Source organism: Mycobacterium sp., assembly GCF_044223235.1.
GTDB lineage: Bacteria > Actinomycetota > Actinomycetes > Mycobacteriales > Mycobacteriaceae > Mycobacterium.
Map to the genome: position 1 here is coordinate 1 of NZ_JBGAME010000009.1, position 57,671 is coordinate 57,671.

At 65.6% G+C, this 57,671-nt stretch carries 36 protein-coding genes and 6 pseudogenes (1 of these 42 running past the window's edge); 24 read left to right on the plus strand and 18 right to left on the minus strand.

Translation table 11 applies throughout. The annotated features are described in order from the left end of the window. Window positions 1-294 precede the first annotated feature (294 nt). The 3 genes and pseudogenes from ADBZ6K_RS13920 to ADBZ6K_RS13930 all read left to right on the plus strand — a co-directional run. Window positions 295-3,792 carry an anti-phage protein Upx-like protein gene (locus tag ADBZ6K_RS13920; RefSeq protein WP_526347584.1) on the plus strand — a complete coding sequence of 1,166 codons (3,498 nt, stop codon included), beginning with the start codon at window positions 295-297 and terminating at the stop codon, window positions 3,790-3,792. 123 nt (window positions 3,793-3,915) lie between these two features. Continuing rightward, the gene (gene cmtR / locus ADBZ6K_RS13925) at window positions 3,916-4,278 is read left to right on the plus strand and encodes a Cd(II)/Pb(II)-sensing metalloregulatory transcriptional regulator CmtR (RefSeq protein WP_526347586.1); all 363 of its coding nucleotides are present in this window, start codon (window positions 3,916-3,918) and stop codon (window positions 4,276-4,278) included. Between the two features lie 121 nt (window positions 4,279-4,399). After that, a pseudogene (locus ADBZ6K_RS13930) lies at window positions 4,400-4,873 on the plus strand (IS30 family transposase); the annotation flags it as partial. Window positions 4,874-5,190: 317 nt separating this feature from the next. Here ADBZ6K_RS13930 and ADBZ6K_RS13935 read toward each other — a convergent pair. Further along, window positions 5,191-5,325: pseudogene (locus tag ADBZ6K_RS13935) on the minus strand (nuclear transport factor 2 family protein); the annotation flags it as partial. Between the two features lie 104 nt (window positions 5,326-5,429). After that, a complete protein-coding gene (locus ADBZ6K_RS13940) occupies window positions 5,430-6,032 on the minus strand; it encodes a hypothetical protein (RefSeq protein ID WP_526347589.1) in 603 nt (200 codons plus the stop codon). Between the two features lie 1,051 nt (window positions 6,033-7,083). Here ADBZ6K_RS13940 and ADBZ6K_RS13945 point away from each other — a divergent pair. The 7 genes and pseudogenes from ADBZ6K_RS13945 to narI form a co-directional block, all read left to right on the plus strand. Next, window positions 7,084-7,400, plus strand: a pseudogene (locus tag ADBZ6K_RS13945) (transposase); the annotation flags it as partial. 217 nt (window positions 7,401-7,617) lie between these two features. Continuing rightward, window positions 7,618-9,267, plus strand: coding sequence for a GAF domain-containing sensor histidine kinase (locus tag ADBZ6K_RS13950; protein WP_526347591.1), 1,650 nt, complete (start codon window positions 7,618-7,620; stop codon window positions 9,265-9,267). Window positions 9,268-9,730: 463 nt separating this feature from the next. Beyond that, entirely contained in the window at window positions 9,731-10,918 is a 1,188-nt protein-coding gene (locus ADBZ6K_RS13955) for a nitrate/nitrite transporter (protein WP_526347749.1), read from the plus strand. Then, entirely contained in the window at window positions 10,915-14,613 is a 3,699-nt protein-coding gene (locus ADBZ6K_RS13960; RefSeq protein ID WP_526347593.1) for a nitrate reductase subunit alpha, read from the plus strand. Before ADBZ6K_RS13955 ends, ADBZ6K_RS13960 begins: the two co-directional genes overlap by 4 nt. Next, a complete protein-coding gene (gene narH / locus ADBZ6K_RS13965; protein ID WP_526347595.1) occupies window positions 14,613-16,256 on the plus strand; it encodes a nitrate reductase subunit beta in 1,644 nt (547 codons plus the stop codon). The genes ADBZ6K_RS13960 and narH overlap by 1 nt, the downstream gene beginning before the upstream one ends. After that, complete coding sequence (gene narJ, locus ADBZ6K_RS13970; protein WP_526347597.1) at window positions 16,253-16,915, plus strand: nitrate reductase molybdenum cofactor assembly chaperone; 663 nt, start codon at window positions 16,253-16,255, stop codon at window positions 16,913-16,915. The genes narH and narJ overlap by 4 nt, the downstream gene beginning before the upstream one ends. After that, a pseudogene (narI, locus tag ADBZ6K_RS13975) lies at window positions 16,911-17,648 on the plus strand (respiratory nitrate reductase subunit gamma); the annotation flags it as partial. The gene narJ and the pseudogene narI, both read left to right, overlap by 5 nt. A gap of 326 nt (window positions 17,649-17,974) precedes the next feature. Here narI and ADBZ6K_RS13980 read toward each other — a convergent pair. Beyond that, window positions 17,975-18,379 (minus strand): group III truncated hemoglobin, encoded by a 405-nt coding sequence (locus tag ADBZ6K_RS13980; protein WP_526347751.1) that lies wholly within the window; start codon window positions 18,377-18,379, stop codon window positions 17,975-17,977. A 200-nt stretch (window positions 18,380-18,579) separates the two neighbouring features. Between ADBZ6K_RS13980 and ADBZ6K_RS13985 the strand changes: the two genes are divergently transcribed. The 4 genes from ADBZ6K_RS13985 to ADBZ6K_RS14000 are packed head-to-tail and all read left to right on the plus strand — an operon-like array spanning window position 18,580 to window position 20,261. Continuing rightward, window positions 18,580-18,849, plus strand: a complete 270-nt coding sequence (locus ADBZ6K_RS13985; RefSeq protein ID WP_526347599.1) for a ferredoxin family protein — start codon at window positions 18,580-18,582, stop codon at window positions 18,847-18,849. Beyond that, complete coding sequence (locus ADBZ6K_RS13990; protein ID WP_526347601.1) at window positions 18,846-19,478, plus strand: helix-turn-helix transcriptional regulator; 633 nt, start codon at window positions 18,846-18,848, stop codon at window positions 19,476-19,478. Before ADBZ6K_RS13985 ends, ADBZ6K_RS13990 begins: the two co-directional genes overlap by 4 nt. Continuing rightward, window positions 19,475-19,900 (plus strand): hypothetical protein, encoded by a 426-nt coding sequence (locus ADBZ6K_RS13995; RefSeq protein WP_526347603.1) that lies wholly within the window; start codon window positions 19,475-19,477, stop codon window positions 19,898-19,900. The genes ADBZ6K_RS13990 and ADBZ6K_RS13995 overlap by 4 nt, the downstream gene beginning before the upstream one ends. A gap of 19 nt (window positions 19,901-19,919) precedes the next feature. Further along, the gene (locus tag ADBZ6K_RS14000; RefSeq protein WP_526347605.1) at window positions 19,920-20,261 is read left to right on the plus strand and encodes a cupin domain-containing protein; all 342 of its coding nucleotides are present in this window, start codon (window positions 19,920-19,922) and stop codon (window positions 20,259-20,261) included. A gap of 46 nt (window positions 20,262-20,307) precedes the next feature. Here the strand turns inward: ADBZ6K_RS14000 and ADBZ6K_RS14005 are convergent, their stop codons facing one another. Further along, window positions 20,308-20,751, minus strand: a complete 444-nt coding sequence (locus ADBZ6K_RS14005) for a hemerythrin domain-containing protein (protein WP_526347607.1) — start codon at window positions 20,749-20,751, stop codon at window positions 20,308-20,310. Window positions 20,752-21,891: 1,140 nt separating this feature from the next. On the opposite strand from ADBZ6K_RS14005, the gene ADBZ6K_RS14010 reads away from it, so the two are divergent. After that, window positions 21,892-22,938 carry a zinc-dependent alcohol dehydrogenase family protein gene (locus tag ADBZ6K_RS14010; protein WP_526347609.1) on the plus strand — a complete coding sequence of 349 codons (1,047 nt, stop codon included), beginning with the start codon at window positions 21,892-21,894 and terminating at the stop codon, window positions 22,936-22,938. A 2-nt stretch (window positions 22,939-22,940) separates the two neighbouring features. Here ADBZ6K_RS14010 and ADBZ6K_RS14015 read toward each other — a convergent pair. The 6 genes and pseudogenes from ADBZ6K_RS14015 to ADBZ6K_RS14040 form a co-directional block, all read right to left on the minus strand. Continuing rightward, window positions 22,941-23,314, minus strand: a pseudogene (locus tag ADBZ6K_RS14015) (transposase); the annotation flags it as partial. A 126-nt stretch (window positions 23,315-23,440) separates the two neighbouring features. Next, the gene (locus ADBZ6K_RS14020) at window positions 23,441-23,848 is read right to left on the minus strand and encodes a hypothetical protein (RefSeq protein ID WP_526347611.1); all 408 of its coding nucleotides are present in this window, start codon (window positions 23,846-23,848) and stop codon (window positions 23,441-23,443) included. Continuing rightward, entirely contained in the window at window positions 23,845-25,650 is a 1,806-nt protein-coding gene (locus ADBZ6K_RS14025) for an integrase (protein WP_526347613.1), read from the minus strand. Before ADBZ6K_RS14025 ends, ADBZ6K_RS14020 begins: the two co-directional genes overlap by 4 nt. Before the next feature lie 332 nt (window positions 25,651-25,982). Continuing rightward, window positions 25,983-27,080, minus strand: coding sequence for a hypothetical protein (locus ADBZ6K_RS14030; protein WP_526347615.1), 1,098 nt, complete (start codon window positions 27,078-27,080; stop codon window positions 25,983-25,985). 683 nt (window positions 27,081-27,763) lie between these two features. Next, window positions 27,764-29,272: a site-specific integrase gene (locus ADBZ6K_RS14035; RefSeq protein ID WP_526347617.1), complete on the minus strand. Its 1,509-nt coding sequence runs from the start codon at window positions 29,270-29,272 to the stop codon at window positions 27,764-27,766. A gap of 306 nt (window positions 29,273-29,578) precedes the next feature. Beyond that, a complete protein-coding gene (locus ADBZ6K_RS14040) occupies window positions 29,579-30,004 on the minus strand; it encodes a hypothetical protein (RefSeq protein WP_526347619.1) in 426 nt (141 codons plus the stop codon). A 34-nt stretch (window positions 30,005-30,038) separates the two neighbouring features. On the opposite strand from ADBZ6K_RS14040, the gene ADBZ6K_RS14045 reads away from it, so the two are divergent. Beyond that, a complete protein-coding gene (locus ADBZ6K_RS14045) occupies window positions 30,039-30,602 on the plus strand; it encodes a hypothetical protein (RefSeq protein WP_526347621.1) in 564 nt (187 codons plus the stop codon). 39 nt (window positions 30,603-30,641) lie between these two features. Next, the gene (locus tag ADBZ6K_RS14050; RefSeq protein ID WP_526347623.1) at window positions 30,642-31,643 is read left to right on the plus strand and encodes a TniQ family protein; all 1,002 of its coding nucleotides are present in this window, start codon (window positions 30,642-30,644) and stop codon (window positions 31,641-31,643) included. A gap of 124 nt (window positions 31,644-31,767) precedes the next feature. Here the strand turns inward: ADBZ6K_RS14050 and ADBZ6K_RS14055 are convergent, their stop codons facing one another. Continuing rightward, window positions 31,768-32,112, minus strand: a complete 345-nt coding sequence (locus tag ADBZ6K_RS14055) for a hypothetical protein (RefSeq protein ID WP_526347625.1) — start codon at window positions 32,110-32,112, stop codon at window positions 31,768-31,770. An 862-nt stretch (window positions 32,113-32,974) separates the two neighbouring features. Here ADBZ6K_RS14055 and ADBZ6K_RS14060 point away from each other — a divergent pair. From ADBZ6K_RS14060 to ADBZ6K_RS14070, 3 genes and pseudogenes are all read left to right on the plus strand, one after another. Further along, window positions 32,975-33,505 (plus strand): hypothetical protein, encoded by a 531-nt coding sequence (locus tag ADBZ6K_RS14060; protein WP_526347627.1) that lies wholly within the window; start codon window positions 32,975-32,977, stop codon window positions 33,503-33,505. After that, entirely contained in the window at window positions 33,502-34,518 is a 1,017-nt protein-coding gene (locus tag ADBZ6K_RS14065; protein WP_526347629.1) for a hypothetical protein, read from the plus strand. Before ADBZ6K_RS14060 ends, ADBZ6K_RS14065 begins: the two co-directional genes overlap by 4 nt. A gap of 114 nt (window positions 34,519-34,632) precedes the next feature. Then, window positions 34,633-34,881 (plus strand): annotated as a pseudogene (locus ADBZ6K_RS14070) (IS1380 family transposase); the annotation flags it as partial. Between the two features lie 1,122 nt (window positions 34,882-36,003). On the opposite strand, the gene ADBZ6K_RS14075 reads toward ADBZ6K_RS14070, so the two are convergent. Beyond that, window positions 36,004-37,374, minus strand: coding sequence for an FAD-binding oxidoreductase (locus ADBZ6K_RS14075; RefSeq protein ID WP_526347631.1), 1,371 nt, complete (start codon window positions 37,372-37,374; stop codon window positions 36,004-36,006). Window positions 37,375-37,532: 158 nt separating this feature from the next. Between ADBZ6K_RS14075 and ADBZ6K_RS14080 the strand changes: the two genes are divergently transcribed. Next, window positions 37,533-38,327, plus strand: coding sequence for a winged helix-turn-helix transcriptional regulator (locus ADBZ6K_RS14080; RefSeq protein WP_526347633.1), 795 nt, complete (start codon window positions 37,533-37,535; stop codon window positions 38,325-38,327). A gap of 58 nt (window positions 38,328-38,385) precedes the next feature. On the opposite strand, the gene ADBZ6K_RS14085 is transcribed toward ADBZ6K_RS14080, so the two are convergent. Further along, window positions 38,386-38,670 (minus strand): hypothetical protein, encoded by a 285-nt coding sequence (locus ADBZ6K_RS14085; RefSeq protein WP_526347635.1) that lies wholly within the window; start codon window positions 38,668-38,670, stop codon window positions 38,386-38,388. A gap of 344 nt (window positions 38,671-39,014) precedes the next feature. Here ADBZ6K_RS14085 and ADBZ6K_RS14090 point away from each other — a divergent pair, with 344 nt between their 5' ends. Next, a complete protein-coding gene (locus tag ADBZ6K_RS14090) occupies window positions 39,015-40,232 on the plus strand; it encodes a GGDEF domain-containing protein (protein WP_526347637.1) in 1,218 nt (405 codons plus the stop codon). A gap of 209 nt (window positions 40,233-40,441) precedes the next feature. Here the strand turns inward: ADBZ6K_RS14090 and ADBZ6K_RS14095 are convergent, their stop codons facing one another. Both ADBZ6K_RS14095 and ADBZ6K_RS14100 read right to left on the minus strand, forming a co-directional pair. Beyond that, window positions 40,442-40,693, minus strand: a complete 252-nt coding sequence (locus ADBZ6K_RS14095; RefSeq protein ID WP_526347639.1) for a thioesterase family protein — start codon at window positions 40,691-40,693, stop codon at window positions 40,442-40,444. Window positions 40,694-40,769: 76 nt separating this feature from the next. Then, entirely contained in the window at window positions 40,770-41,228 is a 459-nt protein-coding gene (locus ADBZ6K_RS14100; RefSeq protein ID WP_526347641.1) for a hypothetical protein, read from the minus strand. 252 nt (window positions 41,229-41,480) lie between these two features. Here ADBZ6K_RS14100 and ADBZ6K_RS14105 point away from each other — a divergent pair, with 252 nt between their 5' ends. Further along, window positions 41,481-43,100: a peptide chain release factor 3 gene (locus tag ADBZ6K_RS14105; RefSeq protein WP_526347643.1), complete on the plus strand. Its 1,620-nt coding sequence runs from the start codon at window positions 41,481-41,483 to the stop codon at window positions 43,098-43,100. Window positions 43,101-43,202: 102 nt separating this feature from the next. Next, a complete protein-coding gene (locus tag ADBZ6K_RS14110) occupies window positions 43,203-44,108 on the plus strand; it encodes a D-hexose-6-phosphate mutarotase (protein WP_526347645.1) in 906 nt (301 codons plus the stop codon). A gap of 27 nt (window positions 44,109-44,135) precedes the next feature. Here the strand turns inward: ADBZ6K_RS14110 and ADBZ6K_RS14115 are convergent, their stop codons facing one another. The 3 genes in view from ADBZ6K_RS14115 to ADBZ6K_RS14125 are tightly spaced (at most 10 nt apart) and all read right to left on the minus strand, a layout consistent with a single transcriptional unit that may run on beyond the window. Beyond that, complete coding sequence (locus ADBZ6K_RS14115; protein WP_526347647.1) at window positions 44,136-46,619, minus strand: ABC transporter permease; 2,484 nt, start codon at window positions 46,617-46,619, stop codon at window positions 44,136-44,138. Further along, a complete protein-coding gene (locus tag ADBZ6K_RS14120; protein WP_526347649.1) occupies window positions 46,616-47,308 on the minus strand; it encodes an ABC transporter ATP-binding protein in 693 nt (230 codons plus the stop codon). The genes ADBZ6K_RS14115 and ADBZ6K_RS14120 overlap by 4 nt, the downstream gene beginning before the upstream one ends. 10 nt (window positions 47,309-47,318) lie before the next feature. Then, window positions 47,319-57,671, minus strand: the 3' portion of a protein-coding gene (locus tag ADBZ6K_RS14125; protein WP_526347753.1) for an SDR family NAD(P)-dependent oxidoreductase. It continues 780 nt past the right edge of the window; only the last 10,353 of its 11,133 coding nucleotides appear in the window; its start codon lies beyond the right edge, outside the window; it ends in the stop codon at window positions 47,319-47,321.

Here is a 57,671-nt window from a genome sequence, read left to right on the forward strand (position 1 = left end):
CTTCGGCACTACCTGCACCCCGAAGATGCTCGACCTACCCGAGGCCGTCTGGATCAACCAGCCAGCCCAACACACCACACAGGAGGCCGCGACACCAGCCGCTTAACACCCACTGGACTCATCCACCTTGAAAAATTCCGACCAGCGGACCTCGCACCCGAGCATCCCTTCGAGGGATGACAGATCCTCGACGTGTAGCTCGCACGCCTCGCGGGAGAGGTCCATCCGGATCGTGTCCACGATGAACTTCGCCCGTCGACCAGCGTGGTCGTTGCGTGCCGCTAGTCTGGCGCCATGGTGCAGGGAGACGTGCCGATCGACGATATAGAGCCCTTGGCGCGGGTAGTCGCTATACAGCTCGTCCCTGCCAACACGCACTATCTGGATGCGCTAACCCAGCTGACCGCGTTTGCTGCGCGAGATTCGTCGAGCTCCGACGAGCTGGCCGACTGCATCAGTCGTTTCGAGTCGTACAAGGCAAAACCCTTGTCACAGATGCGTGAGCACTTCGGTGGATTTCTTGCCGCCGAAGTGCCGTTCCTGCCGGGAACATACCTGGTGCTTCAGGGGCTGGTAACCGATGCCGGCATCGTAGTGCGTCATCTACTACCAGCGATTTTCGGCCCATATCGTGATCAGTTTCCAGACACCTTCACACGCAACGTGGAGGCATGTGCGCGGCTACTCCTGATGACCAGCGATCATCTGGCAGCCCGGATGAGACTCGGCCGATACACAACTGCACCATCAAAGCCCAGCGCGGTCGTGGTACCCGATGGCGGGGAACTGAAGACTCTGGCAGATGCCGTCACGCTCGACGAAGCCGTGTTTTTCGGTGGTCTCCCTGATGCGCTGACTGCTTATCTGCAGGACAGGTTCTTCGTCGACGCCGACGCGCTACCTCCGTGGGATGGCAGCGATATCGACCAGGCGCTCATTGCGCGGCCGTTCGTTCGCACGGGAAGAAATGCAGTGGTCATCGCCACACCGTTTGAGTTGATGGCGACGCTGCGGCACGCGATTTGCGTGGAAGCAACGGCCCACGACTGTCACGGGCTGCTTCACGAAGCGATCACCGCGCACGCCGCGCGGCTGACCCGTCAACTATGCGAATCCCTCTTCGACGGGGACCCCGCAACACGCGGCGATGTGGGGTTCAGCGGACTTCGGGGCAAGTTCGACGCCGACAAGGAGCTGGACATCCGCGTCTACGTTCCCAGCCCCGACACGGAAACCGACGCGGTTTTACCCGATCCGCTGACAGCAGCGGCGCCGCCGGCGGACTCAACCGATGATGGCGCGAGGCTGCTCACGATCGATGTCTTCTGGCCTTTGGGAAGAGATCTGTATCTGCTTTCACCCAACGAGCCGCGGCACCTCTGTTCGACGTTTGAGGATCTCGAGACGATTCTTTACACCTCCGGTACCGATCAACTAAGTCTGTGGTACTTCGCGGAAGCGTTAGATCGGTTGCACGATAACGACACAACTATTCTGCACGGCGGTCTCGCCGACCTTTACGGTCTGTATGAGGAGAACGATCAATCGTTCTACGCGGGCGACGACTCCCCTCCGCCTACGGCACTCGTCGTAGAGTCTGACTACTCTGAGGCATTGCGTGTCAAGATCGCTCAGCGGTTGGGGCGTACCTTCGTTCGCATCGCCAATCGGCTGCACGAATGCTTTCTTGCTCATGGCGATGCGTCGCCGGTACGCGAAGTGATTGCGCTGCCGCGCATCATCTTCTCTGCTGAGGTTCCCGGCCTTACGATCTGGGTCGAACTCCGAACCGGATCGCTCGAAAATCAGCTTCGCATGCGATCATTCGCGGAAGCGATGTGCTACTGGCTCGTCTGCATACATGAGATTGCGCCGGAACTCCTCGCAGACTTCGAACCGGAGCTGCAACTGCTGCTCGTCGAGGCCGAGTGGTCGACCACCCAGGATGATCGATGGATGCGTCGCGGACCCGACGTCGAGGGAAAACACCTGACGTTCGAATTCAAGGCTCCGCCCAAACCCGACCGCGACGCTCCTCCAAACACGCTCGACCGTGACCTCATCGGCGAAGTGCTATCCACCCTGAGCGCAGTGCACGACGCTGCAGGGGACCAGGATTTCGTCGACCAAACAGTTGAGACACTCGCTCCCCCAGGGGAACGACGCATGCTGCATGTCGTGCGTTCCGACGTCGATCTGATCGCGTGGCCGGGTGACCTACCGAAAGCCCGCACCACGGTACCCGCGGTGACCTCGCGACTCCTCGACGAGCTAGGGCTCCATCTGCGCCATGATTGTGGGGCGCACCGTCGAAACATACCCAGCTCAGAACGCACCCAGGTGCTCAATGATGAGGTCGTCGCATTCTTCCGCGACCGACTGACGACCGCCCTCGCCGCCTACGACGGAATCTCCCTGTTGGACTACTTGATACGCGCTAACGAGGCTCTGCTGCACGAGGGCTACGTGGAATGGCAACGGCACCCGTCGCGGCTGGCTTGCTTCGGGCCGGCCTCCGATGAGACACAACGCCTTGCCAAACGAATCAGAGAGGCCACATCCGCGTCGGTCTCGTCACGGTTTCTCATCGAGCTTACCGCCGCTACACAACCGATCTCGGACGCGACGCCGACGATCGAGGCCTATGACGGACTCCTTGGGCTGGCATCAGAAATCGTGCACAAGGGCTTTCTCTCGGATGCAATCCACGCCGACCTTTCGCATGCAGAGCTTTCTATCCTGCCCTCGGGCCGCCTTGGCATCCGACGCGACGATGATCGGTACACCCAAGGCCTTCAGAGTCTGCTGAGTGCCAATGCCGCTGCGAGAGTGCACGACGCCGTCCGCCGCGACGCGTGGGACCCCGACGATTCGGGCACCGCCACCGATGACTTGTCTCTGGCCGACAGCGTGGCAACCATCGAATGGGGATTCTCATTCACTGAGTTAGCCTTGTTCACAAGCGAATTGGTGAATCTGTCTACCGAACGCGAACAGGAAGACGTCGGCTTAGTTCCAATCCGGGAAATTCCTCAGCGTATGACATCGAAATTTGCATGGTCAGAAGAGAAAGTCAGCGCCTTCCTAGATCACCTCACAATGGCAAAGGAAGATGACTTCTGGGGGCTAGGTGCTGATGTATTTCCGTGGCGCTACAACCGTGGCCGTTCCTACCTACGCCGTCCTCTCATTCGCTGTAGCCATGACGGCGTCGACCACGTCATGTTTGGACACCGAAACGCGCTGCGCACCTCGTTCGAATTGCACGGCCAGTACGTCTCTGGGCGCCTGAAAGCCGACACCCCGGAAATGAAAGCCGCGCTCGGTGCTGCGCGAGACCTCAACGGCGACCGATTCGAGCAGCGCGTCGCCGACGAACTTTCCACACGGTGCGAACCCGTGCGCCGCCGGGTACGGCGCTTCGGCGCGCACGACCTGAGGAATATCCACGGGCGCGACTTGGGTGACATCGATCTGTTAGCTTTCCATCCCGCGTCGCGAACCCTGTATGTACTGGAGGCCAAAGCCCTTGCAGTGGCGCGCACCCCACGTGAGATGGCAAACGAACTATCGAGCCTGATCGAGGGTGAAAAGTCCGCCACACAACGGCTACGAGGGCGCTACGAGTGGGTCTGCACTCACTTGCCCGAAGTGCTGCAAACGCTGGGCATCGAAGAAGGTCTGGTGCGTGTGTGTCCGTTGATCGTTATCGACGCCGATCTGCTCACCGCTCGGTTCAATAGCCGATACCGCATTGTCCCATTCGCGCGCCTCGCCGAGCTGTTCACATGAGGCCGGGCTTCGACTCCGCGACTTCCGACGTAATGCGGCGAGTGACCACCCGGTGGGACCACCCTAAATTAATCGGCGCTCAGCGCTTGATGTCAGTTCAGTGTTGGCTGTACTGTTTGAGTAATGCTGACATGTGAGATGCGTGAGGCGGCGCTGGCTCGGCTCGGCCGCGCGTTGGCCGATCCGACCCGCTGTCGAATCTTGGTCGCGCTGCTCGACGGCGTGAAGTACCCCGGTGAGCTCGCCGATCGTCTTAACTTGACGCGGTCGAATGTGTCCAACCACTTGGCGTGCTTGCGCAGCTGCGGGTTGGTAGTGGCGACCTACGAGGGCCGGCAGGTCCGCTACACGCTCAGCGATCCGCATCTCACTCGCGCGCTAAGTGAGCTCGTGCAAGTTGTACTCGCGGTCAACACTGAGGAGCCATGTGTCGACGAGGACGCTAACCCGGCCGCGACGAGCGACACGGTGGAGGTCGTAACATGAGCGACCACGCCCATAACCAGTACGAACTTCGATTCGCAATCGAACCAGGGGAGAAGGACGGCTGCGCTGAACCGTGCTGCGCTTCTGAGACTGCCACCTCAACCCGCACGGATTCCATCGACGAAAACCGCCGGGGCGTAACTGGGAGGGCGACCTGATCATCGGCAAGCGCAACCTGACCGCGATCGGCACCCTGGTTGAACGCAGCAGCGGGTACACGATGCTGGTGCACCTGCCCGACGGGTACAAGCCCGAGCAGGTGGCCTCGGCACTGGCCGCGAAGATCCAGACCCTGCCCGAGGTGGTGCGCCGCTCGTTGACCTGGGACCAGGGTCCGGAGATGCGCGACTGGAAGCAGGTCGCCGTCGCCGCCGACATCGAGATCTTTTTCTGCGACCCGCACAAGCCTTGGCAGCGCGGCAGCAACGAGAACACCAACGGCCTTCTGCGCCAGTACTTCCCGAAGGGCAGCGATCTGTCCGTGCACAGCGAAGCCGAGCTGGACCAGGTTGCCGCCGAACTCAACGACCGGCCCCGAAAACGCCTCGGCTACCGCAAACCCATCGAGGAGATCGGCCACCTGTTCGCCGCGTAGGCTCTCCGCGCTGATCCGGAACGACCCTGGGACATGAGGCGGCGGGCGCTTGAGGCGGGCAGGGCCAACGCCCGGCCCGCAACTCCCTGCCCCAGGGCCGGAGGGTCCCGCGGGTCAAGCGCCGGCCGCAGGCCGGTCCCGCAGGGACGCGCAGCGCTCTTGACGCGTGGGCATGCCGGCCCGTACCAGCGCGCCGCCGACCCGACCCCGCTACGCTCGACACGGACGAGCGATTCCGCTCGCGACGGGGACGTGTTGCGACGACCGCCAGAATCCGCCGTTCGTTAACGGACACTCCTCAATCTGGACGGACACCCGCCTTGCTCGCCCGACGGGAACGTCCAAGTCTCCAAGTGCTCGAGCATGACGTCCGAACCGTTAGACACCAGCACGCTGTCGTGTCGTTCGTAGCCTGCCAGCCGTTCCAGCAGTGTCTTGAGCATTTTCACGATATGGCCAGATTCGCTCCGTTACGAAGGGGACTCCGATGAGCTGTGCATTGACATCTGGACGACCGAATTACTGACAACAAGCTGCGGCCTCTCATCGGTCATCGTCAGTGCCTCCGCCGCGACGACGGGAGACCACCTAGAACCTCACGCTTGGCGAGATCGAGACCCCGGGATCTACCAATCCTGCCAGCAGACGGCACACCGCTTCGATCACGATCGGGGTCCGACGACGTACCTGTCAGATACTCCCGAATGTCAAGCGCCCGAAGCCAGAGCAGCCGCGCACGCCTATCGGTGACTGCGAGCAAGCGCGATGCTTCCACGATGCCATCTAGGGCCACTGCGTCGGCGTTGCCGATCGGGCGGCCCGCAGCAGAGATGCGGTGGAGTTCGATGGCGAGCTTGTGGGCGGTCTTTTTCTCCTTTTTCTTCTGCCGCGCCGGCGGTCTCTTCTTTGCGGTCGGTGCCGATAACTTCGATTCAACGGAGCCCAAGGTGGTTTCGCGCTTGCCGGTGCGGACTGCGGACACGCGGCGCAGCAGGTCGGTGATCTTCTCGGACCGGTCTCCGAAAAGGTGTGTCGTCAACCGGGCGGCGAGTCGGTCGAGTAGTGCGATCTCCTCCCGGCTGAGGGGGCGACCGGCGGGGATCACTTCGGCGTGAGCGACAGCGGCAGTGAGCGTTCGCAGTGACTCACGTTTGGCCACCGGTTCCTCCTCAGCGTGGGTTTCTTTTAGGGACAGCGTAGGCCGATAGGGTGACAGGCTCGGTGTTGTTCCGGACCTCTTCAGTGACGGCCATAACCAGTTCACCCTCGAAGATCATTATCGACATCCTTGCTCGTCGGGGGTATCTCGCCCTTCGCTCGACAATAAAGGCCCAGTTCCGGCCAGACGGCGCTCGACGCACCGCAGCTCGCCTCCAGCCCTCGCGGTGCCGCCGCTGTTGACCACTGATCACGAGTGGTTCCCCACCATGCGTAGAGCTGGTCCAGCCGAGGGTCGTTGGGGCCACCTGATTGCACGTCGGCGATGAGCCGTTCGGCGTCGTTGGTCCACACCACGCGCGGGCTCCCATTGCTCAGCCCGCACAGCACGGTTCCGCGGGTGGGGGTGTCGTTGCGTCGCCACGGCCCGGGTGTTCACTCACCCATTCGACAGTTGTCCATCTACCGATCCCTGATAGGAGACTGCGAGGTCATCGCGTGCCCGCACATGTGTCAGTTCAGCTAACTATTCAGAGACTGGTCGCGCTAACCATCGTTGGGCGCGTTCTGCCGCGGCGTTAGTTGGCTGAGGCGGCACGCCACATCATCGAGGGGCGCAGCAGCCGAATCGGTGGGTCAACGAGCCACCGCCTTGAGGAATGGCTCGAATGCGGCGGTGTCACATCGGCAGCAGTTCAGTAATCGGTCCATGTACCCGCTGAGCAACCTCGTCGATGGCGGTGCCGTGCCCTAGTCCGGGGCAGCTAGGGGTCACCGCATGCAGCTAGCTGCCAAGCCTGGCCGATTGGCTCCGGAGTTAGCTAGCTTAGCTAAGACATGCCACGGAAGATCCACTGCGCCCCAGGACACAGAGTTTCTGAGCGGCCAAGCTTCCAGCGCGGCCACGCCGTCATACCTCCACATAGATTGGGTTGGAGCTGCACACCGCGTCGCCGACGACAGGCAAGCCCTCCGTCAGCAGACGCGTTTTGTCGGTGCGACGCCAACAGCTGGACGGGAAACGATGCTGCGCAGCCTCTTCAGGAGGTTCGGCTGCCGAGGTGTTCATCGACGGCACCCCTGACGTTCTGGTACCGCCGTGGGTGACATTGAGTCCTACGAGTTCTGACGGGAGTTCCTCGCGTCGTTGAAAGCACGGGGGCTGTCTGGGGTGCATGTGTTCATCGCGACGCCCATAGCGGTGTCAAAGCTGCTCTGACACAACAGTTCACCAGCCCATTCGGGCAAGGGTAGGCGCCGGGTGCACTTCATGCGCACACTGCACACCGCGGTCTCAGCTAAACACGCCCCGGCGGCGGCGGTCCAGACCATTTTCGCCCCCACCGACGCCGAGGAGGTCGCCGCCCAGTGAGGCCGCGTAATCAATACCGTGGGTCGATCAGACACCGTGGGTTGAGTTGATGGGTGCAGTGGCTGGCTGGTGACGACGCTGCCGACACGCGGGACCAGCGGCGTAGGATCGCATCTACCGTGTGCCAAAGAGTTGAGTCGCGAAAGGTGTTGGGGGATGCGCGGCGAAGGGGTCGGCGTTTTCTCGGCTGATCCAGGGCGGGCTGGTGGGCCGGATGCATGAACAGCTCGATGAGCTGCTGGCGTCGCGTGACCAGATGGAGCAGTTGCTGGCCCTCAATATCGAAATCAGCGCCGATCTTGATCTGGATGCCACGCTGGTCCGTATCGTCACCGCAGCCAGGCAGTTGACCGGCGCCCAGTATGGCGCGCTCGGGGTGCGTGGGGCGGACGGCCGATTGACGTCGTTCGTGCACGCCGGTATGAACGCCGACACGGTGGCGCGGCTGGGTGATCTGCCGGCCGGTAAGGGTCTGTTGGGAGTGCTGTTGAATCAGACCGACATCGTGCGGCTGGATGATTTGAACGCCCACCCCGCAGCGGTGGGGTTTCCCGAGGATCATCCTCCGATGCGCGCATTTCTGGGGGTGCCGATCATCATCCGCGAGGTGGTGTTCGGCAGTCTGTACCTCGGCGATGATCGGCCCGGCCAAGTGTTCAACGAGTCCCATGAGAACGCCGTGCGGGCGTTGGCCTCGGTGGCGGCGGTGGCCATCGACAACGCCCAGCTGTTCGATCAGGTGTCCACCTCCGCGCGGTGGACCGCGGCCAGCCGCGAGATCATCACCGCGGTCCTCGCGGGCGGCGACTCCGGTAAGGCCGCGCTGTCGCTGATCGCCGACCGCGTCTGTACGCTGACCGACGCTGAGCAGGCCATCGTGTTGCTGTCTGCCGACCCTGAGCTGCCGGCCGACCACGTCGACACCCTGACCGTGGCGGCCGCGGTGGGGGTCCACGCCGAGGACGTGGACGGCCAGCAGGTGGCGGTGCACGGCTCGACCGTCGGCGCGGTGTTTCGCACCGGGACCCCGCTGATCACCGACGTATTCCAGCACCCGATCGCCGGGTTCACCGATATCGGGCAGCGTCCCGCGATGGTGATGCCCCTGCGCGCGGGCGCGATGGCTTGGGGGGTGATCGCGGCGGCCCGGAGTCCCCACCAGTCGCCGTTGGACACCCGTTACCTGGACTTGGCGGCCGATTTTGCCGGCCATGCTGCCCTGGCGTTGAGCCTGGCCGCCGGACGTGACCGCGAACGCGAACAAACTGTGCTCGCCGACCGGGAACGCATCGCACACGACCTGCACGATCACGTCATCCAGAAATTGTTCGCCGCCGGGTTGGATTTGCAAGGCACCATCGCGCGGTCCCACTCACAGCACGTCGTTGACCGATTGACCCGTACCGTCGATGAGCTGCAATCCACCATCGAGGACATCCGCAGGACCATCTTCCGGCTGAACTCCACAGCGCGTTCCGGTGAAAATTTCCGCCAACGCATTCACGCCGCGATCGCCGATTTGACCGATGATCGCGACATCAGGACCACGGTGGCCGTGTCGGGACCGATGAGCGTCGTCGGCGCCGAGTTGGCCCAGCACGCCGCGGCGATCCTCACAGAAGCCATCAGCAACAGCGTGCGTCACTCCGGAGCCACCCGTTTAGCCGTACGCATAGCCGTGGGCGATGAACTGGCCATCGACGTCATCGACAACGGCCGAGGCATCTCCGTCGACAACCAGCGCCACAGCGGGCTGGCCAACATGGTCCGCCGCGCCGAACACCTTTGCGGCAGCTGCCACTTCACCACACCGGAGCACGGCGGTACCCACGTACGCTTCACCGCCCCACTCACCGACCTCTAAACACCAAGCCTGCATCCGGACGGCGCGGTGGGCGCGGCGCCATCGGCTCTAGACGACACGGAAGTACATCGATTCCGGGGGTCTGCTGACCTCATTCTTTTTGGGGGGTTTTCCTTGGCTCAATACCGGGAACCCCTCCGTCTGCGGGTAGGGGTCTGCATCCGTGATGGCCGACGCTTCGTCGAGTGTCGATGGCGAGGTCATCTCAAGGGGGTGCACACCAGGCGAATCGTACAGATAAGGCAATGTGAGCGGAGACCGGTGATGGCAATGGGCGCTCAGAGGGACACGACGCCACCGGCGTCTGGAACTTGTCGATGAGATGCCAGCCATTCAGTTCAACTGCCCATGCGTATAGTGCTGGGCCACAACTTATTTGGTCGAAGTGCTCATATCTTGATCTCCCAGTGGTTGTCTGGTGGATGTGAACACGGCGAGTACGCCGCACGCTGGCGCCAACAGAATAGTGAACTTGGCGCTGGCCACGTGGGTCTCAGCGATCAACTTCTGGGCGTGGAACATGATCGGTCCGCTGTCCACCACTTATGCCGGCGACCTGTCGTTGAGCAGTACCGAGGCCTCGATGCTGGTCGCGACTCCGATCCTGGTCGGGTCCTTAGGCCGGATCGTCATCGGGTCGCTTACCGACCGGTTCGGCGGTCGGGCGATGTTCATCGCCGTGTCCGTCGCATCGATCGTGCCGGTGCTGGCGGTTGGGGCGGCAGGAACGGCTGGGTCCTATCCGCTGTTGCTCGTGTGTGGTTTCTTCCTGGGCATCGCCGGAACCATCTTCGCGGTCGGTATCCCGTTCGCGAACAGTTGGTTCGAGGCGTCGCGGCGCGGCTTTGCGACAGGCGTGTTCGGCATGGGCATGGTGGGCACTGCGTTGTCTGCGTTCTTCACGCCGCGGTTCGTGCGCTGGTTCGGCCTCTTTACTACCCACGTCATCATCGCGGTTGCGCTCGCACTCACCGCGGCGGCGTGCGTCTTCGTAATGCGAAACTCTCCCAGTTTCAGCCCGAACACCGGGCCAGTGGTGCCGAAGCTGATTGCTGCCGCAAAACTGCCGGTCACCTGGGAGATGGCGTTCCTGTACGCGGTGGTCTTCGGCGGATTCGTGGCGTTCGCCAACTACCTGCCCACCTACATCAAGACGATCTACGGGTTCTCCGCGGTCGATGCGGGCGCGCGCACCGCCGGTTTCGCACTGGCCGCCGTATTGGCCCGGCCTCTCGGCGGCGCGCTGGCCGACCGGATCGCACCCAAGTACGTCGTGTTGGCGTCGTTCGCGGGTACGGCGGTGATGGCGTTCGTCGCCGTGTTCCAGCCACCACCGGACGTGTGGTCGGCGGCGACCTTCATCACGCTGGCGATCTTCCTGGGCATTGGCACCGGCGGCGTGTTCGCGTGGGTGGCCCGCCGAGCACCGGCCCAGTCAGTGGGGTCGATCACCGGAATCGTCGCCGCGGCGGGCGGGCTGGGCGGCTACTTCCCACCGCTGGTGATGGGCGCGACCTACGACCCCGCGGGCAACAACTACACGGTCGGGCTGCTTCTTCTGGTGGCCACTGCGCTGGTCGCTCTCGGCTACACCGCGTTTCGGCTGCACGCACACGAACCGGCAACTCAGACGAAGGGGGCGACGACGTGAGGGCGTCACCGCGCACCGGCGGGCCGATCGAGGAACTGCTCGAACGTAGCGGCCGGTTCTTCACTCCCGGCGAATTCTCGGAGGACCTGCGCACTGTCACCCGGCGCGGCGGTCGCCAAGGGGACGTCTTCTACCGGGACCGGTGGAGCCACGACAAAGTGGTTCGGTCCACCCACGGTGTCAACTGCACAGGGTCGTGTTCGTGGAAGGTGTACGTCAAGGACGGCATCATCACCTGGGAGACCCAGGAAACCGACTACCCCTCGGTTGGACCCGATCGGCCGGAGTACGAGCCGCGCGGCTGCCCGCGCGGCGCGGCGTTCTCCTGGTACACCTATTCGCCCACGAGGGTGCGATATCCCTATGCCCGCGGCGTGCTGGTGGAGATGTATCGCGAAGCCAAGGCCCGCCTGGGCGACCCGGTGCTGGCGTGGGCCGACATCCAGGCCGACGCCGGGCGGCGCCGCCGCTACCAGCAGGCCCGTGGCAAGGGCGGGCTGGTGCGGGTGACGTGGGCCGAGGCCACGGAGATGATCGCCGCCGCGCACGTGCACACCATCAAAACCTATGGGCCGGATCGGGTCGCGGGCTTCTCGCCCATTCCCGCCATGTCGATGGTCAGCCACGCCGCGGGGTCCCGGTTCGTCGAACTGATCGGCGGGGCGATGACGTCGTTCTACGACTGGTACGCCGACCTGCCGGTAGCCTCGCCGCAGGTGTTCGGCGATCAGACCGACGTGCCGGAGTCCGGCGATTGGTGGGACGCGTCGTATCTGATGATGTGGGGCTCCAACGTTCCCGTGACCCGGACGCCGGACGCGCACTGGATGGCTGAGGTGCGCTATCGAGGCACCAAGGTCGTCAGCGTCAGCCCCGACTATGCCGACAACACCAAGTTCGCCGACGAGTGGATGCCGTGCGCGGCGGGCACCGACGGCGCGTTGGCGATGGCGATGGGCCACGTGATCCTCTCGGAGTGCTTTGTCCACCAACGTGTCCCGTTCTTCGTCGACTATGTGCGCCGCTACACCGACTTACCGTTCCTGGTCATGCTCGAGGAGCGTGACGGCGCCCTCGTGGCCGGCAAGAACCTCACGGCAGCCGATCTGGGACAGGACGTGGAGAACGCGGCGTTCAAGCCGGTGCTGCTCAACGGAGCCACCGACGAGATCGCCGTGCCGCACGGGTCGCTAGGATTCCGCTACGGCGACGACGGCATCGGCAAGTGGAATCTTGACCTGGGCGACCTGGCGCCGGCGCTGACGGTCGCGCCGCAGCACGGAGAACACGCCGAGACCGCGCTGATCCAGCTTCCGCGTTTCGACACCGTCGACGGGCACGGCGAGACCCTCGCGCGAGGGGTGCCCGTTCGGCGGGTCGGCGAGCACCTGGTGTGCACGGTGTTCGACCTGATGCTGGCCCAATACGGCGTGTCCCGGCCCGGATTGCCCGGCGACTGGCCCACCGGCTACGACGATCCCGACCAGCCGTACACCCCCGCATGGCAAGAGCCGATCACCGGAGTGTCCGCGGCGCAGGCGATCCGGGTCGCCAAGGAGTTCGCCCGCAACGCCGAGGAATCCGGTGGCCGGTCGATGATCATCATGGGTGCCGGTATCTGCCAGTGGTTCCATGGTGATGCCACCTACCGCGCGGTGCTGGCCCTGCTGCTGCTGACCGGGTCGATGGGCCGCAACGGCGGCGGCTGGGCGCATTACGTCGGCCAGGAGAAATGCCGACCGGTGACCGGGTGGGCGACGATGGCGATGGCCACCGACTGGTCGCGGCCGCCGCGCCAGATGGCCGGCACCTCGTATTGGTATGCCCACACCGACCAGTGGCGCTACGACGGCTACCGGGCCGACGCGCTGGCCAGCCCACTGGGCCGGGGCCGGTTCCGCGACAAGCACACCATGGACGTGCTGACTTCCGCGGTGGCGATGGGCTGGAGTCCCTTCTTCCCGCAATTCGACCGGTCCAGCCTCGCTATCGCCGACGAGGCACGCGCCGCCGGCAAAGACATCCCGGCTTATGTGGCTGAACAACTCGCCTCCGGCGGCTTGAAGCTGGCCGTCACCGACCCCGACAATCCGGCGAACTGGCCGCGCGTTCTCAACGTGTGGCGGGCGAATCTGCTCGGCTCGTCGAGCAAGGGCAACGAGTACTTCCTGCGCCACCTGCTGGGCACCACCTCGAACCTGCAAGCCCAGCCCACCTTGGAGGCGTTGCGCCCCAACGACGTCACGTGGACCGACGACATTCCGGAGGGCAAGTTGGACCTGTTGATGTCAATCGATTTCCGGATGACCTCGACGACACTGCTCTCCGACGTGGTATTGCCCGCCGCGACCTGGTATGAGAAGGCCGACCTATCCAGTACCGACATGCATCCCTACGTGCACGCGTTCAGCCCCGCCATTGACCCACCGTGGGAAACCCGCTCAGACTATGACGCATTCGGCGCGATCGCCCGCTCGTTCAGCAACCTGGCTGCCAGACACCTGGGCACCCGCACCGATGTGGTCCTCGGCACCTTGCAGCACGACACCGCCGGCGCCATGGCCTATCCCGGTGGCACCCAGCATGATTGGCGCGTGACCGGCGAGGTACCGGTTCCGGGCAAGACCATGGGCCCAGTGGCGGTAGTGGAACGCGACTACGCAGCGATCGCCGACAAGTGGGCCACGTTGGGACCGCTCGTCGACACACTCGGCGTCACCACCAAGGGCATCACCACCCACCCGACCAACGAAGTCGCCGAGCTGGGCGCCAAGTTCGGGGTCATGAATTCCGGTGCGGCGGAGGGGCGCCCGGCGATCACCACCGCGGAGCGGATGGCCGATGTCATCCTCGCGCTGTCAGGAACCTCCAACGGCCGTCTCGCGGTCGAGGGATTCCGCGAGCTGGAGAAGCGCACGGGACGACGATTGGTGCACCTGGCCGAGGGCAGCGAGGAGCGCCGCATCACCTATGCCGACACCCAGGCCCGCCCCGTCCCGGTGATCACCAGCCCGGAGTGGTCCGGCAGCGAGACCGGCGGTCGCCGCTACGCCCCGTTCACCGTGAACATCGAGGAGCTCAAGCCGTTTCACACACTGACCGGTCGGATGCACTTCTACGTCGACCACGACTGGCTGGAGGAGCTCGGCGAGCAGCTGCCCACCTATCGGCCACCGCTCGACATGTCCCGGCTGTTCGGAGAGCCCGCGCTGGGTGACGGCAGGCCCTCCGACGGGGTGGGTTTGACGGTGAGGTACCTGACGCCGCATTCGAAGTGGTCGATCCACTCCGAGTACCAGGACAACTTGTTCATGCTCTCGCTGTCCCGCGGTGGGCCGACGATGTGGATGAGCCCGAGTGACGCTGCAAAGATCTCGGTGCGCGACAACGATTGGGTCGAGGCGGTCAACCGCAACGGGGTCGTGGTGTGCCGCGCGATCGTCTCACACCGGATGCCCGACGGGGTGGTGTTCGTCTATCACGCGCAGGAACGCACCATCGACGTGCCGCTGACCGAGACGACCGGTACCCGCGGCGGTATCCACAATTCGCTGACTCGACTGCTGATCAAGCCCAGCCACCTGGCCGGCGGGTATGCGCAGAACACGTTCGCGTTCAACTATCTCGGCCCGACCGGGAACCAGCGCGACGAGGTGACGGTGGTCCGTCGCCGGTCGCAGGAGGTGACGTACTGATGAAGGTCATGGCGCAGATGGCGATGGTGATGAACCTCGACAAGTGCATCGGGTGTCACACCTGCTCGGTGACCTGCAAGCAGGCCTGGACCAACCGGGCAGGCACCGAGTACGTGTGGTTCAACAACGTCGAAACCCGCCCGGGACAGGGGTATCCACGCACCTACGAGGACCAGGAGCGCTGGCGCGGCGGCTGGATCCGCGATCGTAAGGGTAGGCTGCGGTTGCGCGACGGCGGTCGGCTGAGCAAGCTGTTACGGATCTTCTCCAACCCGAAGCTGCCGAGCATCGACGACTATTACGAGCCGTGGACCTACGACTACGAGAACCTGACCTCCGCACCGCTGGGCGAGCACATGCCCGTGGCGCCGCCGCGCAGTCTGATCAGCGGGAAGCCGATGAAGGTGTCGTGGTCGGCCAATTGGGATGACGACCTCGGCGGCTCTCCGGAGATCGTGCCGGGCGACCCGGTGCTCAAGCAAGTGAGCGAGCAGGTCCGTCTCGAACTCGAGCAGACCTTCATGTTCTACCTGCCGCGGATCTGCGAGCATTGCCTGAACCCGTCGTGTGTGTCCTCGTGTCCGTCGGGGGCGATGTACAAACGTACCGAGGACGGCATCGTCCTCGTCGACCAGGACCGCTGCCGCGGCTGGCGAATGTGTGTGTCCGGCTGCCCTTACAAAAAGGTGTATTTCAATCACAAAACCGGCAAAGCCGAGAAGTGCACCTTCTGCTATCCGCGTGTCGAGGTCGGACTGCCCACCGTGTGTGCCGAGACGTGTGTGGGGCGGTTGCGTTACATCGGCCTGGTGCTCTACGACGTGGACCGGGTGCTCGAGGCGGCATCGGTGGAGAACGACGCCGATCTGTACGAGGCACAACGCCAGATCCTGCTCGACCCCGCCGACCCGGAGGTGATCGCCGGCGCCCGTGCCGAGGGGATCTCCGACGAGTGGATCGAGGCCGCGCAGCGCTCACCGGTGTACGCCCTGATCAACACTTTTCGGGTGGCGCTGCCGCTGCACCCGGAGTACCGGACCATGCCGATGGTCTGGTACATCCCGCCTCTGTCGCCGGTGGTCGATGCAGTCAGCCGCGACGGACATGATGGCGAGGAGTTGGGCAACCTGTTCGGGGCGTTGGAGTCGCTGCGCATCCCAATCGCCTACCTGGCCGGGTTGTTCACCGCCGGTGACACCGGCACCGTCGAGGCGGTGCTGCGCCGCCTGGCGGCGATGCGGTCATACATGCGCGACATCAACCTCGGCCGCGAGACGCAGCCGCACATCCCGCAGTCGGTCGGGATGACGGAGGAACAGATGTACGACATGTACCGGCTGCTGGCGATTGCGAAGTACGAAGAGCGCTACGTCATTCCGACCGCGTACGCCGATGAGGGCCACCACCTCGAGGAAACCGCGACCGAGTGTGCGCTGTCGTTCGACGGTGGACCCGGAATGTACGAGTCGGGGCCCTTCGGCGAGGCCAGCGGCGGCCCGGTGCCCGTGGCGGTGGAGACGTTCCATGCGCTCAAGCAGCGGCAGACCGATGAAGGCATGGCCGCCAATTCCGAGCGTCCGTCCCGGGTAAACCTGCTGAACTGGGACGGCAGAGGAGTGCCGACGGAAATGTTCCCGCGATGAGGCTGCTCAACCGTGCCCGCGGCACCACGGTGTCCCTGCAGGATCGTCTGGTGTGGCAGTGCGCCTCCCTGCTGCTGGCCTATCCCGATGAACACCTGACCGAACGCCTACGCACTGTCGACGAACTGCGCGCACCCGCGGTGGGCCCGGCCGCCGGTCTGTTGGCCCAGACCGCCACTGCGTTGGCGTCGACGCCCCCGCTGCAGGCGGCGACCGCGTACGTGGAAACTTTCGATCTGCGCCGTCGCTCCACGATGTACCTGACCTACTGGACAGCGGGCGACACGCGCAACCGCGGCAGGCAGATGCATGCGTTCACCCAGGCATATCTCGATGCCGGCGTCCGCCCACCCGCCGACGAGGCTCCCGATCACCTTCCCGTTGTGCTCGAGTTCGCCGCGACCGTCGACCCGGTGGCGGGACGACGGTTGCTGATCGAGCACCGGGTGCCGATCGGCGTGCTGCACGACAGTCTGACCGAACACGGATCACCCTATGCAGACACCATCGCCGCGGTATGCGCGACGTTGCCCACCGGCGGCGAGCAGGATGTGCGACGCGCGCAGCACCTGGCGCAGGTCGGACCACCCACGGAATCAGTTGGACTGCAGCCCTTCACGGTGACCGTTCCGCCGCGGCGTGCCGAAGGAGGGGGGTGACGTGGCCACCGGCGAAATCTTCTGGGACACTGTGCCCTACGTCGTGCTGGCCATCGTTGTGGTCGGCACGTGGTGGCGTTACCGCTACGACAAATTCGGCTGGACCACGCGCTCGTCGCAGCTCTACGAGTCGAAGTTGCTGCGAATCGCCAGCCCGATGTTCCACTTCGGAATCCTGGTGGTCATCTTCGGTCACTTCATCGGTCTCGTGGTCCCGCAGTCGTGGACCGACGCCGTGGGGCTGAGTCAGCATGCGTACCACGTCCAGGCGGTGACGCTGGGCTCGATCGCCGGCATCTCGACCCTGACGGGCATCGTGCTCCTGATCTACCGGCGGCGCACCACGGGCCCGGTGTTCATGGCCACGACGGCGAACGACAAGCTGATGTACGTCGTGCTCGTCCTCGCAATCGTCACGGGACTGTGCGCGACGGCACTCGGGTCGGGCGTCGCCGGCGAGGAACACAACTACCGCGAGACTGTGTCGGTGTGGTTCCGGTCGATCTGGATCCTGCAGCCGCGTGGTGACCTGATGACGCAGGCGCCCTTGTATTTCCAGCTGCATGTGATGATCGGGCTGGTGCTGTTCGCGCTGTGGCCGTTCACTCGGTTGGTGCACGCCTTCAGCGCGCCGATCGGCTATCTGTTTCGGCCCTACATCGTCTACCGCAGTCGCGAGGTGGCAGCCAAAGACGAATTGGTGGGGTCGCACCCGCGGCGACGCGGCTGGTGACGCCCTCCGATCACATCGGGAACGAATCGCGGACGGACACCCCGCGCCGCCGGTGTTGGCCCGTGCCCGGTCATGCGAACGATCGGAGAGTTGGGCAACTCGCGGCCCAGCCGGACTTGGACGCTATAAACCCACGCGCACGGCCAGAAGTTGAAAGCCGGCAACTGGCAGCCTCGGACACAACGGCGTGTCAGATCAAGTTCGGGGCGTTCATCGATCGCGGATGGAATCACCGAAGACCGTTTCGACATCGATCTCGATCATTGCGTAGATGGTGGCCGATACCAACCGCCGACTGGGGATGCATGCGCGGGGGAGCAATGAGATCAGGCCACCGACAACACATCGAGTTGGCTGGCGTCGCCGCCTCGCAGCCGCCGGTGAATGGACTTGGCGATTCTGGCGGCTTGGATCTTCGCGCGTTCCGCGACAGGACCTTGGTACATCTCGTCGACGGTGGCGTTCCACAGTTGCAGCCAGCGCACAAAGTGATTGACGCACAACGGATGGCGATCATCGAGCTGCCGATGAACGACCATCGCGTTGCCGTGGTAGAGCCCGGCGCGGAACAGAACGGTTTCCCAGAAGTCGCACATCACCGCGAGATGCGACTCGAGCCCCATAGCCCGTAACTCGGTGAACGGCTCGGCGAGAACGTCGTCAGCGAACACCCGGCCGTAGAAGCGCCGCAACAACTTCTCCACGTCTGCACGGTTGGCCAGATCCGTCATCGCCGAGGGTTTGTGGGTGAGTTCCGCCCGTCCTGGTCGAAGCACACGCTTCCCGAGACGCGCCAGCAGCCAGTGGCCCTGCACCGCGGCGTCGTGGCGAGTGGTCAACGGTAGGGTCAGATCGGCGTCGGCCCTGTCGCGCTGCGACATTCACATCTCCCTCTATGTTTTTACAAGTGATGTCGTATAAACTCTAGTTCATGACGTACGTGATTGGGAAGCCATGTGTGGACGTGATGGATCGGTCCTGCATCGAGGAGTGCCCAGTGGACTGCATCTACGAAGGTGGGCGCGCGTTGTACATCCACCCCGACCAACAGGTGCCTCACCTAGCCGACAATGCGGCGTTCTTCACAGAATCTCTGCCCGGCCGCCACAGCCCACTGGGCTCACCGGGCGGTGCGGCGAAAGTCGGCCCGCTCGGGGTGGACGCGCCACTGGTGTCGGGGCTGCCGAGGGGACAAGAGTGAGTCGCGAAGGTGTGCTGGCCGCTTTGAGGGGTGCGGCCAGCGCTTTGACGATCCCGCAGATCGCCGATGAGCTTGGCGTGCATCCGAATACGGTCCGGTTCCATCTGGACACCCTGGTCACCGAGGGCCGGGTCGAACGTGTCGAGCCCGACCGCAGGCGCCCGGGCCGTCCGCCGCTGATGTTTCGCGCTGTGCGTGGGATGGACCCCGGCGGGACCCGGCGCTACCGGGTACTCGCCGAGATCCTCACGTCGGCCCTTGCCGGGGACCGCAACGCCAGCGCCAAGGCACTCGAGGCGGGCCGGGCGTGGGCACGGCGGGTGACCGGCCCGACGCGAAAGGCGCCAGGCGCCCAACAGTCGATCAATCGGCTGGTCGAGTTGCTCGACGACCTCGGGTTCGCACCGCAACGACGGAAAGCACAAGGACAGGAGCAAATCGGGCTGCGTCATTGCCCGTTCCTGGAACTGGCGCAGGATCGCTCGGCGGTCATCTGCCCGATCCACCTGGGGCTCATGCAGGGGGCGTTGGCGACGTGGCGTGCACCGGTCACGGTTGAGCGGCTGGATCCGTTCGTGGAGCCGGACCTGTGTCTGGCCCACCTCACATCGTCGGTGGCGGCATCGTGAGTCCTGCGTCAGCGTTCGCGGTCGCTCTCACCTTCGTTTGGCTGGGCATGGTGCTGGCCATCTCGTTCCTGGAGGCGCCGCTGAAGTTCCGGGCTCCGGGGGTAACGCTGCAGATCGGACTGGGCATCGGGCGCATGGTCTTTCGTGCGCTCAACACCGTTGAGTCGCTCCTTGCCGCCGGGATCCTGGTTGCGCTGACGCTGAGTCGCCCCTCCGTCATCGTCGGCGTGGTGTTCGCGATCGCCGTGGTCGCGCTGGTCGGCCAGCTGCTGGGCGTGCGCCCGCGGCTGGCGCGCCGCTCCGATGCGGTGTTGGCGGGCGATGAGGGGCCTCGTTCGCGGGCGCATTACGCGTACGTTTGGCTCGAAGTGGTCAAGGTGATTGGCCTTGCCCTCGGCGGAATACTGTTGCTGTCCAGCTGAACAGGAGAGACATCCCGAGATGGAATCAATTTCACTGATCGACATGGCCGAAGAGAAGCTGACGGAGGCGCGCACGGCGCACAGCGGCCGGGCTGCGCACACCATTCACGGTGGTCACGATCACGAATTGCGGCAGACGGTCATGGCGCTGGCGGCCGGGCGGGAGCTGGCTGAGCACGACAGCCCAGGTGAGGCGACACTTCAGGTGCTACACGGCCACATCCGCCTCCACACGAAATCTGGTGCGTGGGAAGGGAAGACGGGTGATCATGTGACGATCCCGCCCGAGCGGCACGCGTTGACGGCGATTGAGGACTCGGTGATTCTGCTGACGGTCGTTGCGCACCTTCCGCGCGCGTGACGACGCTGCGGGACACGTTCGTGGGGTCGGCCGGTGGTGCACTCAATCACCCGGCGATCATGGGTCTGCCCGGGTGCGCGTCATGCCATGCGTCGATCGACGCGTCCCACTCGTCGCCGTCCAGCGCGGTCAGCGAGGCGGGGAAGAGCCCGTCCTCCTCCTTGCTGATGTGTTCATACAGATCGGACACCGCGTCGCGGATGGCCTGCTGGCCGTCGGTTGTGGAGATGTCGACCGTGTCGAGCAATTCGGCCAACTCGCGGTGCTCGCGAACGAGTGGAGTGATGTGCTCGGCGTACATCTCCTCGCGCGCCATCACCCGAAACAGCCCGGTTTCCTCGCCGAGCCAGTGCGCGGCCAGTTCGGTCGCCATCTCAGCGAGCAGGTGCCGTGTCCGGGCCAGGTCCCCCCGATCGATAGCCCGCACCGCCTCGCCGCCGAAGTTGATGGCACGTTCGTGTTCGGCGATGTAGTCACGCAGTAGCGGCATTTCTCGACACCCGCAGTAGTGGCACATCACTTCCAAACGCTACCCGTCGGTCCGCGGGGTGTCCGGACTCACCGGACTCGGTCCAGGACGACATAGCGGCCATCGCGTCGTTCAACAGCGAACGGACGCCAATTGGTGGAGGCCGTCCTATGTACTTGTGCGCCGCACCATCGAATCACCGTCGCCGACGCGACACCGGGTGGTTCTGGGCTGAGCCCTTATGCTCTTGACTTTGGCATCGGTTGTTCTCGACGTCAACGGCGACCTTGGCCCGCCGTGGCTCGCCGTCCCCGCGACGGGGGTTGGGCGTCGTTCTCAGCGAATGCGTCGCACCGTCTCAGCGGTCGCAGGCGACCGTCGGCGAGCATCACGCTAGTGCCGCTGGGATTGCGGAGGTAGGTCAGCCTGTAGTCGTTCTCATCGGGCGCTACGCGCGAAGCGGACGGCAGCCGTGGGCTCCGTGCGGCAAGGGAAAAGAGGCGGAAACCCGATGCTGGGTTGCGATTCGCGTCCTTGCTCCCCAGAGCGCCCCCCAACTCGCACAAGCGTGTATTCACCGTCGTCGTCTAAGTTGAGAATCCCGTACCGGTCAGCTCAGCGTGACGATCGCGAACCGGGATGTAGGCATCGTTCCCGGCTGCCGACCAGGCGGTTTACGTCGCCGCTCATCGCGGACTTGGTCAGAGCCTGCACTCCGGCGGGGGCGAGTTGTCCGTTGGGTCGTGGTGACGCGGCGATGATGATGCCCGCGAGGGGTGGGGCCGTGAGGAAGCGTTCCAGCGCGGCGGTGGTCGGGTGGAGGGTGAAGCCGTGGAAGTGCGGGAAGTTCGCGAGGGAACGCGGCGGTGCCGAGGACGTCGACTTCGAGGTGCACGAGGAGATCCATATCGACAAAGCGCGGCTGGGTGACGGGTTTCGCGCACTTTCCGGCGACACAATATGGGCCGGAGTGACGTCGCCGCTGGTAAGGCAGGGAAGTTGGCGCCGACACACCTGCAGGTTCTCATGTGCTCGGGTGGTCTTCTCAATGGCGCTGAGCGCGCAGGCCGGGTGTGGAGAGATTCCGCGGGCGCGTTCGGGGCGACCGGCTAGGCTGGCGGTTGAATCCGACTGCGCCCTATCATCGAGGACGGCTTAGCTGTGAAAGCGCTGGTATATCACGGACCGGGGACAAGAGCGTGGCAGGAGGTACCCGATGTCGGGATCGACCGCCCTACCGATGCCGTCGTCCGCGTCGATGCCGTCACCATCTGCGGCACTGATCTGCACATCCTGGGCGGTGACGTCCCGGAGGTGACGCCGGGGCGGATTCTGGGCCATGAAGCCGTTGGGACCGTCACCGCGCTCGGCTCTGGGGTGCAACGGGTTGCCCTCGGAGATCGGGTTCTGGTGTCGTGTATCAGCTCGTGTGGCAGTTGCCGGTACTGCCGGGAGGGCCGCTTCGGTCAGTGCCTGGGTGGGGGCGGCTGGATCCTCGGGCATCTCGTCGATGGCACGCAGGCCGAGTATGTGCGGGTGCCGTTCGCCGACAACTCCACCTACAAGGTGCCCGACGGTGTCAGCGACGAGCAGATGATCATGCTGGCCGATATCCTGCCGACCGCCTATGAGGTCGGGGTGCTCAACGCCGGGGTGCGCCCCGGCGACGTGGTGGCCATCGTGGGCGCTGGGCCCATCGGGTTGGCGGCGGTGCTCACCGCGGGCCTGTACAGCCCGAGCCACGTCGTCGCCATCGATGTGGCCGACTCTCGACTGCAGGCCGCCGGGGCTTTCGGTGCCGATATCGTGGTCGATGCGAAGACGGAGGATCCCGCCGAGGTGATCGCCGACCTCACCGGTGGCCAGGGGGCTGACGTGTCGATGGAAGCCGTGGGTCTGCCCAAAACCTTCGAGCAGGCGGTGCGGCTGGTTCGCCCCGGCGGTCACATCGCCAACCTCGGCGTACACGGGGCGCCGGCAACGCTGCACCTGGAGGAAATCTGGATCAAGAATCTGACCATTACCACCGGCCTGGTCGACACCTACTCCACGCCCCGACTGATCGATCTGGTCGCCAGCGGTCGACTCGACACCGAGTCGCTAATCACCCATCGGTTTGCGCTCGAGGACTTCGACACCGCCTACGACGTCTTCGGTCGCCCATCCGAAACAGGCGCACTTAAGGTGCTGCTGACCAGATCCAAATAACCCCCGGACAGCCGGCGCAGGCGTTCCTTAACGATCTGCCGCTCGAACGTCGCCGCGCGATCTCGCGGTACGCCGATCTCCACCGGACCGATATTGTCGGTCAACACCGTTTTGGATCGGGTGCCGTTGCAAATGTTGCTCCTCCCCGCCTAAAGCGGGTCGTGCTTCTCATCAAAACGAGCTGCTCGGTCATCTCCGCGTTCAGCGCAGGTCTCCAGGACCGTTTTGATCAGCTGTCTAAGTCGAAGTAACCCGTCTGGTCCTGTCAGCGACAGGTAATGCTGCTGGGCACAGACGGACCCAGCTTGACGGCAGCTTGCTGCTCGACGGACTGCTTCGCCTTCTTGTTGGTCACGTCATCAAGTGTCGTCATCAGGGCGAACCTTTCTCACCGAGCATTGCGCAGCGTGTCCGGCCGGAACCACCGTTATTCCCAGTCACCTCAGTGGTGCAGCCCAGTCCAGTGTCGCCTGAACGTCTTGTGCCCGGGACAATCGAACAGTCACCGCCCCGGGTGTTTGCGGGGCATCGAAACAACGACGTTGACTGCCGAGTTTTCGTGCGTGAGTTCGGTAATCACCGCTGAGAGCGTTCTGATCTTGCTTCGCAGGTGAGTATTTTCGATAGCCAGTTCGTGGTTGTGGTCACGGGCCTTCGCAAGTTGTCGTCGCAGAGCCTCGACGTTCGGGGTGATGGATCCGCACCCGACCGTCGCCTTGAACTCGTTGAGCAGATCGCCGTGATGTTCATAGAGTCTCTGCCGCGATATTCCCGATTCGTCAGCCAAGGCCACCACGGTGCGCGCGCCGTTGCTCCGCTCGGCTCGGTTGTCTCGGAGGCGGCTCATAGCAGCCCGAACCTGTTGGCGTTCCACATCGTTGCGCGCGTCGGCATCACCCGAGTGCGTCATTCGTTTTCCTCGTCGCACTGGGGGAATTTCCTCGGCCGGCTGGATTCGTGCTCTGCGAGGGCCTTTCGGTGCTCGATTAGGCGCGTCTGAATTCGTTGCCGCAGTGGTTCGGGGAGTGCGAGAGTCCCCAGGTCACGTTCGAGGGCTGTGACGTGCTGGCGAAGGTTCGCTGCGTCGCGGTCGGTGCGGGCGGAGTTGACACAGCCCAGACGGCACCGACTCCAGAGAGGCTCAGCGGAGCTGTCGGTAGGTTCAAGGCAGGCCGCGGTAGCGGGCCGGAACACGCACGTCACGACCGCGCCGTGATGGATCTGCAAGTCGGGGTTCGATAGCGCGTTGTTGATCTGACTCTTGGTAGTCACCGTCAAACCCGCGAATGTGCGTGCCCGTGCAATACGGGCCCGGTACTCATCGGCAGCCGGACCGGAGACGTGCTCGCCGCGCCCGAGCCGTTGAGAGTCGTCGTGGATGACCTCGGCACGGTGGAGAAACTGTTCGAATGTGATGTCGTCGAGGAATCCTGAATCGGCCCCGCCGGCATAGCCTTGGATCATTTGTGTGTGCAGATGACCGTATTGCGTTGCCCCGGCGATTGTTCCGCCGGGGCGCCGGACGATGTGCCATGCCAGTGTTCGTCGCAGGCGCGGCACTTGGATGGTGCCGTCCGGGTCGGCGCCGATCAACGGATGGCTGACTGCTGGAGCGACCTCGCGGTTGAACCATTCGATGAGGCTGGTGATGTCGGCGTTGATGGAGCCGGGTGTTCTGGTCCGGGTAGCGCCGAAAAGGAATTGTTCCTGGGAACACCACTGGAAGCCCGGGAAGAGGAGATCGCTCACCGCGATCTGCTCGAGAACGCTGACAGCGTGGGCGGTTTCGTGGGTCACGATCCACGGGATGGTGGCCGGCGATCGGTCCCGGCGCCGGTTATCGGCCTTCAACTGCTGACCAGACATGAGTGTCAACGCCAGCTTCGAGTCCCGGCTGATACATCCGCGTCGCAGGTTGAGTGCCTCGCCGGTCCGAACACCTGAGAGGTAAGCGATCACAAGGAAACACGCAGTCGTAACGTGGCGCAGCAGTTCGACAAGTTCATCCGCACCGACGGGGGCTTCACGCCAGCAATGCGAGCCGATAGCGCTGAATGTGGTAGTGCGCAACATATCCACCTCGACGGGCAATCCGTACTCGGCGATCAGGATCGGGGTCTCCTTCATCCGTTTCAGTTCGGTGTGGTGCAGCCATCCACCCACGGCCAGACCCGCCAGATCGACACTGGTCGTGTCGCCTGTCCGCCTACCGGGAAGTGACCCATCGTTGCGGCCCAGTGCCGCAAGCAGGCATTCGAGTTGGGCCTTGGTGGTCTCGAATACCGACACCGTACGGGTAGGAGCCCGACGAATGGCGGGTGCTACTTGATGTGCGAGGTGCCGCATCGCGAGAAGGTTGCGGGCTGCGGGAAGGAGATCGGCGGCGACCGTGTCGGTCACCATCAACGCCGCCGAGAGCAGCGGCTCCATGACGTCGGGATGAACGCGCGGGGTGGTGTTCGGCTGGGCCCAGGACGACTCGTATTGGGCGAGGCCTCGGGCGCTCGCGCCGCCCCACAACGGGCCCGCGGGAAGCCGGCACTGCGCGGGCAGGGCATCCCGGTACAGGTGAAGACGTTTGATGGCCTGTAGCGCTGAGCGTTTGGATCCGGCGCTGACGCCGTTGGTCTCGGTGACATGGCGCAGATAGTCATCGAGGTGTTCGACGGTGACCTGGCCAAACGATGTGACACCATACTCCACCAGCCACATCGTGAACCTCCGCAACGGCACCAACTCGCCCAAGATCGTCTTGATGTGTGGATAGTCCGATCGCGCACTGTCAAGCCGCGGTGCGTCGTCGACGATGTTGAGCAGGGCGAACAGGTAGAGCTTGCAGGCGTGGCGAAAGGGCGCCGGGAATCCGTCCCAGTGCACGGCTTGTCCTGCGCTGTGGCGGTCTTCGATCGCTGCGGATAGATCCCACACCGGGTCGCCGAATCGGCATCGGGTCGCGTCGATGTAAAGCGTGCGGTTGATCAAGACCGCTGTTTCGGGTGCGACGTGGACAGCAGCCACCATGTCGCGTGCTTCAGCTGTGTCCGTCATGATGCTTCGAGGTTTCCCGTCAGCAGGAGGTTGACTGTCCGGTGATCGCTGTCGGTGATCTCGGCGCGGGCGGCCCTGAGCTGGGCCTGCTCGTACTCGGCGAAGATGCCGTCCAGTTGTGCGAGAGGACCCGCGTGATCGGAAATCCACTGCCCGATGGGCATCTTGTCGCGCAGCCCGCGAAGCCGGTCGGCAACGACCAATTGAACAGGCAAGTGGCGCGGGAAGGCGCGGGCGTTGCTGCAGTCAAGGCAGGCCATGAACGACTGGCGGCACCGTTGACCGTCGATCGGCGAGTGCTCGAAATCGGCGCACGCGCCCAGCACGGCGTCCTGGCCGGATCCGGTGTCAAGGGTGTCGGGTTGCACCGTCATCGACCGTCGGGCCAGTGCTCGCGTGACCTGCTCATCGAGGGCCTCGGCGACGATCTGGAATCCCTCGTTGCGCACCGGGTCCATGCGACTCAGATAGCGAGCCAACGTGGCCGGGGTGTGAGATGTGGGTTTTCGGACCTGCTCCAGGTAGGTCTTGCGCAGCCGATCCATACTGATCCCGAGGAGCAAGCCGTCATGGTCGGCGTCACCGGTGAGCCACGGCGCCATCCACCGCCGTCGAGCGTTCACTCCGGAGGCCGTGCTGCTGATTCCGTATCCGAAGAGTTTCTGTTCGGCATGGTCGGGCTGAGCGCTGTAGTAGATGAATGCATGCTGGGACCCGGTCAGCCCGCGGGCCGGTTCGGTCAGTTCCAGCAACAGCATGAAGACCCCGTACGCGGTAGTCAGCGACGTGTTGACCACTGCGGCGCGCCGATTGTCCCCACCAAGCGGCCGCAGTTCGGAGCGCACCGCGGTCACCGGCACCGTCATGACCGACCGTTTTCCGCGACGGGGCTTGTCGGCGATGACGAACACGATGCCGGGTTCATCGGGGCTGGTGGCGTGTCGGTGCGGCGCGGGCAGTGAGTCCAGCGTCGACAGGTTCAGGCCGGTCAGTCCGGCGAGGAGAACACCAAATGCCCACGCTTCGCCTGGGCTGAGATGCAGCAACGACGACAGTCGGCATCCACCGGCCGCGGTCACCGCCCGCCGGGTCACGTAAGCCCGTGCACCCGAGACAGTACGAGGGAAATCTCCCTCACGGGCACAATGATCGAGTACTTCGGCCAGACTACGATTGCGGTCTGCGCGGGGGAGGTGATCGAACCGTCCCGCACGATAGTCGTCGACCATCTGCCAATGAGTCCTCAGCCGGGTACGCGCCCGCCGCACCATTCCTCGTGCCACGACGGTGATGCGGCGAATCTCCTCGGCGGAATAGGGCTGGCGTGCGGTGTTCGTCTTCGGGTGACGGACGCGCGTGAACGCCTGGCGTGCCTCGTCGGAGACGGCAGGACTACGACGCAGCAGCGTCTTCAGGCTATGCAACGGGCCAGGACCGCTGGGTACCCGACACGACAACGCGAGCAGCCGGGCATCTGGGGCTGACAAATCTGCCAGTCCCCTCATTCCTGGCCGGTTTTCAGCAAGCCAGCAGCAAGCATGCCGGGCGGACTGCCACAGCGCGCCGGCGCCCCTCAATCGCTTGGATACGCCCAGCACACCAGTGGCGTCCTCGAACGCGATCGCGAAGTCGCGGCGGATTCCCTCAGCACCCGGCAGGGAACCGAAGTCGAAGTCCTTCGACCGCGTGCCATCCTCGCTGAGGAACGTCACGATGAACCCGCGTCGCCGCAATACGGGTCGCCACACCGGATCCGGCTGCGCCGCAAAGTGACCCGTCACATTTGGACCGTCAACACACGAGGCTCACCGACGCCGACTGTTGCGACGAGACGCTCAAGGGACTGCCGATCGTCGGCATCCATCAGCGCGATGAGCTCCTCCACCTGCAACGCCTGAAACGGCTCAAGATAGACGCTGCGCGTCACCTCGGCACTGCCATGTCCAAGAAGTGTCGCCAGCAGAAACCAGACATCGCCGAGCTGATTGCGGAAGTCGCGCTGCTCCTGTTTGGTCAACATATCGGTACGGCGCCACGCCACAAACGTGGCAATGCAATACCACCGCAGCGCAAAGGAATGCCTCAGCATGTGAGGACGGCACCACAGCGCCGTACCTCCTTGTTGTTCAAGCGCTTTCGCGACCCTGGCATTCGCGCGGTCGAACGTCTTGTACCAGGAATGTTTAGGACGAGGCGTCCCGTCGTCATTCAGCCACAGCCACATCGGTTCCGGACCATCGCGACCCTGGCGGAACAACTTCATTCGTATGGACGGACCGAGCGCATCCAGCCGGACCGTACGGCGCGATCCGTGCCTATCGACAACCTCCAGTTGCCCATCCCGGCGAACCCGTTCAACAAGCCAACGATCGGCAACGTGCCCGTACCGACCAGCACGCTGCGCACGGGCGATAGCAGCGGTGCGACTACCTTCCTGCAGATAGAAGTGGACTTGCTGAGCGACGCGGCGCCGCATCCAGAACGAACGCCCGCTACCACCCTTCGCGCAATGAGACGCCACGCGCGAACGCACAAGCCCCTCAGAACCCAACTGCGGCACCTCGACGGTCAAAATGCTAGCCCACTCGCCGATTCGTAAACCCGTCCCAAACAACCCCTCCGCGAACGCAACGTCGCGATCCTCAGTTACTCCCCGCCAATCCTGACGCGGCACGCCCTCCATCGTGAAACCACGCAACCCCAGGTTCCGCCACAACCGAAATGCCTGTGGGGTAAGCCATTTCACGTCGCCTCTGCGCATCCCCGACGGTGTGCTCTCCAATACGACTTTGCCCCCGCCCATGCGAGACGTGGCAATCGCACGGGCTCGGACAGGGTTGTCGATCCCGTGCTGCTCGGCCGCCCACATGTAGAAACTGCGGATCGCCGCGCGATCGACACCGAAACTATTAGGACTCACATGATGAGGGTTCTCCTCAGCCGACAGCCGCCACTCCTTGAACGCAGTTAGTTCCGATCGCGACGCCCGATCCCATCGCACGCCCATCGCGTGCAGAAAATCCAGCCACACCTTCAACGACAAGGCGTAACGACGCAACGTCCCCGTCGCTCGTCCCCTCACCAGCGGATCCCGCCAATAGGCGTTCACCAACGCATCCGCCCGGCCCCACGGATCAAGGAAGAACGGAGTGCCATCACGCGCGCCGTTTCGCTTCGCCTTGGCCTCGACATCGCCCAACCCCGGAATCACGTCGTCCACCGATACGAACTGCTGCTGAAAGTCGTAGAAATGGAGAGTCCAGCCATCGGCGAAAACATCAGCCATCCTCGGCCCCTCTTACATCACGACGATTGCCCCCATCATCACCTGTGCACTTCCCCAAACGGCTTCGACACGCCTGTCGGGCAGAGAACCGGTGACTGAATGTTGCCGGGGCAGACCACCACTGTCGTCGAGTCGACCAGCTGGTCGAACGTGGTGCGCAGCATCTCGGGTCCGGCGGCCAGGTGTAGATGGCGCTACGGGGTCCACCAAGGTCGGTGTTTCGTCCGCAGGTGATCACCGTCGCGCCATCTGGGGATGGTGCTGGGGTGCACACTCCGGCGGGATATCCGGACGGGAGCAGACGTTTCAGCTCGCCGAGCGCCGCTGGCGGGGCCGTGCTGGTTTCGATGGCGCCGCCGTGGGTGCGGCTTCGGGCGGGTCGGAGCCGCGGCCGATAAGCCACACCAACGTGAAGACGATGAGCACGGCGGCGACTGCGAGTGCCACGAGCAGCGGGCGCCGCTGCGACACGGGACGGGTGTGGGGGAGCAGGCTGATGAAATCAGCTGCAGCGCAGTGGGACTCGGCTCTGACTGGCCCGCCGTGTGGTGGCGGCTCGTCCCGATCGGTGGGAGGTGATGCTAACACCGAGGGGCGCGGGAGGGTGAGTGCTGCGGCGGCCGCGGCGGCGAATTCTCCGGCGGTGGGGTAGCGGGCAACGGGCGTCTTAGCCAGCGCCTTGGCGATCACGCTGTCGAGCTGTGGCGAGGCCCAGGTAAGCCGGTCGGACACTCGTGGCGGGGTGGTGTCGAGATGAGCTTTGCCGGTGCACCCCCACGACGGCCCCCAACACATCGCCCATGCCGCCGCCGAAGTGCTACGCAGGGTGGGCGCGGGCATGGTACTGGTCGACGAAATCCACCGCCTCGACCTGACCACCAAGAAGGGAAAAGACGCCAGTGACCAGCTGAAATACTTCTTCGATACCGTCCCGGCCACCTTTATATACTGTGGCTTGGACCTGGAGGAATCCCACCTGTTCTCCGGAGTTCGCAGCCGCCAGATTCTGGGCCGATTTATCCCGGTCACGACCGCAGCGTTCGGCTACCGCAGCGACCGGGACAAACAAGATTGGATCAAACTGGTCGCCGCGATGGAGCACACCCTTCGCCTGCACCAGCACAAACCCGGAACGCTGATCAAGCAGGCCGACTACCTACACGCCCGCACCGGCGGCATGATCGGCAGCCTCGATCAGCTCATCTATGACGCCGCCAACGACGCCATCACCGACGGCACCGAGAAGATCACCACAGCCCACCTGGATGCGGTCCTGCTCGACGGCGCGGCCATCGACCAATACGCGCCACCGCGACACCGAAAGGGCTGACCGGTGACGTTGTCGCGCCGACCAGCTCACCTGCTGCCCGTGCAGGTGCGCCCAGTCGGCGGAGAAACCGTGGTGTCCTACGTGTTCCGGCTCGCCGACGCCAACGGGTTTGTGCGGCCGACCATGTTATTACGCGTGATCGGCGAGCCCATCGCCCGCAACATTCACGCCGGGATACTCGAGCACCACGACATCACCCTCAACGCGCCCGCGCTGGCCCGGCTGGCCGCGTTGACCGGCCGCTCCACCACCAGCCTGAGCAAGACATTGCCCGCCCTGGGCAGCGCATGCGCCGACCGCCGCCTGTCAGGCACGACAGAGCCACTGATCAACGCGTTCAGCAGCTCTGCCATCCGCGGACACTGCCAGCACTGCATCGCCCGGATGCCCGGTCATCCCAACATCAGGGTCGACCGCCGATCGGCTCCGGCGATCTGCGCTCGCCACCACCGCTGGGTCGACACCACCCGCGAGCACCCCCTACAGCTGGATCTGTCCACCAATATCGAGATCATCACCGCGCACCGCCGATTCCAGCGGCTGCTGTCCACCGTCGACGACCCCGCATGGGCGCGCCAACAGCTATGCCGCACAACAGGAATCGTCACCGAATGGCACCACCGCCGGGACCGGCACCGCTTCTCGGAGTCCATCTTCACCGAGCTGCACGCCCGCTGGGATACCCGAGCCCGAACCCTGCCCTCGGCCCACAAGGCCACCCGGCTGCTGGTGATGCCCGAGGCTGTTGCACTCGCCGAAATCCTCTGCGACCCCCAATGGCAGCGACACGTCGCCCTGGCCGACAGCTACGACCTCATGCGGTTCTACCGGCAGGTTGCACGACGCCTGGGACAGCCCACGACATTCAGCGACCGGCTGGCCTACACCCTCCGGAACGATCCCCTCAAGAGCTGGGTTATCGAGCAGCGCAAACAGTTCCGCACCGTCCGGGACCAGCACCGCAGACTCCGCAGTCAATGCCCCTACGATCCACGGTTTCCCTATGTCAACCTCCCGGCAAACCGCCGCCACATGCAGTGAGACATGAAGGCCAACGGACGACAGCGACCGATCTGGCGATGCCCAGTTCAGGTCAGGCCCGTCCTTGCCCGCCACTTCCAACCGGAACCGACAACGTGCACCTGCACGCCAGGAAATCAGTCAGTTAATCGCTGTGATTCGGCTTGTCGATGAGCCGCTGGAGTAGATCGGCGATGTGTTGTTGCCCGGTCGCAGCTTGGTCGAACTTGCCTCGCATTTCGGTGAAACCGATGCCGACGTTTTGCTCCAGTCGATCGAGCTTGTCCTCCAGTCGATCAAACCGTCCCGCCGTTTGTACGCCCAGGGCGTTGATTGCGGATCGGTTCGCCTCGACTTTCACCCCGAAGTCGGCGAGGTCACGGTCCTGGGCCGCGGCCAGATGGCGCGCGGCAGCCGCTTCGGCGGCCACCTCTTCTATGCGGGCCTCCAGCGCTGCCAACCGGGCTTCGAACTCGGAGGATTGCGCCACAGACGAAGCCTACCCACAGGCGATCGGCATTGCGATGCCACTTGATTGTGAACACGAGTAACTCCCCGAACGTACGCCTGGTGAAGGTGACCGCGCCGATGCGATGTGTCAGCGGCGTCGTCGGGACTGGCCGCTCCAAAGCGGCGGGTGCCGGCTGGGGTCTCTTTTCCAGCAATCCGCCACATTGAATGAGACGGATCGAGACAAATGGCGAGCCGCAGTTCAGAGCCGTCCGTGCCGCCAACTTCATTGAGACCCGACTCTCGTCACAGTGGTGTCACCCCCGGTTGGCCCGCCGCGCGCCGCGGGGGCGCCTGCCGGCCCCCGCCGTCAGGTCGTGTGTGTCTGTGTCGTCGCCGTCGTCGTCTGCCGCCGCCAGGCCCGAGCAGCAGAGAGAGTCCGACGACGACATGCCACGACGTGTGTGGCGTGGCAGCCGGTTGGTGCAGGCTCGCCGAAGGGATGCTTCGCAGTCGGTAGGCGTCCGGCCGGCATGATCCGCGCAACCGGCGCCTACGCATCGAGTAGTCCAGCTCTCGGTGGTGTTGAGCTTTACCAGCAACGAGGCAGAACCCACCACTGCGCGAGGAGAAGTACGCCGCCGAGCGGCCTGCACCAAGCGGGTCGTCGACGAAATCGAGATTGCTGCGCCGTCGTCCGGCTATGGTGCGTCGTACGAGTGAAACATGAGAGAAGGGGCGTCGTGTCGGCTGATGGCGAGTTCGGCTTGTCACGGCCGTCGGCGACGCGAACCCAGCATGCGATTCGGTTGCTGGTGTTGATGAGCCGGTGCGGGGAACCGACGAAGTCGGACCCACCCGGAATGGCAACCGTGGTACGGAGCGAACTTCGGTTGCAGGCAGTGGACTTCTGGCTGCGCAACCCCGACTACCTGGCGGACGAACTGATCACGCTCGTGGAATCGGGTGCGATCGAGGACACCTATCTGGAGGTTGCCGAGCACCTTCTGAACGATCCCGAACCAGACCTGCGCTACTACCCGATGCCGAAGTGGTTGCACGGTGCGTTCGAGCCACTCGACGACGCGTTCTCACTGCTGGAGACGTATGGCTTAGCCACGGCGCTACGAAGGGGAACGCCGGGCCGCAACGTGGAGCAGACGCAGTTCTTTCTCACTGAATCGGGTGCCTCCGCGGCGGAGGATCTGGCCAACGACCCGATCTTGGGGTGGTACTCGCAGCAGGTCGAGCTGGTCGCGCTCGTTGCCGGAGACGATGTGGGCAGCCATTTGAAAGACCGGCAGTACCTTCAAACCACCTACGCGAACACAGATCTCGGGGCGAACATCGCATCGATAGCGGACCGAGTTCGCGTGCGTCTGACCGCGCACGCGAATGGTGACGGAGCGGAGAGCAGGGAGAGCAGTTCGTGAGTGTCTTGGCAGATGCGGTCGCCGCGGAGCTCGCGCGGCTCGCCAAGCGAGCGGCAAAGGCGGCCGAGAGGAGGAAGGTCAAGGAGGCGTCGGCGCGGCTCGACCAGTCTCGCGATGATCTGACCGAAGGGAAACGCGATGTCGATGAAGAACGCGGGGATCAAGACGACGCTGCCGGGGCTGCGGCCGATGACGTTGCCGCCGAACTGATCTCGGCGGAATCGGTAGAGGAGATTCTGAAGGACTGCGGCATCCCCTCATACGCCTCGAAAGCGATCCCGGTGTCGCTGCGAGCACAACGCATTCACTTCTCGGGTGTGAAGGTGCTGCTGGCGACCCATCGGCTTGGGGCCGGATATGACGTGATCCTCCCCGACGAAAACTCCGCGACGGGTACTTCCGGACCTGCCCCGCTCCCGGAAGCGGCTGAGGCGGAGCTGGACTTCGGCGTGACGGCCATGGACGACGTGGATCCACTCGACGACGAGCCGGCCAAGGGCGACGAAGCCGACAACGTACCGCAGGTGGCGGTGCCGTTCTCGTGGTCGTGGGAGCCGCAGAGCGGGGTCAACGGCGTTGGTAGCGGCCGAAATCTGCGAGGCAAGTCGACTGTGCTGAACGTGCTCATGTGGGCGCTGTCGGGGCGATGCGCGAACTTCCAGGTCGACAGCAAGAAGTGGATCAAGCATGTTGCAGTCGACTGGCTGATCGGCACTGAGACGGTGCAGGTCGAGTTCGACGCCGCGAACGGCCACGCCGTCGGCACTGTCGGAGTCGTCACGATGGTCGGAGGCGTCGACCAGCCCCGGGTCGTGGGAAGGTTCGAGGGTGAGGAGGAATTCGAGGGCGTGATGGGGTCGGTCATGATGACCCGTCTCCGCCTCGAAGAGATCCCGATGTGGACCAGCGATCGCGAAGTAGTGCATCATCGGTGGCCGGCTTACGCGAGCGCATTCGCCGTCCGCGCAGTGAACCTCGACCCGGTCGTCGGCAACGTGACCGTCTTAGCCTGAATCCGTGGACGGGCCGGTGATTTGATCGGCGTGTGAACAGCGAAAATGCCTTCTGAACTGGGAGAATACGAGTGCTGAAGTCGTATTTGTCCCTAGTTCGAGAAGGCACTTTCGATGCACTCATCCGATACGTTCACCGCCGGGTCGGCGGTGTTTGACGAGCAGAATCTGGTGTCGGTCGCGGGTTTGGTGCCGGTGCTGGAATTGGCTGAGCAGACCGGTCTTTCGCGGTTGATCGGCGAGCATGTCGAGCTGCCCAGCACGCGGGTGGCCTCGGGCGCGGTCAACCCGGCCGGGAAGCTGAGCACCATCATCGCGGGCATGATGTGCGGCGCGGACAGCATCGACGATGTGAAGGTACTTAACCTGACATAATGTGGCTTATCGGCTATTAAAGGGATGCGAATTGCATTAAGTGCAAGAACTCGCACCACCGACCGAATGGTCTTCTGAATGCCCCTGCTCAGCGACACGATTTCCTTCTGACTGATACACGCAGACGTGTCGGAGCCTTGTCGCAACGAGCAGGTGGACGTAGTTCAGCCCAAGGACGAGATCTGATCGACTGTCGCTGAGGCTCGCCATCTAGCATCTGGCCGGGCCCTAGGCTAGATGGGCATATTACGTCACGGTGACGTTTTGCGTCCATTGCGCTGGACATCTATCCGACTGCTACGCAACCGATTTCACGTCCATGTGAACCTCGAATCGTGCAAGACGCGACTCGAACCACGACGCTCCCGGTCTGATCGAGCGTTCGCGTGCCGGACGAATGGCACACCGGATCGGGTCGTGACTTCACCCCAGACCCATTCCCTCCCCTGCTCTGCCCGCCCGTGTCAAGGCAATAGGCAAAGCATTTCTCGGCGATCGCATCCCGGTACCCAGCCGGGCCGACCCGCGCCAGGCGACGCGCAATCGTGCGGTACGACACCGTGGGCACACCGAGTTCGGCCAGGACCCGTATCGAGTCGGCCTTACTGGAGGGCTCGATGATCCGGGCGATCACCAAGTCCCGGAACACCGCATCATCGACAACACCGAAACCGAGCCCGTCATAAACCGCGCCGATCACCTCCTACAGCAGTCGGGAGCTGCTGGCCACGGTGCGTGCCGCTGCAGTCATCGCCGCCGGCACAGTCTCCGGCACTGGCGGGACGGGCTCGCTGACACGCCAGTCCGCGACATCGGCCATCCGCGCCACCGGAACCGGTACCTCGAAATCACATCACCTGCACCGTCACCGCACCCGACGAGCTGCGGGTCTTGCGCACGAACACGCCCCCGAAGCTACCCGCTTAGTAAGCTAAACACCCACCGCCGCCACCCAAAACAGCAGGTCACAGCACTTCCAACAGAAAAATCCGCGAACCCTGTCCGAACTCAGGTCCGACCTGCGGTGCTTCAGTTCACACCGTCGTGGTAGTCGCCCGCGTCCCAAGTGTCCGGGTCCACCGTCCACGCGTCGATGGTCGCCAGCCCGGCTCAAATCGGGGGGATGTTTTTGTTGTGGTGGAAGACGTTGTCGGGGTCGTACTTCGCCTTGACCTCGGTTAGTCGCCGGTAGATGTGATCGCCGTAGGCTTCTCCAACGCGGCTGGTGTCGTCGTCGGCGTCGAGGAAGTTGACGTAGACGCCGCCAGTGCGGTGCGGTTGGAGGACTTGCAGGAACCGCCGTGCCCAGGCGGTCTCGGTCGCGGCGTGCGCTCCGGACTCGTCAGGTAGCCACACCGCGTCGATGATGATGTTGTGGGCCACGTCGCGACCGGCGTAGGCGGTCGAGTCGTGGGGGACCCGGGCAACGGCACCACCCATGTGAAACATCGCCGAGTACGACCGGCGTGAGCCGGCGGCGTATGCGTGATCAGCGACTACGGCGATGGTGTCGTCGGACAGGCCGGCGAGATTAGTGGACTTCCAGTAGTAATGCCACCCATGCAGGACGGTGTCATCGAGGGCGCCCTGGAACGCGGCATACGGGGTCGGCGACAGCAGGTCTACGAGCGGAGTTCCAAACCGGCGGAGGTCCCGTAGCAGCCGCTCGCCCTCTTCAACGGCGCCGGCATAGCAGCAGGCGACGGCGATGGCCGGCCGCCAGTGCAGGTCCTCGGGGATGACCGGCAGCGGGGGGACGGTGCCGAGCCTGATGACGGTGCCGAGCTCGTCGGGCGCTTCGGCGGCGAAGTCCCGGTAGAAGCGCAGCACGTCGGTGGTGTCGTCGGCCGCCCAGAAAACGGGTCCGGCCATCACGGTCGGGCCGAGGGGGTGCAGGGCGAATCGGAATGAGGTGACGACGCCGAAGTTTCCGCCGCCGCCGCGAAGCGCCCAGAACAGGTCGGGGTGTTCGTCGGCGGCCGCCCGGACGCTGTTGCCCTCGGCGGTGATCGCCTCGGCGGCGAGCAGGTTGTCGATGGTGAGCCCGTGCTTGCGCATGAGGAAGCCGAGGCCACCGCCGAGGGTGAGCCCGGCGACGCCGGTGTGGCCCACGATGCCACCGGTGGTGGCCAGACCGTGGGCCTGGGTCTCGTGGTCGACGTCGCCCCACAACGCACCACCCTGCACCTGGGCCGTGCGGTCGACGGGGTTGACCCGCACGGCCCGCATCGCCGAGAGGTCGATGACGATCCCGTCGTCGCACACCGCGGTGCCGGCCACGTTGTGGCCCCCGCCGCGAACGGCGATCTCCAGGTCGTGATCGCGGGCGAAGCGCACGGCCGCGGCCACGTCGGCCGTTCCGCTGCAACGGGCGATCAGCCGGGGGCGCCGGTCCACGGCGCCGTTCCACACGGCTCGAGCGGTGTGGTAATCGGCGTGGTCAGTGGTGATGAGCTGACCCCGGAACCCGTTGATCTCCATGGCAGTTACCTCCTCACTTAGGTGGCCGACTTTCTTCGGTGGTCGGCTCGGCAACGGCTCTTTCGCTCTCGACGACCCCATCGCACCACCGTGGACCCCGGCCGTGAAGTCAGGAATCTGGACTTCCCAGCCGAACGCAGAGGCGCGATACTGGCGTCGTGCGGACGTACGGTCAGTACTGCCCCATCGCCCGCGGCGCCGAGATCTTCGCCGAGCGCTGGACGCCACTGGTCATCCGCAACCTGTATCTGGGCTGCGGAAGCTTCAGTGAGATCCTGGAGGGCGCGCCCGGGCTCTCCCGCACCCTGCTATCGCAGCGGCTCAAGCACCTCGAACGGCTCGGCATCGTCGAGTCGGCGCCGAAGCCCGACGGGCGCGGACGCCACTACGAGCTCACGCCGGCGGGTCACGACCTCTTCAAGGTCTGCGTGTCGCTCGGCGAGTGGGGTGCCGCCTGGCTCGAGATCGCCCCCGAGCACCTCGATCCCTTTGTGGCTCTCTGGTCGATGTGCAACATGCTCCGCCGAGACCGGCTCCCGGATCGACGCGTCGTCATCCGCTTCGACTTCACCGGCCGCCGGCGCACCGAGCGGTACTGGCTGCTGATCGAGCACGGAGACACCGAGATCTGCAAGACGTACCCCGGCATCGACGAGGACCTCTACATCACGGCGGAAGCCGAAGCCTTCGTCAAATGGCACGCCGGCCAGCTCACCTGGGCCGAAGCCACCCGCGACCGACGCATCCAACTCCACGGCCCCTCGTGGCTGGTACGAGCCTTCCCCAGCTGGAACGCCCGCAGCGCCTTTGCCCACATCAAGCCGGTCTCACGGACTGCGGCGAACTCCACGACACCGGCAGCCTTCTCGCTTGTCGCCGCAGCGCCGCGCGACACACCAACGGACACTCCTCAATCCGGACGTACACCCCCCGGGTGGCCGCTTCCGGGTTGACCGGTTGGGAGCGGCCGCTAGCCGGTCGCTGAGTGACAAATGGAAGCCGGCAGTACGGTTATCGACCACCGAGCTGACGTAGTAGCCCGGAGAGTTGACTATTGATCTCATCGAATCGGCGGTCGATCTTGACATCTAGGGCGTCGACTTTCTGATCGACACGCTCGACCAACTCGTAAAGCGCGTCGATGTCGGCACGTTGCTGGCGCACCTGACGCTGGATCTCGGGCTGGGACACTCCGGGAATCATAGCGGCCATCAAGCTCGTCAGCGCCGGTATGCGCTGCGCTCCACGGGAGCGTTCCTTCAACTGACGCCAGTCGGCGGCGGTCTTGTCCGGCACGACATGGTCGCATTCTTTACGCTCACCAGCCCTTAACAACGTCTTTGATCTCCGTGACGGCAGCTCCGGGAAAATCGGGCACCTGCACATCATCAACTTCAACGACGACCCATCCATGGTTCGTCATCCCGAGAAAACGGTCAACGCGTGCGGAGCAGCGCAAGCAACGTGGAGTTCGCTCGGCCCGTCACCCTGGCCAGCTGATGTTCTACGTATTGTCGCCTTGTAGCCGCCCCCGGGCCCATTCGACCAATGTTGCTATCGAGTTAATTTGGTGGCCTATCAAGCCTTGATGTCCAGTGCATCCTGCAGTCAAGGTTCTGTATTATTCGATAGCTTGCCAGTTGGATCGTCTGCGATCGGTTAGGCGGCATCGTCAGGTTGGCCGCGGAGTTTGGGGTACGGAGTTTGATTTGCTGGATCGTTCGAGAAGTCTGGCGGTTTTCGGTCGCCTTCTTTGTGTTTGGTGGAGTGAGCCCGTCGACTACGCCGCGCAGGTGCAGTATTTCGCCAAGCGGTTGATGGCCGAAGCGATCCAGCAGATGATCGGGATCGGTACGGGGTTGATCGCAGTAATCTCGTTGGCGATTCAACTTCCCTGGACCGGTACGGACGGGATCGCATCTCAAATCGTTGTGGCATTGTTCGCGGTCTTGACGATGTTCTGGGCAAGCGTGTGGTGTTGTCGACCATGGCCGTCGCGGCCGCTATCGCTCGGTTTCATCGTGTCCTGCGACGTCGGGATCGCATTGGTGGCATTGCACGACCCGACATGGCTGACAGGGTTGTTCGGGTTTAACGCGTTTGCGCTGATCTCGGTCTACCTACTGTTCTTCGACGGCCCGAAAGTCCTCGCTCTGCACACCATGTGGATACTGGTATGCACGACGGTGTTCGCCGTGCGAGTGGCCCCGGCCGCGCACGGCCCCACCACGGCGTTCGCGGCCAGTACGTTGGCCGCGGTGGCGCCAATGGTTGCGACACCGCTGGGGATTCAGTTCGGGATCTGGACGCTGCGCAACGACGCCAACGACGCCGCCACCGATCCGCTGACCGGCCTGCTCAACCGGCGGGGACTGCACCTTCACTTCGGCGAGTTGTTACGTGATTATGCGGCCCGCGGAGCGCATCTGGCTGTGATGGTCGTTGATCTCGACCGCTTCAAGGACATCAACGACTCCTTCGGCCATGCGGTCGGCGACGACGTCTTGATCCGCAGTGCTCGACGGATCGAATCGGCGGTGCGCGGCAGCGCGCTCGTGGCCCGAGTCGGCGGGGAGGAATTCGTCATCATGGATGTCACCGAATCTGGCCACACGTTCCAGATCGCCGAGCGAGTGCGGTTCACGATTGCCTCGCCCGACGACCATGCCCCAGTCACCGCCAGTGTCGGCGTCACGCACGTCGCGCTAGACAGTTTCGCCCCACCACAGGTTGATCGCGTGGCACTGCTCGACACCCTCATCAGTCGCGCCGACCACGCGATGCTCGATGCGAAACGCAAGGGTGGCAACACAACAATCCACCGGGCGGTCGGTGATCGGGACGTCGAGTCGAGCTAGGTCGCAGGCCCGTCACCCTGCGTGTCAGGGTGAGTTGAGTCCATTGGTTCATTGCACGTCCGCCTGACGCGGGGAGAGATCGGACCGATTTCATTGATGTCTAATCGACCTGGGGGGTAAAGCGGGCGGTTTATACCCGTCGTTCTCGCTCAGTGGGTACCGCGGATCGATGATGTGCAGGTGCGAGTCGAACACGGTTGTAACGGGTGTCATCGTGAAACTACCTGCAGTTCTTGAAGTTTCACTTCGAATCGACTCAACCCGATGACAGCGCTTTGATGGCTGCCCCGGCACACCTCGAAGTGGTCATCGCGGGCCGGGATGGCGAACGCAAGTTTGCGGCCGTCGACCTCGGTGAGTTCTACGGAGATGTGCACTGTTGAGCCTGGAACTGTCGGCGCCTCGTGGGAGAGGCCGGCGGTGTGTCTCGCTCCGATTATCTCGTAGGCCACCGACTCCACGAGTCGGCGAGTGAACGGCCGCCAATCGTCTCCATCGTCAATCGAGTGACCCAATGCCGACTCCTGCCAAAAGGCATCACGACAACATCAGATCGACACCATTCCGCAGGTCATCCCTGGTGAAGGCAATCTTTGCGTCACCGATATCCAGGGTGTACTGACCCTCGCCGGGCCGGGTGACCGGCGCCGAGAACGTGTACTCGCAGTAGGCGCGGGAGGCTCCGATACTTCCGCGTTTGGGCATCTCCCGTATCAGCGCGCCGGTGGACAGATCGCCGGCACCGACGGCGCGTCCGTCGAGGCTGATGATGACGGGAGCACCTTGCCGGACATCGATGCCGGCCTGAATGGATTTGGCGATGCACCGCTTGGATTGCGGAGTATTCACATCGGTTGTAGAAATTTCCACCGAGATCCGGCCGTAGGCCAGGAAGCCGTCCACACGCTCACCTGATCGCCTCGGATCCGACACAAGATGGGTTGCGGCAGCGGCAACCCCAAGCAGCAGGCAGGCTATTACCGCCGAAAGCCGCACGCGCAGTCGGCCGGATCGAATCATCGGGATGCCTCCGAGGAGCCCGGACCAAAGTCTACAGCGGCCGCGGCCCTGCGGTTGGGGGTAAGAAGGGACCGGCGCCCTGGCAAACCTGAAGCGTCACAGACGATATGGCAGGTGGCTTTTGCGCGGCGCAGAGCTGATCGCCTGGCCCGCCTATGTGACGACGACGACAGCGGCCCCGGCACGATTATCGATTCGCCGCACTCGGCCCATACCATCGTGGACGACATGACCGAAACCGCCTCCACCACCTCGACAGCAAGCCGTGTCGCCGCCGAAGCCGCCCGTCGTCGCACGTTTGCCGTTATCAGCCATCCCGACGCCGGCAAATCGACGCTGACCGAAGCGCTGGTGCTGCACGCGCGGGTCATCACCGAAGCCGGTGCCGTGCACGGCAAGGCCGGTCGACGCTCGACGGTGTCGGACTGGATGGAGATGGAGAAGGCCCGCGGTATCTCCATCACCTCCACCGCGCTGCAGTTCCCGTACTCGACCGCCGGTCAGGATTGCGTCATCAACCTGCTCGACACCCCTGGGCACGCCGACTTCTCCGAGGACACCTACCGGGTGCTGACGGCCGTGGATGCCGCGGTGATGCTCATCGATGCCGCCAAAGGCCTTGAACCGCAAACACTCAAGCTGTTCCAGGTATGCCGGCACCGTCGTATCCCGATCATCACGGTGATCAACAAGTGGGACCGACCCGGCCGTGACCCGCTGGCGTTGATGGACGAGATCGACGACCGAATCGGCCTGCGCCCCACCCCATTGACCTGGCCGGTCGGTGTGGCCGGCGACTTCAAGGGTGTCCTTGACCGCAGAACCGGCAAGTTCATCCGATTCACCCGGACCGCCGGCGGCGCGACGGCAGCTCCAGAGGAACATCTGAGTGCCGAGCAGGCCAAGACGTCCGCCGGCGCGGATTGGAACCGCTCCGTGGAGGAATCCGAGCTGCTCGAGGTCGATGGCGCCAACTACGACCAGGAGTCGTTCTTGGGCTGTGCAACCACCCCGGTGCTGTTCACTTCGGCGGTGCTCAACTTCGGTGTCAACCAACTGCTCGACGTGCTGGTGCAGTTGGCGCCGCCGCCCGGCGGGCAGCTCGACGTCGACGGCGTGCGCCGCCCGACCGATGCACCGTTCAGCGCATTCGTGTTCAAGGTGCAGGCCGGAATGGATTCAGCGCACCGTAACCGGATCGCCTACGCGCGGGTGTGTTCGGGCACGTTCGAGCGCGGCGATGTGCTCACCCACGCCGCCACCGGCAAACCGTTCGTCACCAAGTACGCGCAGTCGGTCTTCGGCCAGCAGCGCACCACGCTGGACAGTGCCTGGCCGGGCGACGTGATCGGCTTGGCCAACGCTGCCGCCCTGCGCCCCGGCGACACCCTCTTTGTCGACACACCGGTGCAGTACCCGCCCATCCCCAGCTTCTCGCCCGAGCATTTCGCCGTGGTGCGCGGCACCGATCCGAGCAAGCACAAGCAGTTCCGGCGCGGAATCGAGCAACTCGACCAGGAGGGCGTGGTCCAGGTACTGCGTTCGGACAAGCGTGGCGAGCAGGCACCGGTGTTCGCTGCGGTCGGACCAATGCAGTTCGAGGTGGCCTCACATCGGATGGCGACCGAGATCGGCGCGCCGATTGCGCTGGAACCGCTGCCCTACCAGGTCGCGCGGATCGTGGACCCCGAGGACGCCGAGTTCATGAATCGGCAGATATCCGCCGAGGTCTTGACCCGCACCGACGGCGTCATGCTGGTGTTGTTTTCCACCCCGTGGCGGCTGGAAGGATTCCAACGAGACAACCCCGACATCACGCTACGCAGCCTGGTGGCAGCGGAAGGGTAGCGTCGGACTCCCCCGGCGACGGGATGTGGCACCTGCAAGGCGGAGCTGCCGACCGCCCGCCGTGACAGGCGCTTGCACAGGCGCGAACGTACGATCGGGCACATGTCTGATCCCGTCAGCCTCGACCGCGAGTTCGGCATCGCCGGCGGCATTGAATTCCGCACCGGTGATGGCGGCGCGGTAATGGCAGAGGTGCGCACCGCCGAGGCGGCGGCCAGCATTGCCCTCCAGGGTGCGCAGGTACTCGCATGGGCTCCCGACGGCCAGGCCCCGGTGCTGTGGCTGTCCCCCGCCGCCCGCTTCACCGCGGGCAAGCCACTGCGCGGCGGCACCCCGGTGTGCTGGCCCTGGTTTGGACCCCACCCGGACGACGCGACCAAACCGGCACATGGTTTCGCCCGCAACGTCGACTGGAATGTCGTCGAGACGGCCCGCGTGGACGAGGCCGTCCGCATCAGAATGCGCCTCATCCCCGAACCGGCCCAGCGCGAGTTATGGCCCCACAGTGCCGAACTGACGCTGACGGTGACAGTGGGCGAACGTCTGCGGCTTGACCTCACCACCCGCAATGCCGGTGCGGAACCCTTCACGATCACTCAGGCCTTGCACACCTACTTCCATGTCGGCGACATCGCCGCAGCCCGCGTCGAAGGCCTCGACGGCACGACGTACATCGACAGCGTCGGCGGCAACGCGCGCCTCGTGCAGGACGGACCGATCACCGTCACCGGCGAACTCGACCGCATCTACCTGGACTGCCCGGGCAAGACGACGATCGTCGACGAATCCCTGCAACGCCAGATCCACATCACCAAACAGGGCAGCCGCAGCTACGTCGTGTGGAATCCGTGGGTCGAGAAGAGCGCACGACTCGGCGACATGGGTGACGACGGCTACCGACGCATGATCTGCGTGGAGACCACCAACGCCTCGGACGACGTGGTCGATGTCGCACCGGGCACCGATTACACACTGAGCACCGAGTACAGCGTAGAACCGCTGGCGTAAGGATCGCGCCCGCGACGCATCCGCCGCTCACTCGATGGCCACAGCGTCGACGATGTTCAGTCGCGCTGCCCGAATGGCCGGAGGAATCGCGCCCAGCAGTGTCAAACCGAAGGCAGCACTGGCGAATACGATCGCGAGCGGACTCGGCGCGTACGCCACGTCGATGCTCAGCACGTTGGTCAGCGCCGTCGCGGTGAGGTACTGGTTCGCCGCACCGAACACCACTCCGATCGCGGCGCCCACGATACCGATCCCGGCCGCCTCGGCCAGTACCGTCCGCAAGGCGAAGCGGCGCGAGGAGCCCATCGCCCGCAGCACCCCAAGCTCCCTTTTGCGCTCCAGCACCGACAGCATCAGGGTGTTGAGCAGGGCGACGCTGGCCACGAACACCACGATCCACGCCATGACACCGATCAGTGCGGTGCCCTGTGCCATTGACGCGCCGACGGCCGCCGCAGCCGCGTGGCCGGGGTAGACAAGAACCTCCGCAGGTACTTTCGCGCGGATCGCCGCCTCGACGGCGTCCGCGTCGGCTCCGGGCGTCAAGTCGACCGCGAGGATCGTCGACCCCGGCCGGTCGAACCAGTCACGTAGCTGCGTCAGGCTCATCGACACCACACCGCCCAGCAGCGAGAAGAACGGAACCACTTCCAGCACCCGGGCATGCCGAACGCCGCCCGGCGTGGACAGCGTCAGCTCGTCGCCCGACGTGATCCCCAGGGCCCGGGCGATATCGCGGGAGACAACCACCCCGTCGCCGGCCAGGACCTGTTCGCGCACTTGGTCATTCATCGCACGCGATGGCGGTGCGACGGCGCCGGGCGCGAGCCCCTGAATGATCACCCGCTTGTCGCCGACGGTCGCGTACGCCATTTGACCCGGGACCACCCGGTCAACTCCCGGCAGCGACGCGATGGCGGATTCGGTGTTCGCCGGCAGGATCGGGGCCGTCGGGTAGACACCGGGGCCGGCCGCGCTGACGTAGATGCCGACGTCACCGAGCGAGGCGAAACTCGCATTCGTCGAGTCGATCGCGTTGGCGTTGGCACCGGTGGATTGAACCGTAATCGACACCGCGATCAGCACCGTCATCAGCGTCGCCCACACCCGCCGCGGTGCGCGTTCGATGGTCGCCGCGGCGAGCGCGCCCGGCGCACCGAGGGAGCGTGCCACCGCCGCCGCGGCCCCCACGATCGGGCCCGCAATCGCGAAGCACACGGTGATCTCACCGGCGGCGGCAAGCCCGATGGCCGCCACCGACAGGTTTCCCAAGTCGGCCGACGCCACCAACACAGCGGCCACCACAGCCCCGACGCCCACAACTCCCGCCACCAGGCGGGCCGAACGCGGGACCGCGTCGGCGGCCGATGCCCCGACGGGTGCCAGCGCCTCCACCGGTGCCACCTTGTAGATCTGGCGGGCCGCCAATGCGGCCGCCCCGACACTCACCACCACACATGCCGCGACCGCGACGGGAATCGCGTAGCCGGGCAGGACGTACTCCGTGCGGGTCTCATACCCCTGCAGCAGTGCCGCCGGCAGCACACCGATCGCCTGCCGACCGACCAACACACCCAGCGCCGACCCCACCAGCCCACCCAGCAGCCCCACCACCGCCGCCTCCACCAACAGATCGCGCACGATCTGGTGCTTGCGGGCGCCGATGGCGCGCAGCAACGAGATCACCGGACGGCGTTGGGTGATCGCCATACTCATCGCGTTGAAGATCAGAAACCCGGCGACGACGAGTGCGCACGACGCCGCCGAGAGCAGCAGCGTGCTCATGATCGACACGGCGCCGCCCGACTGGACCGCCCGGAAGGTCGGATCGGTGACAAACGCCCGCCCGCCCACGGCCGCGGAGACACCGGCGCGTACCGCCGCGATGTCGGCGCCCGGCTCATCGATCACCAGGATCGAGTCGATCATCCCGACCCGATCCGTCAGCTGCTGGATCAACGGCAGCGGACCGACGATGAAATTGGCGCCGTTGATCCGGTCGGCATCGGGGCCGGTGATCACGGCTGCGACGGTGACCTTTCCACGGCCCAGATCGATGGTGTCGCCCACGGCATGTCCCGTTCCGGCTCCCACGGCGACGCGGTTGGGCTGGCTGACCAACGGGCCGATCTGGTCCTGGACCGCACGCTGCAGGTCGCTCAGCATGGCCCGGATGTTGTCGTCGACGCCGAGCAGCACCACCCGTTCGGATGGTTTGCCGACCGACATCCGCAGCATCGGCACCGCGGCGGCGACGCCGGAGACCCTCGCCACCTCGGATCGCACCGCATCCGGGAACCCGGTATCGGTCACGCCCGACACTTCCAGATTCGCGTTGCCGCCGATGCCGGCGACCAACCGGTCGGACGATCCCGTGATCGAGCCTGCGATGCCGAACACGGCCACCAACAGGGTCGCCGAAATCGCCACCACCACAAGCGACATCGCCGTGCGCCCCGGATGTCGACGGGCCTCACGCAGGTTGAACACCCGCATGCGGTCGAGGGTCATGCCGGCTCGCCACCTGCCAGCACGTCCGAGCCGATGCGACCGTCGACCAGCGTGATGACCCGGTCGGTCGCTGCGGCGGCATCCAGGTTGTGCGTCACCATCACGACGGCCCGGTCGCCTTGATGCGCCAGGTCGGTGAGCAACGCCATGATCGCCGCCCCGGTCTGCGAGTCCAGGTTGCCCGTGGGCTCGTCGGCCAGGACAAGCGGCGGGTCCATCATCAACGCCCTGGCGACGGCCACCCGCTGCATCTGCCCGCCGGACAGCTCCGAGGGCCGGTGATCCGCGCGGTCGGCGAGACCGACCAGCGCCAACAGTTCCAGCGCCGCGGGTTTGGCCTGCGACATACGCGCGCCGTCGAGCAGCTTCGGCACCGCGACGTTCTCCCAGGCGGTCATCGTCGGCAGCAGGTTGAAGAACTGGAACACGAATCCGACACTGTGCCGCCGGAACTCGGACTGCTGCTCGTCATTGAGATCGCCGATCTCGCGCCCACGGAACTTGATGGATCCCGTGTCAGGCCTATCCAGGGCGCCGAGTAGGTGCAACAGGGTGCTCTTACCCGCGCCGGACGGGCCGACGACGGCCACGAACTCCCCACCGGTCAGCGTCAGCGCGACACCGTCGAGGGCGCGCACCATCTGACCGCCGACTCGGTACGTCTTGGTGACCCCGATCATCTCGAGCATGGGACACCGCTCATGACGCTTGGGCTGTGACGGGAGGTGATTCGTCCGGCAGGTCGGGCGCCTGCGCGGCCAGGTAGTCGGCAAGCAGCCCGATCGTCGGATAGTCGAACACCGCCGTCGCGGTGATGGTGAACGCACTGCCGAACTGGGAAAGCAACCGGTTTCGGAGTTCCACCGCCATCAGCGAATCCATGCCCAGCTCCAGGAACCGGCTCGTCGCAGCGGGCGGCTGCGCCAGGCCCAGGATCTGCTGCAGCTCGCGTTGGAGGTGCTCGGCGACGAAGCCGCCGCGCTGCGCTTCCGGAACCTCGTGCAGTTGCCGCAGTAATTCGCTGTTGCCCGGTGCCGCCTGGCCGGCGGCTGGGAGCACGTGGTCGAGCATCGGCGGGCGGGTACCGCCGAGCAGCTTCGCCACCCGTTGCCAGTTCGCTTTGAGGACGACTGCCTGCCCGATGCCGTGGGCGACGACTTCGCCAAGTGCAGTCATCGCGGCGGCGGGTTCCAGCGGAATCAGGCCGCGGGCACCCAGATTGGCCCGTGCGGCGTCGGTGCCCGCCATGCCGCCCTGCGCCCATGGACCCCAGTTGATGGTGGTGGCGGGCAAGCCGAGCGCCCGGCGTTGCGCGACAAGGCCATCGAGCAGCGCGTTGGCGGCGGCGTAGTTGGCCTGGCCGGGGGAACCGAGCACACTCGAACCTGATGAGTAGACGATGAAAAACTCCAGGTCGTCACCGCTGGTCAGCCGGTGCAGATGCCAGGCGCCGAACGCCTTGGGCGCCAAGGTGTTCCGGAAGCGTTGCGGGTTCTGATCCGGCAACAGCGCGTCGTCGAGCACACCAGCGAGGTGCGCCACCCCGCCCAGCGGCGGTAGCTCCGCCCGGATCCGCGCCAGCAGCTCCCGTACCTGCGACTCGTCGCCGACGTCGGCCGCGAACGTGTGGATGCGGCAGCGATAGCGCTCCCCCAGCTCGGCTATCGCCTGTTGGCCCCTGGCATCCGGCGGCCGTCGGCCTGTCAGGACGATGTCCCCCGCGCCGAGCTGGGCCAGATACGCCGCGGTGTGCAGGCCCAGAGCACCGAGCCCGCCGGTGACCAGATAGGTCCGATCACCACGCGGCTGCAGCCGATTCGGCATCTCCAGCACGATCTTGCCGATGTGGCGCGCCTGCTGCATGCGGCGGAAGGCGGTCGTCGCCTCGGCCAGCGGGTACGCCTCGAACGGCAACGGCGCCACCGCCCCGCTGGCCAGCGAGTCCGCCAGTTCGGCCATCAAGCGCCTGATGCGCTCGGGATCCTGCTGCATGACCCCGTCCAGGGCCAGGATCTCGTAGTCGATATCGGGACGGGCCTGTGCCATCTGTTCGTGAGACCAGATGTCGCGCTTGGCGATCTCGGCGAACCGGCCGTTGTGGGCGGTTGCCCGGACAGTCGCCGCGACGAATCCCTCGTTGGTGAGGCTGTTGAGCACGACGTCGACCCCGGCGCCCGCGGTGTCGAGCAGGATCTGCTCGGCAAAATCGGTACTGCGCGAGTCGTAGACGTGTTCGACCCCCATGCGCCGCAGCAACGGGCGCTTGTAGGTGCTGGCGGTGGCGAACACGGTGGCGCCGCATTTCTGGGCCAACTGGACGGCGGCCAGGCCGACCCCACCGCTGGCGGCGTGGATCAGCACCCGGTCGCCCGGCCGAAGCTGCGCCCAATCGAATGCCAGCCGTGCGGTGAGCATCGCCGCAGGCGTGGTTGCCGCGGCGACCGCGCCCAGCCCCTCGGGCACCGCCGCCAGGAACGGCACCGGCACGTTGACGCGGCTGGCGAATGCGCCCGGCGCGAAGCCGAACACCCGGTCCCCGACCTGGAATTCGTCGACGCCGGCACCCAGCGCCTCGACCACACCCGACAGCTCCCCACCGATCGGCCCGGGATCGCCCGGATACAGGCCCAGCGCGTTGAGTACGTCACGGAAGTTCAGGCCGGCCGCGTGCACCCGCACCTGCACGTGCCCCGCCGGCGGCGGCATCACCTCGGTCTCGGTCAGGCGCAGGTTGTCGAGCACACCGCGTTCGGTCGGAGCCAGGACGTAGTCCGTTGTGCGCGGCACGGTCAGATGGCCGCCGCGTGCCCACGGCAGTAGCCGCGGCACCAAGCACTTCCCCTGCCGCAGCGCAAGTTCGGGCTCCCCGGGCGGTGCCGCAATCAAGCTCGCCAGCAGGCGCACGGCATCATCGGAACCGTCGTGGTCGACGAGCCGACACCGCAGGCCGGGCTGCTCGGCGATGGCGGCGCGTCCCAGGCCCCAGAATGCTGCCTGCACCGGGTCCACCGGCTCGCCGGGCTCGGCCGCCAACCCTCGCTCGGTGATGATCCACAGACCGCCGGGAATGCTGGTCTCGTCGGCCAGCACGGCTTGGATGGCACCGAGCAGGCTGCCGATCTCGGACTGCAGCCGGCCGGCCACCTCGTCGCCGGACTCGTCGGATCGGGTTCGCCCGGCGACGTTGTAGACGATGCCTGACACCGGAATGCCGCGTTCCCGCTGTGCCGCGAAGAGCCGCTGCCACACCTCGGGTTCGTCGGGATCGGGATCGACCCGAACCGCCCCGGGCAGTGCGCTCACCAGCTTGTCGGATCCCGCGACCAGCCAACTACCCCCGGGGGCTACGGTGAGGGCGTCCGGCGCGGGCGTCTCGCGCCAGCCCAGCCGGTACAGCAGCCGAGTCGCGTCGCCGCCGAGCCCCCGCAACAACGCCTCGCGGGGCGCGCGCTTCACCGTGAACTCGCGAATTCCGCCCAGGCTGCGGCCATCTCGATCCACGAAGGCGAGATCGAAAACCTGCGTCTCGCTGTCCACGCCGCCTGCCTGCCACGCCGCGCGGCAATAGAACCGCCGGGGCAGTCGCTCCCGCAGCCACACCCTGCCGTACCGCAGCGGCAGGAACAGGTCCACGTCCGCACCGGCCCGATCGGCCGCTGCCAGCAGCGCTGCGCCCGCGATGCCGGTGCAGAGGTCGAGCAGCACAGGATGGATCGGCTCGCGGCCGAGGTGCTCAGCCAGTTCGGCGCCGACTGCCAGATCGCCGACCGCCTCACCTGTGCCCACCCACAGGGACTTGAGCGACGTACACCAGGTCGGCCCCCAGGCGAGCTCGTTCTCCGCGAAGGCGTCGAACAGTTCCTGCGGGCGGGTGCGGGTCAACCGCTCCAGCGCCGCGTCGACCGGCTCCGGCTGTGCGGGCTCGTCCTCGACGCCGGCGGCAACCGTACCTCCGGCGTTCAGCGACCAGTCGGCCTCTCGGTCACCGTAGGGTCGGCTGTGCACCTGGAATGTCCACCCTGACGCGTCGTCGGCCGGGTGCAACACCAGCTGTACGTCGCGGGACTCCTTGTCGCCCAGAATGATCGGCTCATAGAAGAAGACGTCCTGCACCCGGGCCGGAGTCGCCACCGCGGCCAGCGCCATGGCCGCGTAGGTGGCTCCCGGCACCACCACCGTGCCGTAGATGACGTGATCGGACAACCAGGACTGGGCGCGGACGGACAACCGGCTGGTGTAGACGGTATCTCCGGACGCGAGATCCTGGGTGAAGCCGAGGATGCCCGAGCCGCCGGCGGCACCGCCGGTCGCCACTCCCGCGGTCTTCGGCCAGAATGGACGGTGCTGGAACGGGTAGGTGGGCAGTTCGACCTTGCGCCGCGTTGTACCGCGCACGCGAGGAGCAGAAAAATCACCGCGCACGCGAGGAGCAGAGAAATCACCGCGCACGCGAGGAGCAGACCATTCACCGTGTAGCGCGGCGAAGTCCGGCCGGTGTCCCGCGACATAGCAGCCGGCCACCGCGTCGGCGATCTGGCGCCGCACGCCCTCTGCTTTCCCGTCGCTTCGCTCGCCCTCTGCTTTCCCGTCGCTTCGCTCGCCCTCTGCTTTCCCGTCGCTTCGCTCGCCCTCTGCTTTCCCGTCGCTTCGCTCGCCCTCTGCTTTCCCGTCGCTTCGCTCGCCCAGAGCCCCCCTGCGCAGGGTGGGGATGGCACGCGGGGTGGCCGCGGATTCCGGCCAGGCCCGCAGTGCGGCGGCGATCAGGATCGGTTGTGGGCCGATCTCCATGAGCACCGAGCACCCCATCTCCGCCAGCGTGCGTACGCTTTCGGCGAACTGCACCGGCTGGCGGGCGTGGCGCCGCCAGTACTGCGCGTCCAGCCGGGCGGCACCGGTGAGCACCGTGCCGGTGCGGTTGCATACCAATGGCCGGCTCGGGGCGGCGAAATCGATTGTTGCCGCGTAGGACTCGAACTCGTCGAGCACCGGATCGAGCAGGGCGGAATGGAAGGCATGGCTGGTATCCAGCCAGGTGCACCGGATATCGTCCGCAGCGCAGGCGGCGACCAGATCTTCCAAGTCGACAGCGGGTCCCGATAACACGGTGTTGGGGCCGTTGTAGGCGGCGACCGAGACCGCGGGGAACTCGTCGGCGTAGTCCTCGACGAGTTCGGCATCGGCGGACACCGCGACCATTCGGCCGCCCGTTGGCAGGCTGCCGAACAGCCGGCCGCGTTCGGCGACGAACCGCGCGCCGTCCTCCAACCCGAACACACCGGCCACGCACGCGGCTGCGTACTGGCCCACGCTGTGACCGAGCACCACATCCGGTTCGATGCCCCACGACTGCCACATCCGCGCCAGCCCCATCTCCACCGCGAACAATGCGGGTTGCGCAAATGAGGTGTGCTGCAACGTCTTCCGATCGTCGTCGGGGTCGAAGACGACGTCCAGCAGCGGACGCGGCAGCAGGTCGCCGACGGCCTCGGCGCAGCGGGTCACGGTGTCGCGGAACACCGGCTCGGTGTCGAACAGCTCACGAGCCATGCCCGGGTACTGGCTGCCCTGCCCGGTGAACAGCCAAGCGGTCTTCGGGGGGTCTGCGCACACCCCGCCCGACACCCCCGGGCCCAGCCGGCCCTCGGCCAACCCGGCCAGCAGCTCACGCGCACCGTCGGCGGAGTCGACGACCAGCGCGGCGCGATGCTCGAAATGCGAGCGCCCAACCCCGGCCGTGAAGCACACGTCGGCGATATCGGCCTCCGGATGCGAAGCCAGCCAGTCGGCGTATCGTCGCGCCATGGCGGCCAACGCCTCCGCCGACCGCGCCGATATCGGCAATACATTCAGCGGCTCGCCACCCACCGGCTTCGAGGCGGACGCCGAAGCGGGCTCGGTCGGCGCCTCCTCCAGCACGACATGCGCATTCGTGCCGGAGAACCCGAACGAACTCACTCCGGCCCGTCGCGGGTGACCGTTCGCCTTCCACGGAGTGGCCGTGTCGACGACCTGCACCGGAAGCAGATCCCACGGAATATGCGGCGACGGCGTGTGGAAATGCAGGTGCTGCGGCAGCATGTCGTGCTGTAGCGACAGCACCACCTTTATCAAGCCGGCCACCCCCGACGCCGACTCCAGGTGCCCGACATTGGTTTTCACCGATCCGATCAGCAACGGCCGGTTCGGGTCCCGCCCTGCCCCGTACACCGCCGCGGCGGCCTGGATCTCGATCGGATCGCCCAGCGAGGTGCCGGTTCCATGCGCCTCGAGGTAGTCGATCTCCCGGCCGGCGACACCGGCGCGGGCCAGCGTCGCGGCGATGACCCGCTGCTGTGCACCACCGTTCGGCACCGTCAGGCCACCGGAGGCGCCGTCCTGGTTCACCGCACTGCCACGGATGACGGCCTGAATCCGGTCGCCGTCGCGCACCGCGTCGCTCAGGCGCTTGAGGACCAGCACCCCGCACCCTTCCCCGCGCACATAGCCGTCGGCGGCGGCGTCGAAGGTCTTGCACCGGCCGTCGGGGGAAAGCATCCTGGCACGCGAGGTGGCGATGGTGGTCGCCGGGCTCAGCAGCACGTTCACGCCCCCGGCCAGGGCCAGGTCGCAGTCGCCGGAATGCAACGCCTGGCAGGCCTGGTGGACTGCCACCAGGGACGAACTGCACGCGGTATCCACGGCCACCGCAGGACCCTCCAGACCGAGCGCGAAGGCCACCCGGCCGGCGATGACGTTGAGCGCATTGCCGGTGATGAAGTGCGCCTCGATGGTCTCGACAGAACCGGTCGACAGCAGATGTGAGTACTCGTTCGCGCCAACGCCCACGTAGACGCCGGTCCTGCTGCCGCGCAGCGCGGCCGGCGAATACCCCGCACGCTCCAGACCGGCCCATGCGGTTTCCAGCACCAGTCGTTGCTGCGGGTCGATCCACACCGCCTCGCGCGGGGCGATGCCGAAGAACTCCGGATCGAATCCGTCGATCTCGTCGAGGAATCCGCCGTAGCGGCTATAGATCTTCCCCGGCGTGTCGGGGTCGGGGTCGTAGTACTCGTCGACGTCGAACCGGTCGTCTGGGATCTCGCGGATCATGTCGGCACCGGCCGCCAACACCTCCCAGAACTCATCCGCGTCGCGGGCGCCCGGGAAGCGGCACGCCACCCCGATGATCGCGATCGGCTCGTCGGTCCGTACCGGCTCTTCGGGATTCCGTTGGTCCGGTGCCGGATCGCGCAGGCCGAGCACCTCGCCGAGCAGGTACTCGGCGGCGTCGCTGAGCCGTGGATGATCCATCGCCAGGGTCGCCGGAAGCTGCCGCCCGAATCCCTGCTCCAGCCGGCGGCGCAGTTCGATGGCCATCAGCGAATCCATGCCGAGGTCGAAGAATCCGGCCTCGTCGCGAATCTCGGCCGGGTCGATCCTCGTCACATCCGACACCGCTTCGCGCAGATATTCCAGCACCAGGCTCTTGCGTTGCTCAACCGGTGCCACGGTGAGCTTTTCGACCAAAGCAGTGGTTCCGGTCGGGATCGGCGCCGGCTCAGGCTCGGGCGCCTCACGCTCGAACTGCGCCAGGAACGCCCGCCGACGCTGTAGCTGATAGACCGGCAGGAAGCGGGCCCAGTCGATCCGGGCCACCACCCCGTGCGGCACCGACGTCGCGATCAGCTCGCCCATCCCGGCAAGCGCGTCGGCGGGTGAAAGGGTCCGGACACCGCGTAGTTCGAGTTGTGCTCGGGCGTCCTCATCGGCCATCCCCGTCGACCAGGGCCCGAAGTTGACGCTCATCGCGGGAACGCCCCGTTCGCGCAGCCGCCACGCCAGTCCGTCCAGGAATGCGTTGGCGGCACCGTAGGCGGTCTGGCCGAAACTGCCCCACACCGCCGAGATCGACGACGTGCTGACGAAGAAGTCCAGCGGCGTCTCGGCTGTGGCTTCACTCAGATGCCAGGCACCCCAGACCTTTCCGGCGAAGACTCGGTCGACTTCGGCATCGGGCAGCGTGCACAGCGGGCTGGCCCCGATCTCGCCGGCTGCGTGCACGATGCCGGCCAGCGCCGGCAGTTCGGCACGGGTGGTGGCCAACACCCGGGCGACGTCGTCCGCATCGGCGACGTCGGCGGTGACGATGTGGAATCGGCAGCCGTAGCGGTCCGCGGCGGCGTCGATGCGCCCCAGCACGGCCTCGCCGGGTGATCGACGACTGGTCAGCACCAGATGGCCGGCACCGTGCGCGGCCAGATACTCGGCGATCTCCAGCCCGAGCGCACCCAGCCCGCCAGTCACCAGATACGTTGCATCACCGCGCAATGCGAGTGTGGGTGCGGTCGGTTGATCCGCGCGGCGGGCCAGCCGGGCGAGATAGATCGACCCTTCGCGCACGCCGATCTGGTCCTCATGACTTCCCGTCGCCCCGGCTGTCGGGGGCGCCGTCGTGATGTGGTCGAGCAGCGCCGACCATTCGTCGGCGGATGCCGCGGCCAGATCGGCCAGCCCACCCCAGAACTCGGGATGCTCCAGGGCGGCGGCCCGGCCGAAACCCCACAGGCAGGTCTGCACCGGCGAGACGGCGTCGGCATCGGTCACATGTTGGGCGCCGCGGGTGACCAGCCAGATGGGCGTCGGCACTCCCGCGGCGACGACGGCGTGGAACACCTGGCGGGTGCCTGCGAGGACATGGTGCTGCATCCGGCCGAGCGAGGCCGCCGATATCGGGTCGTCCGGCCAGTGACCGGCGACCTGCAGGATGCGCGGCGACGGACCGTCCGCCACCGCCGCACGCAGCGCGGCGCCGAATTGCTCGGTGTCCGCGCCGGTGACCGGCAGCCTCAAGACGCGGTATCGATCCCGACGCGCCGCCAGCACGTCGGTGAGCGGCCCGATAGCGTCGGTGTCGTCGACGACCAGTATCCACGATGATCCTTCGCCGGTGCTTCCGCGTGGGTTCACACCCGACTTCTCCCAGCGGACCTGGTAGTGGGCGTCCTTCACGGAGATCGCGTCACGCTGCTGATTATGCTGCACGGCAAGCCGTTTCAGCGCCTCGGCCGCTCCCCCGCCCAGCTGCGCGTCGAGTTCCTCGATACGGCCCTCCTCCAGCAGCCGGACGGTGTCGGTGCGGGTGGCGTCGTTCACGGTGTCGCTGATCGGACTCTGCGGGAACCAGTAGTGGCGACGCTGGAACGGATAGGTGGGCAAGTCCAGCGTGCGGCCGCGCGGCAGGCGCGCGGCGAAATCGGGGCGGTAGCCCGCGACGTACAACTGACCGAGGGCCTCGGTGATCTGGCGGATCTCAGAGCCGCTGCGGCGCATCGATGCCACCGCGCGCGGCGGGGCGGCATTCTCCGGCCACGCCCGAAGCGCACTGGCGGTCAGCACCGGGTGCGGGCCCACTTCCAGGAGCACCGCACAACCGAGGTCCGCCATCGTGTGCACGGTTTCGGCGAACCGGACGGGCTGGCGAGCATGACGTCGCCAATAGTGCGCGTCCAGCTTCATCTGCCGGCTCAGGACCGAGCCGGTGCGATTGCACACCAACGTCCGCTCCGGTGTGCCGAAGCTGAATGCGGCGGCGTACGACTCGAACTCGTCGAGCACCGGATCGAGCAACGTGGAGTGGAAGGCGTGGCTGGTGTCCAGCCATTCACACCGGAAGCCGTCTGCGTTCAGCCCCGCCACCGCGCGGTCCAAGTCCTCCACCGGGCCGGACAGCACGGTGTTGGCGCCGTTGTAGGCCGCCACCGACAGGCGGGGCAATTCGTCGGTGCAGCTCTCGACGCGTTCGGCGGCCGCGAAGACCGCGACCATCCGCCCGCCCGCGGGCAGGCTGGCGAAGAGCCGGCCGCGCTCGGCGATCAGCAGCGCGCCGTCTTCCACACTCATCACACCTACCGCGCAGGCCGCCGAGTATTGGCCGACACTGTGACCGGCCACCACGTCCGGTTCGATGCCCCACGACTGCCACAGCCGGGCCAACCCCATCTCCACCGCGAACAACGCGGGCTGCGCGTAGGCGGTGTCCCGCAGCGCATGGTCGTCGGTGCCGAACATGACGTCGAGCAGGGGCCGTTCCAGGACGGCGCTGACCACAGTGGCGCACCGCGTCACCGTGTCCCGGAACACGGGCTCGGACGCGAACAGTTGCCGTCCCATTCCGGCGAACTGGCTGCCCTGGCCGGGGAACAGCCATGCCGTCTTCGGGGGATCGCCGCACACCCCGCGGACCAGTCCCGGCGCCGGGCGGTCGTCGGCGAGCGCGCCGACCAGTTCCCGTGCGCTGCCCGTCGAATCCACCAGTAGCGCGGCCCGGTGCTGCAGGTGGGAGCGTCCCACCGCGGCGGTGCGACAGAGGTCCGTCACCGCGACGCCGGGGTGGGCGTCCAGCCAGCTTCGGTAGCGGTCAGCCAGCGCCACCAACGCTTCCGGGGTGCGCGCCGACAGCGGCAGCACGTCAAGCCGGCCGGTTTGCGCCACCGACACCGGATCGGACGCGCCGACCGGCGCCTCCTGCAGGACGATGTGCGCGTTGGTCCCGGAGAAGCCGAACGAGCTGACCCCGGCGATGCGGGCGCGCCCGTCGCGCGACCACGGCTGGGCGTCCTGCACCACTCGGACCGGGAGACGGCCCCACGGAATGTGCGAGGAGGGATTGCGAAAATGCAGATGCTTCGGCAGCAACTCGTGCTCGAGCGACAGCACCACCTTGATCACCCCGGCGATGCCCGCGGCCGCTTCCAGGTGTCCGATGTTGGTCTTCACCGAGCCGATCAGCAATGGGCGCTCCGGATCGCGTCCGTTGCCCAATGCCGCGCCCGCGGCCTGCGCCTCGATCGGATCGCCCAGGGATGTCCCGGTCCCGTGAGCCTCCAGATAGTCGACATCGCGGGCATCCAGGCCGGCACGGCGCAGTGCGGCGGCGATGACCCGTTGCTGCGCTCCACCATTGGGTACCGTCAGACCGCCCGACGCGCCGTCCTGGTTGACCGCGCTGCCTCGGATGACCGCCCGGATGTTGTCACCGTCGCGGACGGCGTCGTCCAGTCGCTTGATGACGAT

What these genes read in the sequence shown, in the direction of transcription:
- narJ (WP_526347597.1), top strand. Translation starts at nt 16,253, where the DNA reads ATGAGGCTGCTCAACCGTGCCCGCGGCACCACGGTGTCCCTGCAGGAT.
- ADBZ6K_RS14115 (WP_526347647.1), bottom strand. Translation starts at nt 46,619, where the DNA reads ATGACCCTCGACCGCATGCGGGTGTTCAACCTGCGTGAGGCCCGTCGA.
- cmtR (WP_526347586.1), top strand. Translation starts at nt 3,916, where the DNA reads ATGCTGACATGTGAGATGCGTGAGGCGGCGCTGGCTCGGCTCGGCCGC.
- ADBZ6K_RS14005 (WP_526347607.1), bottom strand. Translation starts at nt 20,751, where the DNA reads ATGCCGCTACTGCGTGACTACATCGCCGAACACGAACGTGCCATCAAC.
- ADBZ6K_RS13985 (WP_526347599.1), top strand. Translation starts at nt 18,580, where the DNA reads ATGACGTACGTGATTGGGAAGCCATGTGTGGACGTGATGGATCGGTCC.
- ADBZ6K_RS14000 (WP_526347605.1), top strand. Translation starts at nt 19,920, where the DNA reads ATGGAATCAATTTCACTGATCGACATGGCCGAAGAGAAGCTGACGGAG.
- ADBZ6K_RS14035 (WP_526347617.1), bottom strand. Translation starts at nt 29,272, where the DNA reads ATGGCTGATGTTTTCGCCGATGGCTGGACTCTCCATTTCTACGACTTT.
- ADBZ6K_RS13950 (WP_526347591.1), top strand. Translation starts at nt 7,618, where the DNA reads ATGCATGAACAGCTCGATGAGCTGCTGGCGTCGCGTGACCAGATGGAG.
- ADBZ6K_RS14025 (WP_526347613.1), bottom strand. Translation starts at nt 25,650, where the DNA reads ATGTGGCTGGTGGAGTATGGTGTCACATCGTTTGGCCAGGTCACCGTC.
- narH (WP_526347595.1), top strand. Translation starts at nt 14,613, where the DNA reads ATGAAGGTCATGGCGCAGATGGCGATGGTGATGAACCTCGACAAGTGC.
- ADBZ6K_RS13980 (WP_526347751.1), bottom strand. Translation starts at nt 18,379, where the DNA reads ATGACGGATCTGGCCAACCGTGCAGACGTGGAGAAGTTGTTGCGGCGC.
- ADBZ6K_RS14075 (WP_526347631.1), bottom strand. Translation starts at nt 37,374, where the DNA reads ATGGAGATCAACGGGTTCCGGGGTCAGCTCATCACCACTGACCACGCC.
- ADBZ6K_RS14020 (WP_526347611.1), bottom strand. Translation starts at nt 23,848, where the DNA reads ATGACGCACTCGGGTGATGCCGACGCGCGCAACGATGTGGAACGCCAA.
- ADBZ6K_RS14120 (WP_526347649.1), bottom strand. Translation starts at nt 47,308, where the DNA reads ATGCTCGAGATGATCGGGGTCACCAAGACGTACCGAGTCGGCGGTCAG.
- ADBZ6K_RS14110 (WP_526347645.1), top strand. Translation starts at nt 43,203, where the DNA reads ATGTCTGATCCCGTCAGCCTCGACCGCGAGTTCGGCATCGCCGGCGGC.
- ADBZ6K_RS13920 (WP_526347584.1), top strand. Translation starts at nt 295, where the DNA reads ATGGTGCAGGGAGACGTGCCGATCGACGATATAGAGCCCTTGGCGCGG.
- ADBZ6K_RS14105 (WP_526347643.1), top strand. Translation starts at nt 41,481, where the DNA reads ATGACCGAAACCGCCTCCACCACCTCGACAGCAAGCCGTGTCGCCGCC.